The organism is Enterobacter cloacae complex sp. 2021EL-01169 (assembly GCF_020733125.1).
GTDB lineage: Bacteria > Pseudomonadota > Gammaproteobacteria > Enterobacterales > Enterobacteriaceae > Enterobacter > Enterobacter roggenkampii.
Genome location: NZ_JAJFTC010000012.1, coordinates 57,672 through 113,972, shown reverse-complemented (window position 1 = coordinate 113,972; position 56,301 = coordinate 57,672). Strand labels below are relative to the sequence as shown.

General features: G+C 55.7%; 62 protein-coding genes (2 of these 62 running past the window's edge). 22 read left to right on the top strand and 40 right to left on the bottom strand.

What is annotated here, in order from left to right; genetic code table 11:
• The 4 genes from katG to metB form a co-directional block, all read right to left on the bottom strand.
• On the bottom strand, nt 1-318 hold the 5' portion of the coding sequence (katG, locus tag LLF79_RS21615) for a catalase/peroxidase HPI (protein WP_227880411.1). It extends 1,863 nt beyond the left edge of the window; the window shows 318 of its 2,181 coding nt (coding positions 1-318); its start codon is at nt 316-318; its stop codon lies beyond the left edge, outside the window.
• 147 nt (nt 319-465) lie between these two features.
• Nucleotides 466-1,353, bottom strand: coding sequence for a methylenetetrahydrofolate reductase (gene metF / locus LLF79_RS21610; protein ID WP_227880410.1), 888 nt, complete (start codon nt 1,351-1,353; stop codon nt 466-468).
• A 226-nt stretch (nt 1,354-1,579) separates the two neighbouring features.
• Nucleotides 1,580-4,012, bottom strand: coding sequence for a bifunctional aspartate kinase/homoserine dehydrogenase II (locus LLF79_RS21605; protein ID WP_227880408.1), 2,433 nt, complete (start codon nt 4,010-4,012; stop codon nt 1,580-1,582).
• A gap of 2 nt (nt 4,013-4,014) precedes the next feature.
• Entirely contained in the window at nt 4,015-5,175 is a 1,161-nt protein-coding gene (metB, locus tag LLF79_RS21600) for a cystathionine gamma-synthase (protein ID WP_021242813.1), read from the bottom strand.
• A gap of 276 nt (nt 5,176-5,451) precedes the next feature.
• Here metB and metJ point away from each other — a divergent pair, with 276 nt between their 5' ends.
• Nucleotides 5,452-5,769, top strand: a complete 318-nt coding sequence (gene metJ, locus LLF79_RS21595; RefSeq protein WP_003862042.1) for a met regulon transcriptional regulator MetJ — start codon at nt 5,452-5,454, stop codon at nt 5,767-5,769.
• Between the two features lie 48 nt (nt 5,770-5,817).
• On the opposite strand, the gene rpmE is transcribed toward metJ, so the two are convergent.
• Nucleotides 5,818-6,030, bottom strand: a complete 213-nt coding sequence (rpmE, locus tag LLF79_RS21590) for a 50S ribosomal protein L31 (RefSeq protein ID WP_003862040.1) — start codon at nt 6,028-6,030, stop codon at nt 5,818-5,820.
• Nucleotides 6,031-6,230: 200 nt separating this feature from the next.
• On the opposite strand from rpmE, the gene priA reads away from it, so the two are divergent.
• The 7 genes from priA (at nt 6,231) to rraA (ending at nt 14,190) form a co-directional block, all read left to right on the top strand.
• Nucleotides 6,231-8,426 (top strand): primosomal protein N', encoded by a 2,196-nt coding sequence (priA, locus tag LLF79_RS21585; RefSeq protein ID WP_227880406.1) that lies wholly within the window; start codon nt 6,231-6,233, stop codon nt 8,424-8,426.
• A gap of 119 nt (nt 8,427-8,545) precedes the next feature.
• Nucleotides 8,546-9,571: a DNA-binding transcriptional regulator CytR gene (gene cytR / locus LLF79_RS21580; RefSeq protein WP_227880405.1), complete on the top strand. Its 1,026-nt coding sequence runs from the start codon at nt 8,546-8,548 to the stop codon at nt 9,569-9,571.
• Between the two features lie 93 nt (nt 9,572-9,664).
• Entirely contained in the window at nt 9,665-10,654 is a 990-nt protein-coding gene (gene ftsN, locus LLF79_RS21575) for a cell division protein FtsN (protein WP_032622950.1), read from the top strand.
• Between the two features lie 94 nt (nt 10,655-10,748).
• On the top strand, nt 10,749-11,279 hold the full coding sequence (gene hslV, locus LLF79_RS21570) for an ATP-dependent protease subunit HslV (protein WP_008501802.1): 531 nt from the start codon (nt 10,749-10,751) through the stop codon (nt 11,277-11,279).
• Between the two features lie 9 nt (nt 11,280-11,288).
• Nucleotides 11,289-12,623 (top strand): HslU--HslV peptidase ATPase subunit, encoded by a 1,335-nt coding sequence (gene hslU, locus LLF79_RS21565; protein WP_008501803.1) that lies wholly within the window; start codon nt 11,289-11,291, stop codon nt 12,621-12,623.
• Nucleotides 12,624-12,691: 68 nt separating this feature from the next.
• Nucleotides 12,692-13,612: a 1,4-dihydroxy-2-naphthoate polyprenyltransferase gene (gene menA / locus LLF79_RS21560; RefSeq protein ID WP_008501804.1), complete on the top strand. Its 921-nt coding sequence runs from the start codon at nt 12,692-12,694 to the stop codon at nt 13,610-13,612.
• Between the two features lie 92 nt (nt 13,613-13,704).
• Nucleotides 13,705-14,190 (top strand): ribonuclease E activity regulator RraA, encoded by a 486-nt coding sequence (gene rraA / locus LLF79_RS21555; RefSeq protein WP_008501805.1) that lies wholly within the window; start codon nt 13,705-13,707, stop codon nt 14,188-14,190.
• 584 nt (nt 14,191-14,774) lie between these two features.
• Here rraA and zapB read toward each other — a convergent pair.
• The gene (gene zapB / locus LLF79_RS21550; protein ID WP_008501806.1) at nt 14,775-15,014 is read right to left on the bottom strand and encodes a septal ring assembly protein ZapB; all 240 of its coding nucleotides are present in this window, start codon (nt 15,012-15,014) and stop codon (nt 14,775-14,777) included.
• Nucleotides 15,015-15,424: 410 nt separating this feature from the next.
• On the opposite strand from zapB, the gene LLF79_RS21545 reads away from it, so the two are divergent.
• The 4 genes from LLF79_RS21545 (at nt 15,425) to fpr (ending at nt 19,777) form a co-directional block, all read left to right on the top strand.
• Nucleotides 15,425-16,270, top strand: coding sequence for an MIP/aquaporin family protein (locus tag LLF79_RS21545; RefSeq protein WP_227880404.1), 846 nt, complete (start codon nt 15,425-15,427; stop codon nt 16,268-16,270).
• A gap of 21 nt (nt 16,271-16,291) precedes the next feature.
• The gene (gene glpK / locus LLF79_RS21540) at nt 16,292-17,800 is read left to right on the top strand and encodes a glycerol kinase GlpK (protein WP_008501808.1); all 1,509 of its coding nucleotides are present in this window, start codon (nt 16,292-16,294) and stop codon (nt 17,798-17,800) included.
• A 123-nt stretch (nt 17,801-17,923) separates the two neighbouring features.
• Nucleotides 17,924-18,934 (top strand): class II fructose-bisphosphatase, encoded by a 1,011-nt coding sequence (glpX, locus tag LLF79_RS21535; RefSeq protein ID WP_023293599.1) that lies wholly within the window; start codon nt 17,924-17,926, stop codon nt 18,932-18,934.
• Between the two features lie 96 nt (nt 18,935-19,030).
• The gene (fpr, locus tag LLF79_RS21530; protein ID WP_087855234.1) at nt 19,031-19,777 is read left to right on the top strand and encodes a ferredoxin--NADP(+) reductase; all 747 of its coding nucleotides are present in this window, start codon (nt 19,031-19,033) and stop codon (nt 19,775-19,777) included.
• On the opposite strand, the gene LLF79_RS21525 is transcribed toward fpr, so the two are convergent.
• Complete coding sequence (locus LLF79_RS21525) at nt 19,778-20,197, bottom strand: DUF805 domain-containing protein (RefSeq protein ID WP_023293600.1); 420 nt, start codon at nt 20,195-20,197, stop codon at nt 19,778-19,780.
• 112 nt (nt 20,198-20,309) lie between these two features.
• Between LLF79_RS21525 and LLF79_RS21520 the strand changes: the two genes are divergently transcribed.
• Both LLF79_RS21520 and tpiA read left to right on the top strand, forming a co-directional pair.
• Complete coding sequence (locus LLF79_RS21520; RefSeq protein ID WP_227880402.1) at nt 20,310-20,906, top strand: DUF1454 family protein; 597 nt, start codon at nt 20,310-20,312, stop codon at nt 20,904-20,906.
• A gap of 111 nt (nt 20,907-21,017) precedes the next feature.
• Complete coding sequence (gene tpiA, locus LLF79_RS21515) at nt 21,018-21,785, top strand: triose-phosphate isomerase (protein ID WP_003862019.1); 768 nt, start codon at nt 21,018-21,020, stop codon at nt 21,783-21,785.
• An 81-nt stretch (nt 21,786-21,866) separates the two neighbouring features.
• Here tpiA and LLF79_RS21510 read toward each other — a convergent pair whose 3' ends face one another.
• The 8 genes from LLF79_RS21510 to LLF79_RS21475 form a co-directional block, all read right to left on the bottom strand.
• Complete coding sequence (locus LLF79_RS21510) at nt 21,867-23,171, bottom strand: SLC13 family permease (protein WP_227880398.1); 1,305 nt, start codon at nt 23,169-23,171, stop codon at nt 21,867-21,869.
• Between the two features lie 73 nt (nt 23,172-23,244).
• Entirely contained in the window at nt 23,245-23,988 is a 744-nt protein-coding gene (locus LLF79_RS21505; protein WP_227880396.1) for a CDP-diacylglycerol diphosphatase, read from the bottom strand.
• 107 nt (nt 23,989-24,095) lie between these two features.
• Nucleotides 24,096-25,085, bottom strand: a complete 990-nt coding sequence (locus tag LLF79_RS21500) for a sulfate ABC transporter substrate-binding protein (protein WP_196094682.1) — start codon at nt 25,083-25,085, stop codon at nt 24,096-24,098.
• Between the two features lie 218 nt (nt 25,086-25,303).
• Nucleotides 25,304-26,266 (bottom strand): 6-phosphofructokinase, encoded by a 963-nt coding sequence (pfkA, locus tag LLF79_RS21495; protein ID WP_008501816.1) that lies wholly within the window; start codon nt 26,264-26,266, stop codon nt 25,304-25,306.
• A gap of 174 nt (nt 26,267-26,440) precedes the next feature.
• Nucleotides 26,441-27,334: a CDF family cation-efflux transporter FieF gene (gene fieF, locus LLF79_RS21490; protein WP_227880394.1), complete on the bottom strand. Its 894-nt coding sequence runs from the start codon at nt 27,332-27,334 to the stop codon at nt 26,441-26,443.
• Nucleotides 27,335-27,594: 260 nt separating this feature from the next.
• Nucleotides 27,595-27,978 carry a hypothetical protein gene (locus LLF79_RS21485; protein WP_048275569.1) on the bottom strand — a complete coding sequence of 128 codons (384 nt, stop codon included), beginning with the start codon at nt 27,976-27,978 and terminating at the stop codon, nt 27,595-27,597.
• An 89-nt stretch (nt 27,979-28,067) separates the two neighbouring features.
• Nucleotides 28,068-28,304: an ogr/Delta-like zinc finger family protein gene (locus LLF79_RS21480; RefSeq protein WP_223814694.1), complete on the bottom strand. Its 237-nt coding sequence runs from the start codon at nt 28,302-28,304 to the stop codon at nt 28,068-28,070.
• A gap of 54 nt (nt 28,305-28,358) precedes the next feature.
• Nucleotides 28,359-29,477: a phage late control D family protein gene (locus LLF79_RS21475; protein WP_180556487.1), complete on the bottom strand. Its 1,119-nt coding sequence runs from the start codon at nt 29,475-29,477 to the stop codon at nt 28,359-28,361.
• Between the two features lie 157 nt (nt 29,478-29,634).
• Between LLF79_RS21475 and LLF79_RS21470 the strand changes: the two genes are divergently transcribed.
• Genes LLF79_RS21470 through LLF79_RS21445 form a run of 6 tightly spaced genes read left to right on the top strand, consistent with a single transcriptional unit; the run spans nt 29,635 to nt 35,399 of the window.
• Nucleotides 29,635-30,828: a phage tail sheath subtilisin-like domain-containing protein gene (locus tag LLF79_RS21470; protein WP_181542034.1), complete on the top strand. Its 1,194-nt coding sequence runs from the start codon at nt 29,635-29,637 to the stop codon at nt 30,826-30,828.
• Between the two features lie 12 nt (nt 30,829-30,840).
• The gene (locus LLF79_RS21465; protein WP_001207579.1) at nt 30,841-31,356 is read left to right on the top strand and encodes a phage major tail tube protein; all 516 of its coding nucleotides are present in this window, start codon (nt 30,841-30,843) and stop codon (nt 31,354-31,356) included.
• 14 nt (nt 31,357-31,370) lie between these two features.
• On the top strand, nt 31,371-31,706 hold the full coding sequence (locus tag LLF79_RS21460; RefSeq protein WP_000047593.1) for a hypothetical protein: 336 nt from the start codon (nt 31,371-31,373) through the stop codon (nt 31,704-31,706).
• 8 nt (nt 31,707-31,714) lie between these two features.
• On the top strand, nt 31,715-31,831 hold the full coding sequence (locus LLF79_RS26985) for a GpE family phage tail protein (RefSeq protein ID WP_000763324.1): 117 nt from the start codon (nt 31,715-31,717) through the stop codon (nt 31,829-31,831).
• Nucleotides 31,832-34,939 carry a phage tail tape measure protein gene (locus tag LLF79_RS21450; RefSeq protein ID WP_227880392.1) on the top strand — a complete coding sequence of 1,036 codons (3,108 nt, stop codon included), beginning with the start codon at nt 31,832-31,834 and terminating at the stop codon, nt 34,937-34,939.
• Nucleotides 34,940-34,949: 10 nt separating this feature from the next.
• On the top strand, nt 34,950-35,399 hold the full coding sequence (locus LLF79_RS21445; RefSeq protein WP_000979934.1) for a phage tail protein: 450 nt from the start codon (nt 34,950-34,952) through the stop codon (nt 35,397-35,399).
• Between the two features lie 138 nt (nt 35,400-35,537).
• Here the strand turns inward: LLF79_RS21445 and LLF79_RS21440 are convergent, their stop codons facing one another.
• From LLF79_RS21440 to LLF79_RS21365, 16 genes are all read right to left on the bottom strand, one after another.
• Entirely contained in the window at nt 35,538-36,134 is a 597-nt protein-coding gene (locus LLF79_RS21440) for a tail fiber assembly protein (protein ID WP_227880412.1), read from the bottom strand.
• Nucleotides 36,134-37,525, bottom strand: coding sequence for a phage tail protein (locus LLF79_RS21435; RefSeq protein WP_227880388.1), 1,392 nt, complete (start codon nt 37,523-37,525; stop codon nt 36,134-36,136). Before LLF79_RS21435 ends, LLF79_RS21440 begins: the two co-directional genes overlap by 1 nt.
• Entirely contained in the window at nt 37,515-38,129 is a 615-nt protein-coding gene (locus tag LLF79_RS21430) for a phage tail protein I (protein ID WP_000063889.1), read from the bottom strand. Before LLF79_RS21430 ends, LLF79_RS21435 begins: the two co-directional genes overlap by 11 nt.
• Nucleotides 38,122-39,033, bottom strand: a complete 912-nt coding sequence (locus LLF79_RS21425; RefSeq protein ID WP_029404344.1) for a baseplate assembly protein — start codon at nt 39,031-39,033, stop codon at nt 38,122-38,124. Before LLF79_RS21425 ends, LLF79_RS21430 begins: the two co-directional genes overlap by 8 nt.
• The gene (locus tag LLF79_RS21420; RefSeq protein WP_000108898.1) at nt 39,030-39,392 is read right to left on the bottom strand and encodes a GPW/gp25 family protein; all 363 of its coding nucleotides are present in this window, start codon (nt 39,390-39,392) and stop codon (nt 39,030-39,032) included. The genes LLF79_RS21425 and LLF79_RS21420 overlap by 4 nt, the downstream gene beginning before the upstream one ends.
• Entirely contained in the window at nt 39,389-40,018 is a 630-nt protein-coding gene (locus LLF79_RS21415) for a phage baseplate assembly protein V (RefSeq protein ID WP_032654144.1), read from the bottom strand. Before LLF79_RS21415 ends, LLF79_RS21420 begins: the two co-directional genes overlap by 4 nt.
• 157 nt (nt 40,019-40,175) lie before the next feature.
• Entirely contained in the window at nt 40,176-40,820 is a 645-nt protein-coding gene (locus LLF79_RS21410) for a phage virion morphogenesis protein (RefSeq protein WP_227880387.1), read from the bottom strand.
• Entirely contained in the window at nt 40,781-41,275 is a 495-nt protein-coding gene (locus LLF79_RS21405) for a phage tail protein (protein WP_227880385.1), read from the bottom strand. Before LLF79_RS21405 ends, LLF79_RS21410 begins: the two co-directional genes overlap by 40 nt.
• Nucleotides 41,275-41,805 (bottom strand): DUF2514 family protein, encoded by a 531-nt coding sequence (locus LLF79_RS21400; protein WP_227880384.1) that lies wholly within the window; start codon nt 41,803-41,805, stop codon nt 41,275-41,277. The genes LLF79_RS21405 and LLF79_RS21400 overlap by 1 nt, the downstream gene beginning before the upstream one ends.
• A 100-nt stretch (nt 41,806-41,905) precedes the next feature.
• Nucleotides 41,906-42,346 (bottom strand): lysozyme, encoded by a 441-nt coding sequence (locus LLF79_RS21395; RefSeq protein WP_129345690.1) that lies wholly within the window; start codon nt 42,344-42,346, stop codon nt 41,906-41,908.
• Entirely contained in the window at nt 42,330-42,629 is a 300-nt protein-coding gene (locus LLF79_RS21390; RefSeq protein ID WP_111986373.1) for a phage holin, lambda family, read from the bottom strand. The genes LLF79_RS21395 and LLF79_RS21390 overlap by 17 nt, the downstream gene beginning before the upstream one ends.
• A gap of 45 nt (nt 42,630-42,674) precedes the next feature.
• Entirely contained in the window at nt 42,675-42,875 is a 201-nt protein-coding gene (locus LLF79_RS21385; RefSeq protein WP_148501964.1) for a tail protein X, read from the bottom strand.
• Nucleotides 42,875-43,363: a head completion/stabilization protein gene (locus LLF79_RS21380; RefSeq protein WP_087855252.1), complete on the bottom strand. Its 489-nt coding sequence runs from the start codon at nt 43,361-43,363 to the stop codon at nt 42,875-42,877. Before LLF79_RS21380 ends, LLF79_RS21385 begins: the two co-directional genes overlap by 1 nt.
• Nucleotides 43,364-43,465: 102 nt before the next feature.
• A complete protein-coding gene (gene gpM / locus LLF79_RS21375; RefSeq protein ID WP_148501965.1) occupies nt 43,466-44,314 on the bottom strand; it encodes a phage terminase small subunit in 849 nt (282 codons plus the stop codon).
• A gap of 42 nt (nt 44,315-44,356) precedes the next feature.
• Complete coding sequence (locus LLF79_RS21370; protein ID WP_227880383.1) at nt 44,357-45,403, bottom strand: phage major capsid protein, P2 family; 1,047 nt, start codon at nt 45,401-45,403, stop codon at nt 44,357-44,359.
• 40 nt (nt 45,404-45,443) lie between these two features.
• Complete coding sequence (locus LLF79_RS21365; protein WP_148501966.1) at nt 45,444-46,289, bottom strand: GPO family capsid scaffolding protein; 846 nt, start codon at nt 46,287-46,289, stop codon at nt 45,444-45,446.
• 153 nt (nt 46,290-46,442) lie between these two features.
• Here LLF79_RS21365 and LLF79_RS21360 point away from each other — a divergent pair, with 153 nt between their 5' ends.
• On the top strand, nt 46,443-48,155 hold the full coding sequence (locus tag LLF79_RS21360) for a terminase large subunit domain-containing protein (RefSeq protein WP_148501967.1): 1,713 nt from the start codon (nt 46,443-46,445) through the stop codon (nt 48,153-48,155).
• On the top strand, nt 48,156-49,205 hold the full coding sequence (locus LLF79_RS21355; protein WP_148501968.1) for a phage portal protein: 1,050 nt from the start codon (nt 48,156-48,158) through the stop codon (nt 49,203-49,205).
• A 378-nt stretch (nt 49,206-49,583) separates the two neighbouring features.
• On the opposite strand, the gene LLF79_RS21350 is transcribed toward LLF79_RS21355, so the two are convergent.
• The 9 genes from LLF79_RS21350 to LLF79_RS21310 form a co-directional block, all read right to left on the bottom strand.
• Complete coding sequence (locus tag LLF79_RS21350) at nt 49,584-50,312, bottom strand: DNA adenine methylase (RefSeq protein WP_227880382.1); 729 nt, start codon at nt 50,310-50,312, stop codon at nt 49,584-49,586.
• 370 nt (nt 50,313-50,682) lie between these two features.
• On the bottom strand, nt 50,683-53,073 hold the full coding sequence (locus LLF79_RS21345) for a replication endonuclease (protein ID WP_227880379.1): 2,391 nt from the start codon (nt 53,071-53,073) through the stop codon (nt 50,683-50,685).
• Nucleotides 53,070-53,984, bottom strand: a complete 915-nt coding sequence (locus tag LLF79_RS21340) for a DNA cytosine methyltransferase (protein WP_072011498.1) — start codon at nt 53,982-53,984, stop codon at nt 53,070-53,072. Before LLF79_RS21340 ends, LLF79_RS21345 begins: the two co-directional genes overlap by 4 nt.
• Nucleotides 53,981-54,175 (bottom strand): hypothetical protein, encoded by a 195-nt coding sequence (locus LLF79_RS21335; protein WP_029404356.1) that lies wholly within the window; start codon nt 54,173-54,175, stop codon nt 53,981-53,983. The genes LLF79_RS21340 and LLF79_RS21335 overlap by 4 nt, the downstream gene beginning before the upstream one ends.
• Nucleotides 54,165-55,118, bottom strand: coding sequence for a Dam family site-specific DNA-(adenine-N6)-methyltransferase (locus LLF79_RS21330; protein WP_227880377.1), 954 nt, complete (start codon nt 55,116-55,118; stop codon nt 54,165-54,167). Before LLF79_RS21330 ends, LLF79_RS21335 begins: the two co-directional genes overlap by 11 nt.
• A complete protein-coding gene (locus LLF79_RS21325) occupies nt 55,115-55,684 on the bottom strand; it encodes a 3'-5' exonuclease (RefSeq protein ID WP_227880376.1) in 570 nt (189 codons plus the stop codon). Before LLF79_RS21325 ends, LLF79_RS21330 begins: the two co-directional genes overlap by 4 nt.
• A gap of 16 nt (nt 55,685-55,700) precedes the next feature.
• Nucleotides 55,701-55,910 (bottom strand): hypothetical protein, encoded by a 210-nt coding sequence (locus LLF79_RS21320; protein WP_023309725.1) that lies wholly within the window; start codon nt 55,908-55,910, stop codon nt 55,701-55,703.
• Nucleotides 55,911-55,996: 86 nt separating this feature from the next.
• Nucleotides 55,997-56,227, bottom strand: coding sequence for a phage filamentation protein Fil family protein (locus LLF79_RS21315; RefSeq protein WP_016246743.1), 231 nt, complete (start codon nt 56,225-56,227; stop codon nt 55,997-55,999).
• Nucleotides 56,217-56,301: the end of a DUF4761 family protein gene (locus LLF79_RS21310; protein ID WP_080461359.1), read on the bottom strand. 122 nt of this gene lie beyond the right edge of the window; 85 of the gene's 207 nt are visible here — the last part of the coding sequence; the start codon falls outside the window, past its right edge; it ends in the stop codon at nt 56,217-56,219. Before LLF79_RS21310 ends, LLF79_RS21315 begins: the two co-directional genes overlap by 11 nt.

Here is a 56,301-nt window from a genome sequence, read left to right as displayed (position 1 = left end):
GTGCCACGCCATACGGATAAACAGGCCCGCATAGCTGCCCCAGTCGGCTGGCCACCACGGTTGAGAGTCGGTTAAAAGTGCTTTGAGGTCGCCTTTAAGGGCAGAGTAATCAAGCTTGCTGAATTCTTTGCGGTAGTCGAAGTCTTCACCCAGCGGGTTCGAACGATTGGAATGTTGGTTAAGAAGATCGATGCGGAGTTGTTTTGGCCACCAGTCGCGGCTGCCTGTACCTGCGCCCGCGCTGTGATCGACGCCGCCCTGATGGAACGGGCATTTGCCGACTGATGCCGCTTTATTGGTCTCGTCTGACGTGCTCATCGCTATGCTCCCTTTTACAGTGTTACCGTTACGATATACACCACTAGCAATAAGTTATAGTTGAATTAATCCACAGATTCGATAGCTGATACCTTTTAACTTTTTACCCTGTTAAAAAGCCCTCTATTTAAGAGGGCTTTTGGTGTTTTACGCGGGGCGAACGCCCAGAGTATGGCAGATGGCATAGCTCATCTCCGCGCGGTTTAGCGTGTAAAAGTGGAAGTCTTTCACCCCTTCACGGCTTAAGATTTTCACCATGTCCATGGCGATATTGGCCCCCACCAGCTTGCGGGTTTCCGGGTCATGATCCAGACCTTCGTACATTTTGGACATCCACAGCGGAATGCGCACGTTGGTCATATCGGCGAATTTCTTCGCCTGTTTGAAGTTAGAGACCGGCAGAATGCCCGGGATAATTTCAACCTCGATGCCCGCGGAGACGCAGCGGTCACGGAAGCGCAGGTAGCTTTCGACATCAAAGAAGAACTGGGTAATGGCGCGGTTGGCACCAGCCTCCACTTTACGCTTGAGGTTAAGCAGATCCGCCTGGGCGCTTTTCGCTTCCGGGTGAACCTCAGGGTAAGCAGCCACGGAGATATCGAAATCTGCCACCTCTTTCAGCAGCCCAACCAGGTCGGCCGCATACATCTCTGGCTTGCCGCTGCCGGGCGGGAGGTCGCCGCGCAGTGCGACAATATGACGGATGCCGTTATTCCAGTAGTCCTGGGCGATGGCACGCAGCTCGTCGCGGGTGGCGTCGATACAGGTGAGGTGCGGCGCCGCTTCCAGACCGGTACGATCTTTGATGCCTTTAATGATGCTGTGCGTACGGTCACGCTCGCCAGAGTTCGCACCGTAGGTCACGGAGACAAACTTTGGTTTCAGGCTGCTGAGACGATCGATAGAGCTCCACAGGGTTTGCTCCATTTCACTGGTGCGCGGCGGGAAAAATTCAAAAGAGACGTTAATCTGACCGTTTACTTCGGCCAGGCTCTGGTTCAGTGCTTCCCGCTGGTTGGCGTGAAAAAAGCTCATACCCTACCCCTATCAATCGCGTGTCATTGTCTGTTGTGTTGTGAACTTCTATACGTTTAGACGTCCAGATGTAAAAATGACGGAAAAGCGGAGGGACGTCAATAGAAATAATCAACAATAACGGTGAGGTTTGCTCAGGGAAGATGAGGGAAATTCATGATGGGGGTGAGCGCGGTCCGATGCCCTCACCCTAACCCTCTCCCACAGGGAGAGGGAAATTGAGTTTTTACAGCAGCTTAGCCAGACGGTTAATGTCGGACTGGATCGCCCCGGCGGTGACGTCGCGCCCGGCGCCCGGGCCGCGGATCACCAGCGGGTTATCGCGGTACCAGCGGCTTTCGATGGCGAAGACGTTATCGCACGGCAACAGCGCCGCCAGCGGATGTTCAGGACGCACCGCCTCGACACCGACGCGCGCTTTTCCGTTGGCCTCAAAACGTGCCACGTAACGCAGCACCAGACCCATCTCGTTCGCCGCTTCCAGACGCTGCACCATCTGCTCGTTAAGCTCTTCACCATTCTCAAAGAAATGATCCACCGAGCCTTCCTCACAGCCGGCAGGCACCAGCGACTCGACGCGGACGGAATCCGGCTCGATGTCATAACCTGCTTCACGCGCCAGGATCACCAGCTTGCGCATCACGTCTTTACCGGAGAGGTCAACGCGCGGATCGGGTTCCGTTAAGCCCTGCTGCCACGCCTGATCCACCAGGTCGGTGAACGGTACAGTGCCGTCGAACTGCAGGAACAGCCAGGAGAGCGTACCGGAGAAGATACCGCTCAGCGCCAGAATGCTGTCACCGCTTTCAATCAGGTCGCGCACGGTGTGGTTTACCGGCAGGCCCGCGCCCACGGTGGCGTTATACAGCCAGTGACGGCCGGTTTTTTCAAACGCGTCGTGGATCTGGCGGTATTTATCGGTGCTGCTTGCCCCCGCCAGCTTGTTGGCGCTGATGACGTGGAAACCGTGGCTGGCGAAATCAAGATACTGATCGGCAAGCTGTTCGCTGGCGGTCACGTCCAGCACCACCAGATCGTCGTACGGGTGCGCGCGCATCCACAGGAACAGCGACTCTTCATCCTGCTCAACGGCTTCATCATTAAAGAAGGCAAGCGCGCGGCTGGCATCCAGCCCTTCGTAGTTCAGCAGGCTGCGGCGGCTGTCCACCACGCCTGCGAGAATGAATTCGAACCCGGTACGCGCCGAGAGCGTGACCTGTTCGCGGGCGAACAGCTCCAGCCAGCGGGAACCGATGTTGCCTTTACCAAACAGCACCAGGCCGATGCGTTTTTCCGCGCGGAACAGAGAGGTATGCAGACCCTGAATCAGGCTTTCGGTTGGCCCTTTGCGCAGAACGGCAACCAGGCTGATGCCCTCTTCCGACTGCCAGGTGAACTCCACCGGCTGGCCTTTCAGCTGCTGCCAGAAGCGGTGGCAGTGCAGCGGGTTACGGGTGACGCCCGCGCCCACCATCGCCACCAGCGCCAGCCCCTGACGCAGGCGAAGCTCGCCCGGCAGGCCCGCTTCATCCAGAATTTTCAGCGCGCTGTCCGCCACTTCTGCGGTATAGCAGAACTGCAGCAGCTGGCGGTCATTATGCACACCCACGGCCAGCGGACGCACCTGGGCGCGTTTCAGGATCGTGTCGATCTCTTTATGTGCCAGCCTGAAGTCCTGGCCCGCAGGAACCTGGAACTCAATCAGGCAGATGTCGTCGTGGCTGGTAACAATACGCGCCCCGGTACCAGAGGCCAGCACGCGCTCAATGCGCGTGGAGCCTTGATCCGGGGTGTAGCTGCAGCGCAGCTGCAGGTCGATATCGCTACCGGAAACCGGCTGCAGCGTACGGGCGTGCAGCACCGGTGCCGCCAGACGCGCCAGCTCGCTGGCTTCATCCAGGCGCAGCAGCGGCAGCAGGCAGGCATCTTTTACTTTGCGCGGGTCCGCGCTATAAACACCGGCCACGTCGCTCCAGATGGTGACGCGGGACACGCCCGCCAGAGCACCGATTTGCGTCGCCGAGTAGTCGGAGCCGTTACGGCCCAGCAGCACGGTTTCACCCGCGTTGCTGCGGCTGATAAAGCCGGTAACCACAATGCGTTTGCCCGGGTGCTGCACCAGCAGCTGCTGCAGCAGCGGGTAGGATAACCTTTCATCCACCTGCGGCTGCGCGGCGCGTTCGGCACGCAGGAAATCACGCGCGTCGAGCCAGGCGGCGTCCACGCCCAGGTGTTGCAGAACCGCAGCCATCAGGCGCGCAGACCACACTTCACCGTGGCCAACCACTTCGGCATACACCGCATCGGTAATGCCGCTGTCCAGCAGAGCGGCCAGACGCTCAAGATCGTGCGTGAAGGCGCTGATCAGCCCGTCCGCCACGTCCGCAGGCAGCAGGCCGGCAATCAATTCGCTCTGATAGCGACGTAATGACTGTTGCACCTGATGCGCAGAAAGGCGATCGGTCTGGCTCAGTTTCAGCCAGCTAATCAACTGGTTGGTGGTGCTGCCCGCCGCCGAGACAACCATCATGTCACCCGGCTGTGAATATTCCGTCATGATCCCTGCGACGCGCAGGTAACATTTCACATCAGCAAGACTACTACCACCAAACTTGTGCAGCTGACGACCCTTCGCCCCTGCCTGCGCTATCACACTCATGATTACCCCTTGGCTGCGACCCGGAAGCCATTTTCCAGATCGGCAATTAAATCTTCAGAATCTTCGATACCGGTTGAGATCCGCAGCAGCGTCTCAGAAATCCCGGCGGCGGCACGTGCTTCGGGTGCCATACCTGCGTGCGTCATGGTCGCGGCGTGGGAGATCAAGCTTTCAACCCCACCTAAGGATTCCGCCAGCGTAAACAATGACAGCCCGCTCAGGAAGCGACGCAGCGTTTGCTCGTCACCGTCCAGTTCAAAACTTAACATCGCGCCAAACCCTTTCTGCTGGCGCGCGGCAATCTCGTGCCCCTGGTTTTCCGGCAGCGACGGGTGATACAGCTTCTTCACCAGCGGCTGGGTTTTCAGGAAGTCGACAATCGCCTGAGCATTGCGCTGCGCCACGTCCATGCGCGGCGACAGCGTACGGATGCCGCGCAACAGCAGGTAGCTGTCGAAGGCGCCTGCGGTGACGCCAATGTTATTGGCCCACCATGCCAGTTCGGTGACAACATCCGGATCTTTGGCAATCACCACGCCTGCCACCACGTCAGAATGGCCGTTCAGATATTTAGTGCATGAATGCAATACCAGATCGGCACCCAGTGCGAGTGGGTTCTGAAGGGCCGGACTGAGGAACGTATTATCCACTACACTTATCGCTCCCGCATCCCTTGCGAGCTGACAAATTTTCGCAATATCGACAACGCGCAACAATGGATTGCTTGGACTTTCCACCAGAACCAGCTTCGGTTTCTCTGCCAGCGCCTGTTTCAGCGCCTGTTCGTCGTTTTGATCGACAAACAGCACGCGATAGCAGCCGCGTTTCGCCAGGCTATCAAACAGGCGATAGCTGCCGCCGTAGCAATCGTGCGGCGCAACCAGCAGATCGCCGGGCTTGAGGAACACCGTGGTCACCAGGTGAATGGCGGACATCCCGGTATTGGTTAATACGGCGCCTGCGCCACCTTCCAGTTCGGCCAGCGCACGCTGGGTCACGTCACGCGTAGGGTTGCCACGACGCGAGTAGTCATGCGCACGGGGTTCATTAAATCCGGTGAAATTGTAGGTACTGGAAAGATGAATGGGCGGGACAACGCAGCCGTACTGCTCGTCATCATTTAATCCGCTACGCACTGCGATAGTGGCCTGTTTACGCGTCATGGTGAGGGCTTCCTGGCGAATGAGGTGAAAAGTCAGGCACCAGAGTAAACATTGAAAGTATGGACGTCAATACATCTGGACATCTAAACTTCTTTGCGTATAGATTGAGCAATGCGCAAATAGCCGTTAAAATTATATGCTTTAGTGCACGCTGCAGCGGCAATATCCGTGCCACGGTATCGTCTCTACGGTAAACTAGGCAAGATTGCGGTTCAAAACGGGTGGTTACCGGTTTTGCACCTTTAGATAAATGACTGAGAGGATTAAAGGTATCTCATGGCTGAATGGAGCGGCGAATATATCAGCCCATACGCTGAGCACGGTAAGAAGAGTGAGCAAGTAAAGAAAATTACGGTTTCCATTCCTCTGAAGGTGTTGAAGATCCTCACCGATGAACGTACGCGTCGTCAGGTGAACAACCTGCGCCACGCAACCAACAGCGAACTGCTGTGCGAAGCGTTTCTGCATGCGTTTACCGGTCAACCGTTGCCGAACGATGACGATCTGCGCAAAGAGCGTAGTGATGAAATCCCGGAAGAGGCGAAGGTGATCATGCGTGAACTGGGTATCGACCCGGAGACGTGGGAATACTGAGAAGCGGATACAAAAAAGGCACCTTGCGGTGCCTTTTTTTCGGGAAACTTATTTAGCGCCCGGGATGCTGAAACGCTTGTTGAAGCGGTCAACACGGCCACCGGTTGCAACATCACGCTGCTTACCAGTGTAGAACGGGTGGCATTTGCCGCACACGTCCAGGTTCAGATCGTGACCCACGGTAGAGCGGATCTGGATAGAGTTACCGCAAGAACAGTTTGCAGTAATCATTTCGTATTTCGGGTGAATATCTTTTTTCATGGGAGAACCTCAGTTAAGGCCGCGTCGCTCTTCCAGCCCTAACGCCAGACACCACGCGATGTTGATTGTAAGTTCTTTGGCGTAAAGTACACCAAAGGCGGCGAATCATACAGAATTTGACCAACGTATGCAAACTGATCCGCACGCCGCTTTTACTAATGTGTATACTAACGCGCCACTTTTCAAGTCAGGAAGATTCGATGCCCGTCGCTCACGTTGCCCTGCCCGTTCCGCTTCCCCGCACCTTTGACTATCTGCTGCCCGACAGCATGAGCGCCAAAGCGGGCTGTCGCGTGACCGTGCCGTTTGGCAAACAGCAGCGCGTGGGGATTGTGGTCTCCGTCAGCGATAAGAGCGAACTGCCGCTTAACGAACTGAAATCGGTCGTTGAGGTGCTGGACAGCGAGCCCGTCTACTCCACCAGCACCTGGCGACTGCTGCTGTGGGCGGCGGATTATTATCATCACCCCATCGGCGACGTCCTGTTCCACGCCCTGCCAATTATGCTGCGTCAGGGCAAGAGCGCCAGCCATGCGCCAATGTGGTACTGGTTTGCCACGGAGGAAGGCCAGGCCGTCGACATCAACAGCCTGAAGCGCTCGCAGAAACAGCAGCGGGCGCTGGCGGCGCTGCGTCAGGGGAAAATCTGGCGGCATCAAGTCGACGAGCTTGAGGTCAGCGAAACGGCGCTACAGGCATTAAGAAAAAAAGGGCTGAGCGACCTGGCAAGCGAGGCGCCTGCCCTTAACGACTGGCGGGAGAGTTTCTCCGTTTCAGGGGATCGCCTGCGTCTGAATACCGAGCAGGCCACCGCGGTAGGCGCAATTCATAGCGCTTCCGATCGTTTCTCTGCCTGGCTGCTGGCTGGGGTCACCGGTTCCGGCAAGACCGAAGTTTACCTGAGCGTGCTGGAAAACGTGCTCGCGCAGGGGAAACAGGCGCTGGTGATGGTGCCGGAAATTGGCCTGACGCCGCAAACCATCGCCCGATTCCGCGAACGCTTTAACGCGCCGGTTGAGGTTCTGCACTCCGGCCTGAATGACAGCGAGCGACTCAGCGCCTGGCTGAAAGCGAAAAACGGCGAAGCGGCGATTGTAATCGGCACACGCTCGTCGCTGTTCACGCCGTTTAAAAATCTTGGCGTTATCGTGATCGACGAAGAGCACGACAGCTCCTATAAACAGCAGGAAGGCTGGCGCTATCACGCCCGCGATCTGGCCGTCTACCGCGCGCACAGCGAGCAAATTCCTATTGTTCTGGGATCCGCCACGCCTGCGCTCGAAACGCTGCACAACGTGCGCCAGCGTAAATACCACATGCTGCGCCTGACGCGTCGCGCGGGGAATGCCCGTCCGGCCATTCAGCACGTGCTGGATTTGAAAGGTCAGCAGGTCCAGGCGGGGCTAGCGCCCGCGCTGATTACCCGCATGCGCCAGCATTTGCAGGCGGGGAATCAGGTCATTCTGTTCCTCAACCGTCGCGGATTTGCACCTGCCCTGCTGTGCCACGACTGCGGCTGGATTGCCGAATGCCCGCGCTGCGATCACTACTACACCTTCCATCAGGCCCAGCGTCATTTGCGCTGCCACCACTGCGACAGCCAGCGTCCTGTGCCGCGCCAGTGCCCGTCGTGTGGCTCAACGCATATTGTGCCGGTCGGTCTGGGGACGGAACAGCTGGAGCAGGCGCTTGGGCCCTTTTTCCCGGACGTGCCGATTTCGCGTATCGACCGGGACACCACCAGCCGCAAAGGCGCACTCGAACAGCAGCTGGCGGAAGTGCATCGCGGTGGCGCGCGCATCCTGATTGGCACCCAGATGCTGGCCAAAGGCCACCACTTCCCGGACGTGACGCTGGTCGCCCTGCTGGACGTGGACGGCGCGCTGTTCTCGGCAGATTTCCGCTCCGCCGAGCGCTTCGCCCAGCTTTACACCCAGGTTGCCGGACGTGCAGGACGCGCCGGTAAACAGGGCGAAGTGGTGCTGCAAACGCACCACCCGGAGCACCCGCTGCTGCAAACCCTGCTGCACAAAGGCTATGACGCCTTTGCCGAGCAGGCGCTGGCCGAACGCCAGACCATGCAGCTACCGCCGTGGACCAGCCACGTCATCATCCGCGCGGAAGATCATAACAATCAGCAGGCGCCACTTTTCCTGCAGCAGCTGAGAAACCTCCTGCAGGCCAGCCCGCTGGTGGATAGTCAGCTGTGGATTTTGGGCCCGGTGCCTGCCCTCGCGCCAAAACGCGGCGGCCGTTTCCGCTGGCAGATCTTGCTCCAGCACCCCTCGCGTATTCGTCTTCAGCATATTGTTAGCGGCGCGCTGGTGCTGATTAACACCCTGCCCGAAGCGCGAAAAGTGAAGTGGGTGCTGGACGTCGACCCCATCGAAGGCTGAAGCTGGATCGAAAAATTTAACGCTCCTCACACTTTTTATGAAAATTCTGTAACCGATTCCATTAACTATCTGTAAAAATGGTGATGTCAGAAGTTCGGTGTTCAGGCGAGGAGAAGACGTTGAAGTCCAGGAAAGAGGTTGCGACTGCGACCATGAAAGACGTTGCCCAGAAAGCACAGGTCTCTACGGCAACAGTATCCTGCGCATTAATGAACCCGGATAAAGTCTCCCAGGCGACCCGTAACCGGGTGGAGCAGGCTGCGCTTGAAGTGGGCTATTTTCCGCAGGCAATGGGACGTAACGTCAAACGCAACGAGTCGCGCACCATCCTGGTGATTGTGCCGGACATCTGTGACCCTTTCTTTAGCGCGATTATCCGCGGCATAGAAGTCACCGCGGCGGAACAGGGGTACCTGGTGCTGATTGGCGACTGCGCCCATCAGAACCAACAGGAAAAAACCTTCATCGACCTCATTATCACCAAGCAGATCGACGGCATGCTGCTGCTTGGCTCTCGCCTGCCGTTTGATGCCAGCATCGAAGAGCAGCGTAATTTACCGCCGATGGTGATGGCCAACGAGTTTGCGCCAGAGCTGGAGCTGCCGACGGTCCATATCGATAACCTTACCGCCGCGTTCAACGCCGTAAACTATCTCCAGGAGCTGGGGCATAAGCGTATTGGCTGCATCGCCGGGCCGGAAGAGATGCCGCTGTGTCACTACCGTTTGCAGGGCTACGTTCAGGCGCTGCGCCGGACCGGCGTCACCGTCGATCCGCACTACATTGCGCGCGGTGATTTTACCTTCGCAGCCGGTGGACAGGCACTGGAGAAACTTCTGGACCTGCCTGAGCCGCCAACCGCCGTATTTTGCCACAGCGACGTGATGGCGCTGGGCGCATTATCGTATGCCAAACGCCGCGGCCTTCGCATACCGAAAGATTTATCCATCATCGGTTTCGATAATATTTCGCTTTCGGAATTTTGCGATCCGCCGCTCTCAACGGTCGCTCAGCCGCGCTACCAAATCGGCCGCGAAGCGATGCTGCTTCTGCTGGATCAGCTTCACGGTCAAACAGTTAGCAGCGGCTCACGGTTGCTGGACTGCGAACTGATCGTCCGCGGCACGACCCAGGCATTGACTTAAAGTAAACGTCTTTCGGATACCCTTATCTGGTCAAAGCCCCGCCGCTTAAGTAACATGGCGGACTGACGAACGAATAAATACAGCGAAACGATAGTGGCACAACGAGATTATGTACGTCGCGGCCAGCCGGCACCTTCGCGACGCAAAAAGAGTAGCTCAAGAAAAAAGCAACGTAACCTGCCTGCTGTCTCGCCAGCAATGGTCGCAATTGCTGCGGCTGTAGTCGTCGCCTTTATTGGTGGCCTGTACTTTATCACGCACCATAAAAAAGAAGAGTCTGAGGCGCTTCAGGCCAGTAAAGTCGCCGGAAATGGCCTCCCTCCGAAGCCTGAAGAGCGCTGGCGCTATATCAAAGAGCTGGAAAGCCGTCAGCCTGGGGTACGTGCGCCAACGGAACCTTCTGCGGGTGGTGAAGTACAGAATGCGAATCAGCTGACGGATGAACAGCGTCAGCTGCTGGCACAAATGCAGGCCGATATGCGCCAGCAGCCTACGCAGCTGAACGAAGTGCCGTGGAATGAGCAGACGCCGGAACAGCGTCAGCAAACGCTGCAGCGTCGCCAGGCACAACAGCAGATTCAGCAGCAACAGCAGTGGGCGCAAACCCAGCCGGTACAGCAGCCTAAGGCACAGCCGCGGGTAACGGAACAGCCGTATCAGCAGCCGACGCGTACGGTGCAGTCTCAGCCTGTCCAGCAGCAGCCTAAAGCGCAGCAGCAGAAGCAGGCGGCTCAGCCGTATCAGGATCTGCTCCAGACGCCAGCGCATACCACTGCGCAGCAGCCGAAAACGCAGCAGGCCGCGCCGGTCACGAAAGAGACTGAAGCGCCGAAGCAGACGGCTGAGAAAAAAGACGAACGTCGCTGGATGGTACAGTGCGGTTCGTTCAAAGGTGCGGAGCAGGCGGAAACGGTGCGCGCGCAGCTGGCCTTTGAAGGGTTTGATTCGCGTATTACCACCAATAACGGCTGGAATCGCGTGGTGATTGGTCCGGTCAAAGGCAAAGAAAATGCCGATGGCACCCTTTCTCGTTTGAAAATCGCCGGTCACACAAACTGCATTCGACTCGCCTCCGGGGGTTGAAACCCCCAAAATCCCCCCCATCTATCATTTAATTCAGCCCTGGGCACAGGCTCAGGGCTTCTGTTTCCCGATTCTGTAACCAGGGGGTCTGCTCGTGACAACAATAGTAAGTGTACGCCGTAACGGCCATGTGGTAATCGCCGGTGATGGCCAGGCCACGCTGGGTAATACCGTCATGAAAGGCAACGTGAAGAAAGTGCGTCGTCTCTACAACGACAAAGTGATCGCCGGCTTTGCAGGCGGCACGGCAGATGCCTTCACGCTGTTTGAACTGTTTGAACGTAAACTGGAAATGCACCAGGGTCATCTGGTGAAAGCCGCCGTTGAGCTGGCGAAAGACTGGCGTACCGACCGCATGCTGCGCAAGCTCGAAGCGCTGCTGGCGGTCGCCGATGAAACCGCTTCGCTGATCATCACCGGTAACGGTGACGTGATTCAGCCGGAAAATGACCTGATTGCTATCGGCTCTGGCGGCCCTTATGCCCAGGCTGCTGCCCGCGCACTGTTGGAAAATACCGACATGAACGCGCGTGATATCGCGGTGAAGGCGTTGGATATTGCAGGTGATATCTGCATCTATACCAACCACAACCACACCATCGAAGAATTGACCTCCAAAGCGTAAGGATCTCCCATGTCTGAAATGACCCCACGCGAAATTGTCAGCGAACTGAACAAACACATTATCGGCCAGGATAACGCCAAACGTTCCGTGGCTATCGCCCTGCGTAACCGCTGGCGTCGTATGCAGCTTGACGAAGAGCTGCGCCACGAAGTGACGCCGAAAAACATTCTGATGATCGGCCCGACCGGCGTCGGTAAAACCGAAATCGCCCGTCGTCTTGCAAAGCTGGCTAACGCGCCGTTCATCAAAGTTGAAGCCACCAAGTTCACCGAAGTGGGCTATGTGGGTAAAGAAGTGGACTCCATCATCCGCGATCTGACCGACTCGGCGATCAAAATGGTGCGCGTCCAGGCCATTGAGAAAAACCGCTATCGCGCGGAAGAGATGGCCGAAGAGCGCATTCTCGACGTGCTGATCCCACCGGCAAAAAACAACTGGGGTCAGGCTGAACAGCAGGCGGAACCGTCCGCTGCGCGTCAGGCGTTCCGCAAAAAACTGCGTGAAGGCCAGCTGGATGATAAAGAGATTGAGATCGATCTCGCTGCCGCGCCAATGGGTGTGGAAATCATGGCACCTCCGGGCATGGAAGAGATGACCAGTCAGCTGCAGTCCATGTTCCAGAACCTGGGCGGTCAGAAGCAAAAAACACGTAAGCTGAAAATCAAAGACGCGATGAAGCTGCTGATTGAAGAAGAAGCGGCGAAGCTGGTCAATCCGGAAGAGCTGAAGCAGGACGCTATCGACGCGGTTGAGCAGCACGGTATCGTGTTTATCGACGAAATCGACAAAATTTGTAAGCGCGGCGGCAACAGCTCCGGCCCGGACGTGTCCCGCGAAGGCGTTCAGCGCGACCTGCTGCCGCTGGTAGAAGGCTGCACCGTCTCAACCAAGCACGGCATGGTGAAAACGGACCACATCCTGTTTATCGCATCAGGTGCCTTCCAGGTTGCCAGCCCGTCGGATCTGATCCCGGAACTGCAGGGCCGTCTGCCTATCCGCGTTGAGCTGCAGGCGCTGACGACCGAAGACTTCGAACGTATCCTGACCGAGCCAAACGCCTCTGCAACCGTTCAGTACAAAGCGCTGATGGCAACCGAAGGCGTGAACCTCGAGTTCACCGAAGACGGTATCAAACGTATTGCCCAGGCTGCATGGCAGGTGAACGAAACCACCGAAAACATCGGTGCGCGTCGTCTGCATACCGTGCTGGAACGCCTGGTGGAAGATATCTCTTACGACGCGAGCGATCTGAACGGTCAAACCGTTACCATTGACGCAGAATATGTGAGTAAACATCTGGATGCGTTAGTGGCAGATGAAGATCTGAGCCGTTTTATCCTATAATCGCGGTTACTGGATTCTCATCACGTTTAATGGGGGCTAATGCCCCCATTTTTATTGGCTAAATACTTATGACTGACATCAGCCGTACTCAGGCGTGGCTCGAAAGTCTGCGCCCTAAAACACTCCCTCTGGCCTTTGCCGCGATTATCGTCGGTACGGCGCTTGCCTGGTGGCAGGGTTATTTCGATCCGCTGGTTGCCGCGCTGGCATTGATTACCGCCGGCCTGCTGCAAATTCTCTCCAACCTCGCCAACGACTATGGCGACGCGGTGAAAGGCAGCGACAAACCTGACCGTATCGGGCCGCTGCGTGGGATGCAAAAAGGGGTGATTACCCAGGCGCAGATGAAGCGCGCGCTGATTATCACCGTGGTGCTGATCTGTTTATCGGGTCTGGCGCTGGTGACAGTGGCGTCTAAGACCCCCAGCGATTTTATTGGCTTCCTGGTGCTGGGTTTATTGGCCATTATCGCAGCCATCACCTACACCGTCGGCACGCGTCCTTACGGCTACATTGGGCTCGGGGATATCTCCGTACTGGTGTTCTTCGGCTGGCTGAGCGTGATGGGAAGCTGGTACTTACAGGCGCATACGGTGATCCCTGCGCTGTTCCTGCCTGCGACCGCCTGCGGTCTGCTGGCGACCGCGGTGCTCAACATCAACAACCTGCGCGACATCGACAGCGACCGGGAGAACGGCAAAAACACCCTGGCGGTCCGTCTGGGGCCGGTGAATGCGCGTCGCTACCATGCCTGCCTGCTGATGGGTGCCCTGGTCTGCCTGGCGCTGTTTAACCTGATTTCCCTGCACAGTCTGTGGGGCTGGCTGTTTGTACTTGCCGCGCCGCTGCTGATTAAGCAGGCCCGTTTTGTGATGCGTGAACGCAGCCCTGCCGCCATGCCGCCAATGCTGGAACGCACGGTAAAAGGCGCGCTGCTGACTAACCTGTTGTTCGTCATCGGGATTGTCTTAAGCCAGACGCTCAGTTAGCTGACAAATATCAATTAACAATTGATGATTTTGCCAACAACGCATTTCGCACGATATACTGAACACATTCGCAGCAACTGAGCGTTAAACCTATGAAATACGATACCTCCGAGCTTTGTGACATCTACCAGGAAGATGTCAACGTCGTTGAACCGCTGTTCTCCAACTTTGGTGGGCGGTCGTCGTTTGGCGGACAGATCGTCACGGTGAAATGTTTCGAGGATAACGGGTTGTTGTACGATCTGCTCGAACAGAACGGCCGTGGCCGCGTACTGGTGGTCGATGGCGGTGGTTCCGTACGCCGCGCATTGATTGATGCTGAACTGGCCGGTATTGCCGCACAAAACGAGTGGGAAGGCATAGTGGTGTACGGTTCCGTGCGCCAGGTGGACGATCTGGAAGACCTGGATATCGGGATTCAGGCCATCGCGGCCATACCGGTAGGGGCGGCAGGTGACGGCATCGGCGAAAGCGACGTACGCGTTAACTTCGGCGGCGTGACCTTCTTCTCCGGCGACCATCTCTACGCCGATAATACCGGCATTATCCTTTCCGAAGATCCCCTGGATATCGAGTAATAAAACCGTAAGCGTGGACCATAAAAAAACCGCCAACAGCAATGTGGCGGTTTTTTTGTCCCTCGGGATTCGCGGTCCGTTGGGAAGGCTTGCAACCTTTGACCAGGGTTTTTATCTTACCCTGATTCAAATCTCAGGTAATCCCCTCGACCCTTTATAAATTCCTAATTATCTATACAGACCTTAACTACGCTACTGTTGCTGACTATGATGCTGCGTCCCTTTCCGCCATCTCGCACATGGGCATCGGTCCAGGGAAAGGTGTCTTCACAACCGTAAAGCAACCCTTGATCAGGCTTGTGTCCACCGACTTATCACCGGTGGTGAACGGTGGAGCGGTTAGCTGCAGGGACCGCATAATGAAACGCTATTTATGTATCGCGTTCATTGTCGCCAGCGTACTCGTTGTAAAGAGTGATGAACCGAATGTGTTCGTTGCTTTTACTATGATAGCGCAGGACAAGTAGCGTTAAGGCCGCCTCTGGCGGCCTTTTTTATGGTGATCGCCGACTGACATCAAACCATAAAAAAAGCCGGGTGGCGGCTTCGCCTTACCCGGCCTACTCATTAATCCCAATGGGGAATTAAACCTCTTCCATACGTCCCAGCAGCGCCTGCAGGCGATCCTGCCAGCCGTTCTGCTGTTCGCGCAGTTGGTTGTTTTCGCGCTCCAGTTCTTCGCGGCTGTGCTGCGCGTTCTGTACTTCCTGCGCCAGGCTGTTGTTCTTCTCTTTCAGCTCTTCAATTTCCATCTGCAGCAGGGTGATGGTGTCAATCGCCTGCTGTACTTTCGATTCCAGTTTCTCAAACACTTCTAAAGACATGATGCTACCTCTCCTGAATTGCAAGGCGACGCTTTAACATAAACGCGCACGACATATACCGTCGATTGTATGGAGCGCGGCGCTCTGTGTCCAGCGACACACCGCGCAGATCGCGGTTTGCAACACTTTTAGGTCTGGTCCTGGTGCGTTCGCGTCATATACCCCTAAATTGTTAACTGATTCGTTAATGAAATGATTCAGCTCACATTCCTGTACTGATCCTGTACTGCTGCAAAAATGTGCTTTATGGCGCGAAAACGCTCATTTTATTGACGCAGACCACACATTTCGATTTCGATATTTCTCGTTTTTGCTCGTTAACGATAAATTAACACTATGTCTACAGGGCATCGTGGCTGTCACGGGCGGCCATGCTAACAATAAACATCAATTTCTTCAGGATTCCGATTATGAGTCAGACATCAACCTTAAAAGGCCAGTGCATTGCCGAGTTCCTTGGTACCGGGTTGTTGATATTCTTCGGAGTGGGCTGTGTCGCTGCACTGAAAGTGGCGGGTGCCAGTTTTGGTCAGTGGGAAATCAGTATCATCTGGGGTCTGGGCGTGGCGATGGCCATCTACCTGACTGCAGGGGTGTCTGGTGCACATCTTAACCCGGCGGTGACTATCGCACTGTGGCTGTTCGCGTGCTTCGACGGACGCAAAGTAGTTCCTTTCATTGTTTCTCAGTTTGCCGGCGCGTTTTGCGCAGCGGCGTTAGTTTACGGGCTTTATTACAATCTTTTCATCGACTTCGAACAGACGCATCATATGGTGCGCGGCAGCGTCGAAAGTCTGGATCTGGCAGGCATCTTCTCAACCTATCCAAACCCGCATATCAATTTTGTGCAGGCGTTCGCAGTTGAAATGGTGATTACCGCTATTCTGATGGGCGTTATCCTGGCGCTGACCGACGACGGAAACGGCATTCCGCGCGGCCCGCTGGCCCCACTGCTGATTGGCCTGCTGATTGCGGTGATTGGTGCCTCCATGGGCCCGCTGACCGGCTTCGCGATGAACCCGGCGCGTGATATCGGACCTAAAGCGTTCGCCTTTATCGCAGGCTGGGGCGACGTCGCCTTCACCGGTGGCAGAGACATTCCTTACTTCCTGGTACCGCTGTTTGCGCCAGTTGTCGGGGCTGCGCTGGGTGCGTTCAGCTACCGCAAATTAATTGGTCGCCATTTACCGTGCGATACCTGTGTGGAAGAGGAGAAGGAAACGACTTCTACCGCACAACAAAAAGCTTCGCTGTAATCTGACTACGGGACACATACCATGACCGAAAAAAAATATATCGTTGCGCTCGACCAGGGCACTACCAGCTCCCGCGCTGTCGTAATGGATCATGACGCGAACATCGTCAGCGTGTCACAGCGCGAATTTGAGCAAATTTATCCTCGTCCAGGCTGGGTCGAACACGACCCAATGGAGATCTGGGCGTCACAAAGCTCCACGCTGGTCGAAGTGCTGGCAAAAGCCGATATCAGTTCCGACGAGATTGCCGCGATTGGTATCACTAACCAGCGTGAAACGACGATTGTCTGGGAACGTGAAACCGGTAAGCCTATTTACAACGCCATCGTCTGGCAGTGCCGCCGTACCTCTGAGATCTGCGAGCAGCTGAAGCGCGACGGCATGGAAGAGTACGTGCGCAGCGCCACCGGTCTGGTGGTTGACCCGTATTTCTCCGGCACAAAAGTGAAGTGGATCCTCGACCACGTGGAAGGTTCACGCGAGCGTGCAAAACGCGGCGAGCTGCTGTTCGGCACCGTCGACACCTGGCTTATCTGGAAGATGACCCAGGGACGCGTCCACGTCACCGACTACACCAACGCCTCGCGTACCATGCTGTTCAACATCAACACCCTGGAGTGGGATGACAAGATGCTGGACGCGCTGGATATCCCACGCGCGATGCTGCCTGACGTGCGCAAGTCTTCTGAGGTTTACGGCCAGACCAACATCGGCGGTAAAGGCGGCACCCGTATTCCTATCGCCGGTATTGCCGGTGACCAGCAGGCGGCGCTGTTCGGCCAGCTGTGCGTCAAAGAAGGGATGGCGAAGAACACCTACGGCACCGGCTGCTTTATGCTGATGAACACCGGCGAGAAAGCGGTGAAATCAGAAAACGGCCTGCTGACCACCATCGCCTGTGGACCACGCGGCGAAGTGAACTATGCCCTGGAAGGTGCGGTGTTCATGGCCGGTGCGTCTATCCAGTGGCTGCGCGACGAGATGAAGCTGATCAGCGATGCGTTCGACTCCGAGTACTTCGCGACCAAAGTGAAAGACACCAACGGCGTGTACGTGGTGCCTGCATTCACCGGTCTGGGCGCGCCGTACTGGGATCCGTATGCACGCGGCGCAATTTTTGGCCTGACGCGTGGCGTTAACTCTAACCACATTATTCGCGCCACCCTGGAATCCATCGCCTACCAGACGCGCGACGTGCTGGAAGCGATGCAGGCGGACTCCGGCATTCGTCTGCACGCCCTGCGCGTGGACGGCGGTGCGGTAGCGAATAACTTCCTGATGCAGTTCCAGTCCGACATTCTGGGCACCCGCGTTGAGCGTCCTGAAGTGCGTGAAGTCACGGCGCTGGGCGCGGCGTACCTTGCCGGTCTGGCGGTAGGCTTCTGGCAGAACCTGGACGAGCTGCAGGAAAAAGCGGTGATCGAACGCGAATTCCGCCCTGGCATCGAAACCACCGAGCGTAACTTCCGCTACAGCGGCTGGAAGAAAGCGGTGAAACGCGCCCTGGCGTGGGAAGAGCACGAAGAGTAATCATATATTCCCTCTCCCCTGGGGAGAGGGTCAGGGTGAGGGGCCCGGACCGCACCGGTCCCCTCGCCCCTCCCCACTCTGTGATAAACTTCGTGCAATTCCTTTCGATTGTACGAGTACCTCATGAAACGTGAACTTGCTATCGAGTTTTCCCGCGTCACCGAAGCGGCTGCCCTTGCAGGCTATAAGTGGCTGGGTCGTGGTGACAAAAATACCGCCGACGGCGCAGCCGTCCATGCCATGCGCATTGTGCTTAACCAGGTCAACATCGACGGCACCATCGTGATCGGCGAAGGTGAGATCGACGAAGCGCCAATGCTCTACATCGGTGAAAAAGTCGGTACCGGCAAAGGCGATGCCGTGGATATCGCCGTCGACCCGATCGAAGGCACGCGCATGACCGCAATGGGTCAGGCCAACGCCCTGGCGGTGCTGGCCGTAGGCGATAAAGGCTGCTTCCTCAACGCGCCGGATATGTACATGGAAAAGCTAATTGTCGGTCCTGGCGCAAAAGGCGCAATCGACCTTAGCCTGCCGCTGGAAGAGAACCTGCGTAACGTCGCCAGCGCGCTGAACAAACCGCTGAGCGAACTCACCGTCACTATTCTGGCCAAACCGCGCCACGACGCCACCATCGCGCAGATGCAAAAGCTCGGCGTGCGCGTGTTTGCCATTCCGGATGGTGACGTTGCCGCCTCGATCCTGACCTGCATGCCGGACAGCGAAGTAGACGTGCTGTACGGCATCGGCGGCGCGCCGGAAGGCGTAGTCTCTGCGGCAGTGATCCGCGCGCTGGACGGCGATATGCAGGCTCGTCTGCTGCCCCGCCACGAGGTGAAAGGCGACAGCGAAGAGAACCGCCGTATCGGAGAAAACGAGCTGGCACGCTGCGAAGCGATGGGCATCGAGGCCAACAAAGTGCTGGCGCTGCATGATATGGCCCGTAGCGATAACGTGGTCTTCTCGGCGACAGGTATCACCAAAGGCGATCTGCTGGACGGCATCAGCCGCAAGGGCAATATGGCCACCACTGAAACGCTGCTGATCCGCGGAAAATCACGCACCATTCGCCGCATCCAGTCTATCCACTATCTCGACCGCAAAGACCCGGACGTACAGACGCACATTCTGTAAAACCGTTTGATCGATAGAGCTTTCCGGCCCAAATGGGCTGGAAATCTCCCCGTTAAGTACGGAAGATAGAACAGAGAAACAGCACAGGAGAAGATCATGGCGGACTGGGTAACAGGTAAAGTCACAAAGATACAGTTCTGGACCGATGCGCTATTTAGTCTCACCCTGCATGCTCCCGTCCACCCGTTTAAAGCCGGGCAATTTGCGAAGCTGGGGCTGGATGTCGACGGCGAGCGCGTGCAGCGCGCCTACTCTTACGTTAACGCGCCTGATAACCCGGATCTCGAGTTCTATCTGGTCACCGTACCTGACGGTAAACTCAGCCCGCGCCTTGCCGCCCTCAAGCCCGGCGACGAGGTGCAAATCGTGAGTGAAGCAGCAGGCTTCTTTGTGCTCGAAGAGATCCCGGATTGTGACACGCTCTGGATGCTGGCAACCGGTACGGCCATCGGCCCTTATCTCTCTATTTTGCAGTACGGCAAAGACCTGGAGCGTTTTAAAAACATCGTGCTGGTTCACGCTGCGCGCTACGCCGCAGACCTGAGCTACCTGCCGCAGATGCAGACGCTGGAACAGCAGTACGGCGGAAAGTTAAAGATTCAGACGGTGGTCAGCCGCGAAACCGTAGCAGGAACGCTGACCGGTCGCGTGCCGGCGTTAATTGAGAATGGTGCCCTGGAAGAGGCGGTGGGTTTACCGATGACGGCTGAAACCAGCCACGTCATGCTGTGTGGCAACCCGCAGATGGTACGCGACACGCAGCAGCTTCTGAAGGATACCCGGCAGATGACGAAACATCTTCGCCGCCGACCGGGCCATATGACCGCCGAACACTACTGGTGATCAGCGGTATTTCACCTCAACGGTGTCTTTACCGTATTTGTTTTCGCTCTGGGTGCCAATAAACGCGCCCAGATCGACAATCATCATCACGAAGATGACCGACGGCAGCAGCCTGCCCACCACCCACGGCAGGATGGACGGAAGCATCGCCCAGTTTCCCGCCACCAACATCCACGCCAGAATAATCAGAAATGCCCACGCGCCGGAACGACCGCGATCGTGCAGGCGTTTCACCACGACAGCCGCCGTTGGCCAGAGCAGGCAGACCAGCGCGAAGGCCGCCGTTTGCGTGCTCAGCCATGCGTTATAGGCAACGAAAAACAGAAGCAGCATGGCGACAACCCACGTCACCATCCAGATCCAGAAATCACGGCGTCCAATACGCCCTTTGAATGAAAACAGCCACTGCTGTATGGTCATGTAAGGTTCCTTATTATCGTTTAGCCCGCATTTTACCCTGGAGTTGTGACCTTTTGACAAGCCGACCAGATATCGTTTTAATCATGAGCACTTACGGCCAGGGGCAATGTTGATGAAAAGTTCGGCACATTCTCTTTTCCTGTGTTTAGCGCTGCTCAGCGCGGGTTTTACCCTGCACGCCTCCGAAACCACAGCCCCGACCACAGCACCGTACCTGCTGGCGGGCGCACCGTCGTTCGATCAGTCCATCAGCCAGTTTCGTGAAGCCTTCAATCAGGCCAATCCCACGCTGCAACTGGATGAGTTTCGTGCCATTGATGGCCCCCGCGACACGCCTACCCTGACCCGTGCAGCAAGCAAGATTAACGAGAATTTGTATGCCTCCACGGCGCTGGAGCGCGGGACGTTAAAAATCAAAAGCATGCAAATCACCTGGCTGCCGATACAAGGGCCAGAGCAGAAAGCCGCGAAGGCGAAAGCGCTGGAGTACATGAGCGCGGTCCTGCAGGCGTTTACCCCTGCGCTGACGAAAAAGCAAAGCCAGCAAAAGCTGCAAAAACTCCTCACCGCCGGTAAAAACAAGCGTTACTACGCCGATACTGAAGGCGCGATCCGCTATGTGGTGGCGGACAACGGCGAAAAAGGACTGACCTTCGCTGTTGAACCGATTAAGCTGGCACTATCTGACACCCTCGGCGGGGCGAATTAATGACAAAAAGCAAAGCCTTTCGAGGGAAAATCTCTATACTGATTCACAGACCATGCTGCCCGACAGGGTGGCCATATTCCTTAATTCGCTTATTGAGCGTGGAGAATTGAAATGCGACATCCTTTAGTGATGGGTAACTGGAAACTGAACGGCAGCCGCCACATGGTAAACGAACTGGTTGCGAACCTGCGTAAAGAGCTGGCTGGCGTGACCGGCTGCGCGGTTGCTATCGCTCCGCCGGATATGTACCTGGATCTGGCTAAACGTGCCGCTGACGGCAGCCACATCATTCTGGGCGCGCAGAACGTTGACGTTAACCTGTCTGGCGCGTTCACCGGTGAAACGTCCGCTGAAATGCTGAAAGATATCGGCGCGAAATACATCATCATCGGCCACTCCGAGCGTCGCACCTATCACAAAGAATCCGACGAGTTCATCGCGAAGAAATTCGCCGTGCTGAAAGAGCAGGGTCTGATCCCGGTTCTGTGCATCGGTGAAACCGAAGCAGAAAACGAAGCGGGCAAAACTGAAGAAGTGTGCGCACGTCAGATCGACGCAGTGCTGAAAACGCAGGGCGCAGCAGCGTTCGAAGGCGCGGTTATCGCTTACGAGCCAGTCTGGGCGATCGGTACCGGCAAATCAGCCACCCCTGCGCAGGCTCAGGCGGTGCACAAATTCATCCGTGACCACATTGCGAAAGCTGACGCCAAAGTGGCTGAGCAAGTGATTATCCAGTACGGCGGTTCCGTTAACGCGTCTAACGCTGCTGAGCTGTTCACCCAGCCAGACATCGACGGCGCGCTGGTTGGCGGTGCATCCCTGAAAGCGGACGCTTTCGCGGTGATCGTTAAAGCGGCAGAAGCGGCTAAACAGGCGTAATTGCCTTTGTGGCGGGTGGCGCTTTGCTAACCCGCCCTACGGTTCTGTAGGCCCGGTAAGCGTCAGCCCCACCGGGCTTTTTTACAGCCGTCCCAGCAGGCTAAACCACAGATAATCCAGCGGCAGCAGCACCAGATACGTTGCCACCGCCAGCGCCAGACAGAGCACCATCCCCGCCCTGGCTGGCACTTTTCCTAACCCCATCGCGACCACGATCGGCGACGCCTGATACGGCAGCAGCGGCGTAGAATAGCCCAGCACCTGAATCATGATCACCGACAGCAGCGGGAAGCCGGTCGCATCCGAGAAGCTCTGCGCCAGGGTGGTATACAGCGCCGGAACGCCGTTGGCGGTCATGATGAAGTTGAGTGCGGTGGTAATACCGGTCAGCGCAAGGAAGCTGGTGAACGGTCGGTCTGCATCGAGCGGCATAATACGGAGCAACGCCTCGCCCACCGCCGTGCCGATACCGGTTTGCGTCACGACGATCGCCAGCCCCAGAATACCGGCAACGTAGATACAGGTGCGCATATTCACACCGGCAGAAAACTCCTCCCCGGTGATAAAACCGATGCGCGGCAGCATAACGATGACCGACGCCGCCAGCCCGGTCCAGGCGGGCCCCACGCCGTGCCAGCTCTCCGTCACCCACATCCCCAGCACTATCGCCAGCAGCCAGGCAAGACGCTTTTCATCCCGGCCCATGGGTTCAGACGGCACCTGTTTCTGAGGGGGTTTGGGATGACCCGGAAAAAGCCAGCAGATCAGGCCAATCAGGATCAGGCCTTTGAGAATGCCCAGCACCGGCGTGTGCAGCAGCAGATACGGGACATAGTTCAGATGGATGCCGTACGAGCCTTCCGCCGCACCGCTCATCACCAGGTTAGGCACGTTAGCGGGCAGAATCGTCGCCGAAAGCTGGAACGTCCCGAACCCTACCGCCAGCGCCAGACCAAACCAGGCGCGGGAGCCGTCAGCGATACCGGCGCGTTTCGCCATTGCGGCGACAATCGGCATCAGCAGCGCAATACGTCCCATATTCGATGGCATCACAAACGCCAGCGCATAGCTCATCAGCACCACGCTAGCAACCATTAATACCCAGGAGTCGGTGAGCTTTGCCGACAGCGCCCGGGCGGCCCGGTCCGCCAGCCCGGTTTTACGTATCGCTACGCCGAGCACGAATCCGCTGAAGACCAGCCAGAAAGCCGACGAGACAAAACCGCCGAAAATCGCCTCCGGCGGGGCGATCTTCGCAGTCATTGCCGCCGTGAAGAACAGCAGCGCGGTAATGAACTCCGGCAATAGCGACGTCGCCCATAGTACGATGGTGACGCCCACAATCAGTGAAGGCAGCAACAGAGGATACGTTGACCAGAGCGACATACCTGTCTCCTGTAGAATTTTTCAGCAAGTCTACGGCGACAGGCAGGGCGAGTAAACGCTATTTATGGTGGGGTCAATTAAGGATAGCGCATTGATGATCCTGCAGTTCCTCAGCCGACGCGCGGTTAAGCATCAGCAGGTTGCGCTCGGTGGCCAGCAACACAAACGAACCATCTGACTGCTGCGCCATTGCCAGCGCGAAGCGCCCCATATGGTCGCGCGCTTCCGGCAGCTCTTCAGCCAGCATCATGAACGGGCTGCGCTGCACCAGTTCATTCTCCGTCACCCGACGAGCAAGATACTCATGCCCTTCCAGGCCGCCAGGAAGGGGCAGCCACTGGGTGCTGATGTCTCCCTGTGCCGCGTTCAGCTTCTCGCGCACGTCCGGGCGCAGGCAGGAGATATGAATGTGAAAATGGTTCTGCGTGCGCCCTGTCGGCGAGTTAATCGTCAGTGAAATGGCGCTGTCGGGCACCTCGCTTCCACGCTTCAGGGTCATAAAGCTACGCGACTGCCAGGCCAGCCAGAAAAAGTTCGGCGTATGCGCTTCGGTCAACAGCGGGCTTTCGGTGCCGTTGATGCGATATGTCGGCATCAGCAGGTATTGCAGCGGCCCGTTGCGGTCTTTAAAGACTACATAGCCTGCGTCAGGCTTCACCTGCGCACACGGTGCCGGGTTACGTTGTTGCAGTTGATTCGGCAGGCATTGGTCGAGAACGATATGTCGCAACGCATTCGGATTACCCGCTTTCATCCAGTACCAGCCGCCAGCGGCAAGGGCGATGACAATGAGGATCAATAAGATAATTTTTTTCACAACGCGTTCCCTGTTTTCAATAGAGGCAAAAGAGTAACGCAAAATGATGACCAAATAAAAAACCCGGCGGATTTCTCACGCCGGGTCACCGTGTCGTTTATTTATGTTCAGCGCTGGCTGATCTGGTCAAAGGTGCCGCCGTTAGAGAAGTGCTCTTTCTGCGCTTTCGTCCAGCCACCGAAAACATCATCAATGGTGAAGAGCTTCAGTTTCGGAAATTCGCTGTCGTATTTCTTCGCGACAGCCGCATCGCGTGGACGATAGAAGTTCTTCGCTGCAATCTCCTGACCTTCCGGCGAGTAGAGGTACTTCAGGTAGGCTTCCGCCACCGCTTTGGTGTCTTTCTTCTCAACCACTTTATCGACAACAGAGACGGTCGGCTCAGCCAGAATAGATTCGCTTGGGGTCACGATCTCAAACTTATCTTTACCCAGTTCGTTGGTCGCCAGCAGGGCTTCGTTTTCCCATGCGATCAGCACGTCGCCAATCCCGCGCTCGACGAAGGTGTTGGTTGCACCGCGCGCGCCGGAGTCCAGCACTTCGACGTTTTTGTACAGCGCTTTCACGAATTCCTGGGCTTTAGCCTGGTCACCGTTGTTGTGGTGCAGTGCATAGCCCCAGGCGGCCAGATAGTTCCAGCGTGCGCCGCCGGAGCTTTTCGGGTTAGGGGTAATAACTGACACGCCCGGCTTAATCAGGTCATTCCAGTCATGGATCTGTTTCGGGTTGCCTTTACGTACCAGGAAAACGATGGTCGAGGTGTAGGGCGCGGAGTTATCCGGCAGGCGTTTGATCCAGTTTTTGTCGATACGGCCACGCTCGGCGATCGCGTCAACATCGTAGGCCAGCGCCAGGGTCACCACGTCGGCTTCAATACCGTTGATGACGGAGGTCGCCTGCTTGCCAGAACCACCGTGAGACTGGCGAACCACGACATTGTCGCCGGTTTCCTGCTTCCAGTGTGCCGCAAACGCTTTGTTGTATTGTTCATACAGTTCACGCGTCGGGTCGTATGACACGTTCAGTAACTGGATATCCTTAGCCAGAACGCTGGTCGATGCCAGCAATAATGTTAAACCCACGCCCCATTTATTCATCGCCCAGCTCTCTTGTGTAGTGTTTTGATGAATGCAGCGTGCCAGAAAGCGAATCGAGGATTAAAGAATAAAAAAAGATTGGCTATAACGTAGTGGAATAAAAAGGCAAATGGTGCGGACAAAAAAAGCCCGGTGGCGCTTCGCTTACCGGGCCTACGAACCGTGCTTTTGTAGGCCGGGTAAGGCGAAGCCGACACCTGGCACAAACCAAACGCCGATCAGTACAGTTTTTTCGCGCAGTCCAGCCAGTCACCTTTGAACGGACGCTTCATGTTTTCAATCGCGTCGATGATGTCATGGTGAACCAGTTTCTCGTTCTGAATACCGACGCAGCGGCCGCCGTGGCCCTGCAGCAGCAGTTCGATTGCGTACGCGCCCATACGGGACGCCAGAATACGGTCGTACGGGCCAGGGGAACCGCCACGCTGGATGTGCCCCAGTACGGTTGCACGGGTTTCACGCTTGGTTTCGGTTTCGATGTACTTCGCCAGCTCGTCTACGTCACAGATGTGCTCGGTGATAGCCACGATCGCATGTTTTTTGCCTTTCGCGATGCCGGCTTTGATTTCAGCTACCAGATCTTCACGGCTGAACTCCACTTCCGGAACCACGACAAACTCACAGCCCCCCGCAATTGCCGCAGCCAGGGTCAGGTCACCGCAGTAACGCCCCATCACTTCAACGATAGAGATACGCTGGTGGGAAGAAGAGGTGTCACGCAGGCGGTCAATCGCTTCCACAACGGTGCCCAGCGCGGTGAAGTAACCGATGGTGTAGTCGGTGCCTTTGATGTCGTTGTCGATAGTGCCCGGCAGGCCGATGCACGGGAAGCCCATTTCAGTCAGACGTTTTGCACCCATGTACGAGCCGTCACCGCCGATAACCACCAGGGCGTCCAGTCCACGTTTTTTCATGTTCTCGATAGCCACTTCACGAACGTGTTCATCACGGAATTCCGGGAAGCGCGCAGACCCAAGGAAGGTACCGCCACGGTTGATCATGTCAGACACGCTGTAACGGTCGAGCTGAACCATACGGTCTTCATACAGACCCAGGTAACCATCATAGATACCAAAAACTTCCAGACCTTCCGTCAGCGCCGCGCGGACAACCCCACGAATTGCCGCGTTCATGCCCGGCGCATCACCGCCGCTTGTCAACACACCGATTTTCTTAATCATGACTACCTCTGAACTTAGGAATGCAAAATTGAAATCTGTTGCCGGAAGAAACTTATCGACCAACGAATACTGCAAATAGTATATCAATCCCTTCCAGCTGAATTGATTCAGGTCAGACCAAATGGCGGTAATTTATACACAAAATGCTGGCCTGGCTCACTTTTTTACAACGAATTACGAAAGCCCAACATGTCCGGGTACAACCGAGCAGGGATCCTGGTGAATGATGACGTCTGAACCAGGAAAACGCTGCAAAATCGCCTGCTCGACCTGCTCAGCAATCACGTGAGCCTGAACCAGTGGCAGGTTGTCTTCCATTTCAATATGAATCTGAATAAAGCGGGTCGGCCCTGACTGCCGCGTTCGAAGATCGTGTGCACCGCTGACGCCGGGCCAGGCGGTCACGATAGAAAAAATTTCATTACGTTCTGAGTCCGGGAGGGCGCGGTCAAGCAGCGATTGCACTGCTTCATACCCCATCCGCAGGGCGCTATATAAAATATAGATACCAATCCCTAACGCAAACAACGCATCGGCCCGATGCCAGCCATACCAGGCCAGACCGAGCGCAATAAGAATAGCCCCATTCATCATAACATCAGATTGATAATGAAGCATATCCGCCCGTACGGCCTGACTTTGCGTTTTGCATACCACCCAGCGCTGGAACGTTACCAGAACAAGTGTGCAAATAAGTGCAACGACCGTCACAACGACGCCGACGCCGGGATCGTTCATCGGCGTCGGCGAGACGAGATGCTGAATGCCGGTGAGAAACAGGAACAGCGCAGAACCGGATATGAACATGCTTTGCGCCAGCGCGGCCAGCGACTCCGCTTTACCGTGCCCAAAGGTGTGCTCTTCATCCGCTGGCTGCAGCGAGTAACGCACGACCAGCAGGTTGGTCAATGAGGCGGCAATGTCCATCAGCGAATCCACCAGCGCCGCCAGAATACTGACCGAGCCGGTATACCACCAGGCAAAGATTTTAATCAGTAACAGGCTGGATGCCATGACGGTCGCCGCGATGGCGGCCCGGCTGACCAGTCTTCCATAGGATTGATTCATAAACGCTCCTGTCATGTCATGCCGGTAGTATAACGGAAGCATGTGGAGTCGAAGGATGAATAAACGGTTAACAAACAGAATGTGGGGCAAAAAAAACCCCCACATCATGTGGGGGAAGACAGGGATGGTGAAGAAATCCCGCCAGTAACACAATGGAATAAAAGGATTTATTCTAATCTTCGTCTACATTTTGACTACACTTCGACATAAAAAAGCCGGGCTTCTGCCCGGCCTCTTCAAACACTTGTCTAAATCGTAACCTATTGATCAGGGCCGCACTTCTTCGCATATTCGGCCATGTTTACCTGTCCCGGTTCTGAATACAGTTGCTTGTTAAATACAGAGTAAGTTACTCCTTTTGAGAAGAAGCCCTTCGATTTCATCGACACTTCCATTTCAAAAGGTGCAAAACCGGCATACGCACCAAACGCATTTTTGGCATTGACCTGCCCACAGACATAACCGACAACAGCACCATCGGCAGCTTCATCTTTCTGAACGAAACGCACATACCTGAATTTCGCACTATCAGGATCGCGCATACTTGAAGCAACTTCCTTCTGCCCCAGCTCAACAGCTTTATCAGCACCGGGCTTACATCCAACAAGGCTAAATAGCGCAAGTACCATGATTAACTTTTTCATATCCCTACCTTTTAAGCACCATCGTGAAAACTGAAAAAATAATATCAGGGGCAGCAGACATAAGAAACCCGCCACGAAGGCGGGTTATTTTACAGTGCCAGCGATAACTGATCTTCGCCGTGGTGACTTCGTGGAAAAGCTTCTTGTGGCACCATCGCGCCTGGCGCTGGCTGGGTCTGATTTAGTGAACCGTCTATTTCCGTCATGCTGGTGAAACAGTACCCGCACAACATATTTTGACACTGGTGATAGCTGCGCCGTACAAGCAAACTCAGCTCAACGCTGGTTCTGGTTTTTGCTATTGCACGGCAGCGAGGACAGCGCATTGCCATACGCGGGCCTCCTTTCAGGACTGGTTAATATCAACGCAAGTATAACGCTTAAGACGTTGAATCGTCACTCTCCGCTGTCCAGTCGTCGATTTTTACTTCCAGTTCCAGCGACGTGGTAAACCCTCCCCCGCCAATATCGTGAACGCACCGCGTTATCGTCCAGTTCCCACTGTCGATCGTGGACTTAAAACCGTAGACGCTGGCAGGCTGTTCCGGGTACAAATCCGCGCGGCCACGCGCCAGGGTGATGCTGAACGTCGCCGCCCCGCGTTGTAACTCCCGCCACTTAGCCGCAGCGGCACGCTTTGCCGCCTTTTCCGTCTTGAAGGTTTTACGGATAACAAAAACGTTACCTTCGGCCCCGGCCAGATAATCACCCTCTTTTTTGCTGGATGCAGGCTCTTTCTTTTTGGCCTGGCTGGTTCGTCGCCTGCGGGTTGTTTTCTTCACGGTAGTGGATGGTTTTTTACCAAAGTTGAGATCAAGCCAGTATGCAGTTACGCCCGTGTACGCGTCGCGGTCAGCTACGTTAAAGCGATGTTTATCACCGCTTGACCGGACTATCTCGATCACCGGCAGCGGCTTGCCGCTCTGCGTCACTCCCTTACCTGGCGTGATAAACAGAAGCATACCGTTTTTAATGGTTGCCACCGCGCCCAGCATTTCGGCCATGCGCGTTAAGAAACTGATATCTGATTCACTCGTCTGATCGGCGTGGTCTATCTCAATCTTCGCCAGTTCTTCGCTGACGCCCGCACGCAGATCGTAGCGGCTGGCAATGCTGGCGACCACATCCCCCACGGTAATATCGTGCCAGCTATATTCCCTCTTCACGTTGAAGGTATCGCGGAAATCTGCGCTTCTGGCACTGATCGTTAGCTGGTCAGGCGGGCCAGCGTGTCCAATCTCGTCAACCGTATAGACGCCCTTAAAAACCAATGGATCATTATCCCAGCCCAGCGCCACCGATATCTTTGCGCCGCGTGGTGGTAATGCTACCTGCCCGTCTGCATCATCCAGAGTCAGATCCAGCGTGTCCGCTTCAAAGCCCCGGTTATCTGTCAGGGAAAGAGAGATCAGCCGGTTATCCAGCGCCGTAAGCTGATTACCTTCAATTTCAATACTGAACGCCGGGCGCGGCGAATATCGGTTTTCTGTCGTGTCCATATCAACCCCTTCATCATGATGGGGTACATCGTCGCCACGCGCGCGCGCATGAACAACGCCCCGTCATTGTTGCAGGTTGCTGACAACCCTTATTCATCGCATCGGCCTGCCATTGCCGCAATGATATTCGCAGTCATTAAACTGGCGAGGCAAATACATGGCCACTAACTACCATCGCGGTGTAACCGTCACGGAAACCACCGACCTTAGCACGATGATCACCGACATTGATTCGGCGGTGATCGGCGTTGTCTGCACCGCTGATGATGCGGACGAAACAGCGTTCCCGCTGGATACCCCTGTACTGATCACCCGCGTGGCTAACATGCTGGGCAAGGCAGGTAAAACCGGCACCCTGTTTACCACCCTGAAAGCGATTTCAGACCAGACCAGCCCGCAAACTATTGTGATCCGCGTTGCTGATGCTGCAAATATCGAACCGCCAGAAGGCGGAACCGCACAGACACAGGATCAACTGGTTATTGGCGGCACGGATGCAAACGGACGCTTTACCGGCATGTATGCGCTGCTGTCTGCCGAAATGCGCGTAGGCGTGCGCCCGCGTGTGCTGGCTGTTCCCGGTCTTGATACGGAAGCGGTGGCCGCACAACTCGGCGTCATTGCCGAAAAGCTGCGCGCGTTTGCTTACGTGGCAGCGAACGGCTGCAACACCATCGCCGAAGTGAAGGAATACCGCGAACAGTTCTCCCAGCGTGAAATGATGGTTATCTGGCCTAATTTCATCTGCTACGACACCAACGCCGGGGCGAATGCTACCGTGCCCGTGGGTGCCCATGCTGTTGGGATGCGCGCCAAAATCGACGCAACGCAGGGCTGGCATAAAACCATTTCCAACGTGCCCGTTAATAACGTGCTGGGGATGGATCGGGATATCTATTTCACGTTGCAGGGCACCGATACCGACGCCGACGAACTGAACGCAGCAGGCGTTACCACGCTGATCAAGCAGGACGGCTACCGCATCTGGGGATCGCGCACCTGCGACGCGGAAACGTATATCTTCGAAAGCTATACCCGAACCGCGCAGATCGTTGCGGATACCGTCGCCGAAGCCCATTTCGCCTATGTTGATAAACCGCTTACCCCGTCGCTGGTAAAGGACATTGTGGACGGCATCAATAAGAAGCTGACCTCATACGTGACGGCTGGCAAGCTGCTGGGCGCCCGCTGCTGGTATGACCCGGAACCGAATACCTCGGAAACCCTGCGCAATGGTCAACTGACCATTAAGTACAACTACACTCCTGTTCCACCGCTGGAAAATCTCAGCCTGGTACAGGAGTTCACCGACGAATATTTCGCTACGTTTTCCAGCGCAGTGAATAACTAACCGGGGGCGCTTATGGCACTGCCTAAGAAACTCAAATATTTCAATATGTTCTTTGACGGGGATAACTACTTCGGCATGGTGCCGGAAATCACCCCCGCCAAACTCACCAAAAAAACCGAAGACTACCAGGCGGGCGGTATGCCGGGTTCGGTTGCGGTGGATCTGGGCTTCGACGCTGGCGCCCTGGATATGGATATTACGCTGGGCGGCATGGATGCTGGGCTAATGAAAAAATGGGGCGTTACCACTGCGGACGGAATGCAGGTGCGCTTTGCTGGCTCTTACCAGGACGATGCGACCGGCGACGCCGTACCGTGCGAAATCCAGACGCGTGGCCGCTTCACTGAACTGGATCCCGGTTCGGCAAAGGTAGGGGATGATACTTCGCATAAGTACACCCTGAAAAACACCTATTACAAGCTGACCATCAATAGCGAAGAAATTATCGAAATTGATGTGCTCAACATGATCTACAAAGTTGCCGGTGTGGATGTGCTGGAAAAACACCGCGCTAACATCGGCTTATAAGGAAACCCGGCACCATGAGCAAGACCAAAGAAAACACCGTTATTCTTACCGCCCCTATTACGCGCGGTAAGACCAAAATCACCGAAGTGGCGATCACTTCCGTGCTTAAACAGGCTGGATCACTGCGCGGCTTAAAAGCCTATGACGTGCTGACGTCCAACTATGACGCGCTGGTTATTCTGCTGCCCCGCGTTACCGCTCCGGCACTAACCGCCGATGAGATTGCCCGTATGGATACCTGGGATTTTTGCCAGCTAGCCAACGCGGTGGTTGATTTTTTGCAACCCTCTTCGGATCTGACCGCGACGGATACGGGCAACGAATCATCCGATGCCCCTGCGAACGCATAGAAGACCTGATGGCAGATATCGCCGTCATATTCCACTGGCGGCCGGTAGAGATGGACGCCATGACGGTACAGGAAATACTGTTATGGCGTGATCAGGCGGCTGCGCGCAGTGGTGGAGATCACTAAATGGCAGACCGCAATTTAAATATCAGGGTGGCATTCAGCGCCCTGAATAATATGTCCCGCCCTGTCAACGCGGCGCGCCAGAGTGCCGCCGCGTTGGCGTCTCAAATCAACCAGACCAAAACCAGCATTAAAGGGCTTGAGCGTCAGGCAACCAGCTTTGACCGCCTCACCGCAGCCAATAAAAAAACCACCGAACAACTGGCCCAGGCGAAAGAACAGGCCCGGCAAATGGCGGCGGCTTATGGCCCGTTACGCCAGCGCAGCGCCGAACAGGTTGCCGCCCTCAATCAGCAACGTGCAGCCATTCGCCAGTTAACCCAGCAGCAGAAAGGCGAGCAGACGCAGCTTAACCAGTTGCGCGCCAGCTTCTACAGCGAAGGCATTGCGATCAGCAGCGCCAGCCGGGCGACGGAACAGATCAACCAGCGCACCGCGCAATACAACCGCCAGCTTGCCGAACAGCAGCGACGGCTTGACGCTGTTAACCAGGCGCAGGCCCGTTACAGCCGTGCCAAAGAAACCGGCGAAAAGATGATGAGCGGGGGGATGAAAACCGCCGCCGTGGGTGCGGCAACCCTCGCACCTGTCGCCGCTGCGGTGAAATCCTACAGCAGTCTTGAAGACGCGATGAAGGGCGTAGCCAAACAGGTAAACGGCTTGCGTGACGACAGCGGCAACCGCACCCCGCAATATGAAGAAATGCAGCGGGCGATCATGGATGCCAGCGAAAAGCTGCCAATGGCTAACGGTGCTGTTGACTATGCCGCCCTGGTCGAAGGCGGCGCGCGTATGGGCGTCGCAAACAGCGATGATCCGTGGCAAAAGCAAAAAGCCGATCTACTGGCTTTTGCCAGCATGGCGGCAAAGGCGTCGGTAGCCTTTGAACTGCCCGCCGATCAGCTTTCTGAAAGCCTGGGTAAAATTGCCGGGCTGTATAAAATCCCTACCCAAAATATTGAACAGTTGGGCGACGCCATAAACTACCTGGACGATAACGCGAAGTCGAAAGGCTCCGATATTATCGACGTGCTCCAGCGCGTTGGCGGGCTTGCCAGCCAACTGGATTACAAGCAAGCCGCCGCGCTGGGTTCCACCTTTCTGACGCTCGGCACCCCTGCGGAAGTTGCCGCCAGCGCCACCAATGCAATGGTGCGCGAACTTTCAATCGCTACGGTTCAGGGCAAAAACTTTATGCAGGGTCTGGACGCCCTCGGCCTCAGCGCCGAAAAAGTCCAGAAGAGCATGTCAGTGGACGCGATGGGCACAATCATTTCAGTGCTGGAAGCCTCCCAAAAGCTGGGCGATAACCAAGTCGCCACTCTTACCCAAATCTTCGGCAAAGAGTTCGGAGATGATGCGCGGAAACTTGCCAATAACCTGCCCGAACTGCGCCGCCAGATAGAGCTAACACAGGGTGCTGCCGCTAAAGGTTCCATGCAGCGGGAATCGGACATAAATCTGAACTCAATTTCTGCGCGTTGGGCGATGGCAAAAACCAGCGCAATAAATACGCTGGCAACACTAGGGGAATCCTTACGTGAGCCACTTATTCCACTTCTGGAAGGCGTTACAAAAGTAATGCAGAGTATTCGCATCTGGATAAAAGAAAACCCCCAATTAACCGCAACGATAATGAAAGTTGTTGCCGCAGTAGGGGCAGCGCTGACCGTTATCGGGCCATTAATGATGGCTGTCGGCGCCATTCTTGGGCCAATAGCATTATTGCGCCTACAGTTCAAACTGTTTAAAAACGAGACAGAAGAAGATCCAGAATCTGATGCATTAGGCGGGCTGCTGGGGAAAATACCCGTTGTAGGGGGCGCACTGAAATGGCTGGTTGATTCACCACTTAAGGAGCTATTGGGAGAGGATGGGCTAAGCGGCCTGCTGGAAAAAATACCCGGCGTAGGTTCAGCAATGCAGTGGTTAGTAAATTCGCCACTCGGATCCCTGTTAGGCGAAGATGGTATTGCCGGACTGGCGGCAAAACTACCTATGTTGGGTGGGTTGCTCACCTGGCTTTCTACCGCATTCACTACCTGCTTTGGTCCGATAGCCGGAATTATTGGCGGAATATCCCTGCCAATCATTGGGCTGGTAGCCCTGATCGCTGGCGCAGCGATAGCTATCATAAAATTCTGGGAACCGATACAGGCATTTTTCAGCGGGTTCTTTACCGGCCTGATGGCTGGACTTCAACCAATCACGCAGGCATTTAACGCCGTATTTGCACCGCTGGCCCCGATTTTTGACAGTATCGGCAACGCGATTAGTCGCGTCTGGGAATGGTTTACCAAACTGCTGGAACCGATCCAGTTTTCCAGCGAAGCGCTGGCATCCTGCACCAGCGCGGGGGAAACATTCGGCAAGGTGGTAGGGGCTGCAATCAGCGCACTGACGCTCCCCATTCAGGGCGTAGCCAAAGGGCTGGGCTGGATTCTGGAAAAGCTGGGTGCCATTCCCGACGCAGCGAAAGCAGCGCAGCAGGTTGCGCAGCAAATGACGCCGGAAGCGGTCAACAATCTGGCAGACCGATTCACTACCTTTGCTGGTGACGTGCAGGCAATAACTAAGGAAAGTAAAAAAGCCGAAGAGAAAAAGAAAACCGACGAGCAGAAGAAACAGGACAACCTGATTAACTCGCTCAAAGGCCCGGCCAATATCGTGCCGAAGATGAGCAACAGCCTGGACAAGATCGCCACCAATACCACGGAGAAGAAAGACGGGCCCGGCGAAATCGTATTCAAGAATAAGCAGCCCTATATCCCGATCCGGGGCGGATATTCGGAACCGCTTAAGCAGGCGCAGCGCCAGCTACCATCCCTTACCGATTGGGTGACGCAGCAGGCCGGATCGCTGATCGCCTCCGTTACGCCGTGGCAGGTTGAGAAGCCCGCCGCACGGGTGCCCGTTTCGGCGTCGCCGTCTGCGGCTTCCGTAGCTGCGCTCATGCCTGCGCCTGGCGGCGATGTATATAACCTTAACTTCGACTTTAGCGGCCAGAAACTGGATGAAGAAACCATTATCAGGCGCGTGCGCGAAGAACTTGCGTTAGCGAAGCAGCAAGCCGACCGGCGCAAGCGTTCCCAACTGACTGATCACGTCTAAGGGCAATATCATGATGATGATTCTGGGGATGTTCCCCTTTTCACTGCAAACCACGCCTTACCAGAGTGCGAATAAAACCAACTCCTGGCGGCACGTCAAAAACGATCGCGTGGGGAAATCCCCGCGCTATCAGTTCATCGGCGCAGATGAAGAACCTTTCGTACTCAGCGGCACGCTGTACCCCGAAATAAGCGGCGGTGATGTGTCGCTTGTCATGCTGGAAACTATGGCTTTTTCCGGGCGCCCGTGGCCCCTGATAGAAGGCACAGGCAGGATCTACGGCATGTATGTAATTGAGCAGATCACGCAAAACCGGACGGAGTTTTTTAAGGACGGGAAGGCAAAGAAAATTGATTTCACGCTCAACCTGAAACGGGTAAGCGAGGACATACGGGAAAAGCTGGCTGAAACCACCACCGATGATCTCTTCTCTCTGGTGAAAACCAACCTTTCGATATAAGAAAAGCGGGCCTTTGCCCGCTTCGTCTTCCGGAACACACCGCCATAACTGACCGTGCTACAGCACCGTTAAAAATGACTGTACTCGATACGCACGGCCAGCACGGTTAGAACCGGCCATGCGTGCCGGAATGAAAACTTATTCCGGCTTATCCGGCCATGTGATATCCGGCGCTTTAGATGTGTCCACCGCCTGCACTGCCTTGATGTAGTTCATCCAGGCGATCAGGCTGGCTTTATCTTCATCGCTGATAATGCCTAACTGTAGCTCCGTCTGCCAAAGACTGATCGTTGCCTGCGCCTCAAGGAGTAACGCAGCTTTCTGTTGCTCCGCCGCTTCCACATCCGCAGCGTGCTGCGCTTCCGTATCCGTTACCCACTCGCTACCGTTCCACCTATCGTAGGGCGTCGCAGGTGCCAGCGTGGTGGTGCCCTCGGGGTAATCACCAAGCAAAGAAACCATCATCGCATCGCCTGTTTCAGTGCTGTATACCGTCTCACCACGATGATCGGCGACGTATTCCCAAGCGGTAAAATCTTCCGTCCGGCAAACTGCGAAACCACTCCCGATATCACCTGGTGCGTCAGTGCATGAGTGGGCGGGAATACCAACACCAACGGCCAGATATTCAACAGATGAAGAAAGATATTCGCGCGTGTCACCATCGTAGTTAAACACCGTAATATCACCGGCTTTTGTGGCAATGCCGTTTTTGTTCAGTGTCGCCTTCGCCATCATGCCGCCCTCACAATGTAGTTAAATGCGATGTTACGTGGGCGTGTTTCGGTTCCGCCTGAATTTGCAATCGCCTGAATTTGCCCGCCGCCTGGTTGCTCAATGTTGTAAGTGAGCGTTCCATTTAAATCACTATCAATACCAATAACACGGCCGCTCCCTGCGCTACCTGCGCTCATGAGCAATTGGTGCGAGTGGCTTTGATAGGCATGACCCTGAGCGCTTAACAGGGCGCGGCCTGCATCAACTCCGCGCCCATCATCCCATCCGCGCACAAACTCACCGCGCATATCCGGCAGCACCCCTGATGGATAAGTAACCCCCAGCTTGCTGTATTTATTTTTATCAAATGGCGCACCATTAACTTTCAGGAATACCATGTTTTTCATGTCATCAAACACGTCGCTCGGCATCTGCGCCAGAGGCCATGCGAAAGGAGAGCCAATCATCGGCGCACCGCTTCCCATCCCCAGATAAGCCGCAATACTGGCTGGATCCTCTTTCCCCAGCATCACGCGCATAAACTCACTGATAGCAGTCACTGCCGCCTGTTTATCACTAGTGAAGTAAGGCAGGGTGTTCTGTTGCATCACCAGCCCGGCAAAGGCTGTCAGCACATTGTTCAGCGGCTGCTTACCTTCAAGCAGAACATCAATACCAAGATTTTTTTGGGCATCCTCTGCGGTTGTTGCTCCGGTTCCACCTGCGCTCACAGGCAGCGCTATCACCTGACCGTTATTGACTACCCTTGCCCCCCACGTCCCGTCCTCACGGATGACCAGGCATTTTTTCATGTCCGGTGTATAAAGTACGGTCTGGTTTGGGCTTGTTGGATTAACAATATTGAAAAGTCCGATATTCTGTAAAAACTTCTGCTTATCAGGAATGTCTGCACCATTCTCGGACTTTTTAAGCATCCCTGAGACAATCTGATCGACATACTGGCGTGTTGCCAGTACAACCGCCGGATCAATCTTCAATGTAACGGCTTCGGTGCTGCTGACAATCAGGATCACGCGAATAACCTGAACTCGCCCGCTCCCCTCCTGCAACTGAGGCTTGTAGGTTTCTGCGCAATTGGCAATCGCCACCATATCGCCATCTTTATCGAAAAGGCCGATCTCACGAATCCACCACCCGCCGACGTCTTCCGGTATGACCTGTTCCGCAATGATCTGGCTGGCGTTCGCCTGGTCAACCGTCAGCATATTCAGAGGGGCGCGGCGTAACTCATGTACGAGGGCAGTCTGTGCCGGATTCGGTGTAGGCAGTACACCATTGCCATCACCAACGGCCAGCTGGGTGATCTCAACCTGCGCACCCAATGCCGTGGCATTTGCCAGTTTCGCCGCGCCCACATTGGTTAGCACGGCATAATATTTAGTCGCCACTTGCGATCTCCACGGTGTCAATTAAATGGATTGCCGCCCCGGTGTAATCATCACCGCCCACGGCTATGGTTTCAGGGAAATACGGGTACACGGTCAACGTATCGCCGGAATAACTGCCCGCGCCGATATACAGATCGCCGGTTGTTTGCAGGTGAAGAGACATTCCCAGCATATGACGGCTGCACGGCTTCACATCGGCGATCAGGCGTTCAAGCTCTTGATAGGTTTCTTCACTAATGCCCTGGTCTTCCACGCCAATATCCAGCGTGAAGGTGCCCGGTGCGGTATCAATGTTCCACCACTCGTTAACCCGGATGAAGAAGCCGAACGGCTCCACAACCCGGCGCATGGCACCCGTTGTACCTTTGTACTTATGCAGATAGAACGCATCGGCCACAGCCTTTCGTTTCGTGCTGATCGGCCAGGCCTCATCCCAGCGATCAACGGAGAAGGCCCACGCCAGATAGGGCAGCAGATCGGCCCGACATGTCCACGGGTTCCACAACTGGCGCAATGGCACGGGCACTTCACCCAACGACGCGCAGACGCGCGCGGCGACTCGCTCCATTCGGCTGGCGCTGGGTGGTAACAGGTCATTACTCATCGTAACCACCCACCGTTATGGTGTATTCGGTGCAGTGCGATGCCTGGTAGTCACTCAGCACGATATCCGCAACAGGCTGCGCCAGTTCAACGCGCTGGACGCCTTCAACGTGCAAGGCGGCGTAGATAGCAGAAAGACGGATATCGCGCCCTAAGCGATTCTGCGCGGCAATATACGCCTGTAACTGCTGTTCCGATGCCTGCCGGACGGGTTCGGCTTCCGGCCCAGGGTAGATGTAAAGCGTCGCATCAATCTGATACGGCACGATCTCCGCAGACTGTACCGTTACCCTGTCAGCCACCGGGCGCACCTCTTCATCGTTCAGGGCGGCAGCGACCACGGAAAGCAGATCATCGCTGGCCGTTCCGTCACCCTCGCGCGACAGTACCGAAATGGTGACGCAGGCAGGCGTAGGACTGACCGCCGAAATATCGGCTACGCGCCCGTCAGCCGAACGGCCCCAAAACTCATATGCAGCCGTTGGCCCGGCCACGCTCAGACCTTCAAAAGCCTGCTGGGTACGCGTGCGTAAATCCGCGTCTGACTCCATCACAGCTTCAATTGGCGGGGTAACGCTGTCGTCTTCTTCCTGAATGGTCAGACGTTCAACGTTGAAATTGACCGCCAGATTATCCAAATCGCTATCCGTGGAATAAGCCAGCATCACCGCGCGGGCTGCTTCATTCACCCGCTGGCGCAACAGCAATTCGCGATAGCAATTCTCTTCCAACAGCATGGTGATCGGCTCCGATTCAAGCTCAAGCGTGCGGGCGATCTCTTCCTGTTCGTCTTCCGGGTACATCGCAATAAACGCGGCCTTGCGCTGCGCGAAAAGCGTTTCGAAGTCCAGCGGTTCAACCACCACGGGCGGCGGTAGCTGCGATAAATCGATCGTGCCGCTCATGCCTGGCCCCTCAATGTAATATCGGCGTTAAATGGCGTCTGATTGTCGGTGCGGTTGGCCTGGATAGTGGCAACCAGCCGACCGGCACCCGGCGCGCTCAGGGTGATACTGGTCAGAGAGATCCGCGGTTCCCATAAATACAGGGCGCTGTAGATGGCAGACATAACGCGCAGCTTCGTTATGGCGTTATCGACCGGCTGATCAATCAGGTTGAAAAGCTGCGAACCGTAAGCGCGGCGCATTACGCGGGAACCGATCGGCGTTAATAGAATGTCGCCGATAGACTGCGCTATATGCTCGTTGTCGGTGATGGCATGGCCTGAACCGGCATTCATGCCGCTGTAACGGACTGTACTCATACCGGGCCACCTGTATTACTACCACCGGACTGGACGCCGCTATGTTTGTGCGAGTGGACAACGACACCATTAGACGAAAGCGATCCACCTGAATGGGTAATATTGCCCTTCATTTCCCCGCCTTTTTGCACTTCCAGCGTGGCGGTGATCAGCTTGTTGGTGCAGACCACTTCCGGCGTGTCCAGGGTAACGCGCGTGTCTGCCTTGACCGTTACCACCGGCACGGTGGCGGTAATGGATTCTGACGCGGTGACGCTTGCCGTTTTCACCCCGCTGACAACCAGCGCGCTGGCCTCCGGGTCATAGGAAATTCTGGCGCCGTCCGGGTGCAGGATCACGCAGGTGGTAGCGCCAGCATCTGGCGGCGGTGCGTCTTCGCTGTAAAGGCTTCCGGCAATGAATGCCGTTTCCATCTCACCGCAGGGGCACAAAATATAAACCTGTTCCCCCACTGTCGGCGCCCACCACGTCACGGCTTCACCGGCGCGCGGCACTGCCCAGCGGATCCAGTCGGTTTTGTTCTCGCCGGTTTCGACGCGTGCAAGATACTTTTCCGTATCCACTTCCAGCACGGTGCCAATGCGGGCGAGATTGCAGATAAGGCGATAGAGTTCGTTTAAATTCATAGTGCAGACTGTTTCCCGTGGTGCCGGTTACGCTGTCCGGCGTCGCTTCCACCCGGTAGCAGGCTTTACGACCGTTTCGGCTTTTGGGTTATGCAGTCAGTATCATGAGTCGCGCGCGCGCAAACAACGCGGCGCCATTGTGGCGGGTTGGTGACAATCAAATCTCTTGCATGAAGGCAACAACAGTATCGGCCAGCCAGTCTAAATCCCCCTCGGTCATGCCCAAGAGTTCACGCACCGGGTAACGTGCACGGGCACCCGGCACCACGTTATCGACTTCACCGTACTGGTGAACGCTGGCGATTTCGGCGGTATGTCCCTGAAAGCCAACCACTGCCATGCCGCCCGTACCGTAAGCCTTAAGAAAGCGTGCGGTGCGCAGCTTGCGGAACATCGGATCCTTTCTGGTGCGGTTTTGCTTTGACTGGTTGAGATTGATTTCAATATAGCGCTGGATATCGCGCTTATAGAACGTGCGCAGGGCACCGCGATCCACGTCATAGCCGGTGATTGCGCGATGCTCACCCCTACACGTGGTTCGCCAGTTGCGTAACTCCCTGGCCTCATCATTCCATATGAACTTTATCCCGCCTTGGGTGCGCAGGATTTTGCGGCGGCGGGCCGGATAGCTTTCACCGCTGGGGTTCTTCTGGCTGGCAATGCGCTTTTGCTGGCGCTTACGCAGCCCGATCGCAACGTCACGCGTCAGCTTGCGACGGTGCCCCGGCGAAAGCTGCGCGGCCACACTGGCTAGCCAGTCGTCTAACTGCTGGAAGAGGGGATCGGTTTGTTGTCCTGCCATGTTTCGCCGTTGACCTCATCAACAAATACCAGTGACCACGCGCCAATTTCTGGCCCCGGTGCAGGGTCAGCACGGTGACGGGTGACGATCTCGCCATCTTCACGGGTGACTATCACCGCTTCATCAGTCTGAATCTGGATCAGCACGTCCATCGTGCTGTTACTCAGGATATCGGCTTCGAATGTTATGCCGTTCTGCTGCCTGTCCGGGTTAAACAACAGATCAGGCTGATATAAGCGCGCCCATGCCAGCACCGGCACGCTGATAGTATCCAGAGATTCAGGGTAATCCATCACCAGCACTTCCAGCGTATAGCGATACTCAAACGCAGCAGCACGCTGGCCGGTGCTGACCATACGGCCTTTACGCAGGTAAACCGCCAGATTATCGGGATTCTCACGCAGCCAGGGCACATGCTGGCTTATCATCTGGCGCAGCAAATCGGGTTTAAGCATTACTTATCCCTCCCGGACTTAACCGCATCATACGCAGCCTCACAGGCTAATCCTCTGGCTCTTGCTTCATCAGCATCTTTTGCCAGTTGCCCCGCTCGATCGTCAGAGCGGCGGAACAAGTCGGCGAGCAGTACGGCGCCGCTGGTTTCTGCCTCGCTTCTGCCGGGAGTTCCGGCACCGCAGGCGCGTTCACGGTCTGCCAGTTGCCTGGCGAGTTTGTCGGCCCTGTCGTGCAGCCCACGAGAAGCAGCACGGGCACGATCGGCATCAGCCTGCACGCCAGCAAGCTGCTGGCTGGCTTGTTTTCTGATCGCATCAATTTCACCTTGTCGGCGTTGTTCTTCTACCCTTGCCTCAGCCTGCCTTTTCGCCAGCGCGGTGGCATCGCGTGTATCACGTTGCGCCCACTCTTCACGCCAGTGCTGATCGGCATCACCGTAACCGGCGCTGTAACGCCAGTGGCTAAAACCCCAAACAGCAGCAGTGGCCAGCACAAGACAAACGATCACTTTCCAGCGTGACAACCCCATCTCTAAACCTCTCGCCAGCTCGCACTGTCATTACCGGACGTGCTGGAGCACTGTCAAAAATGACCGCGCTCGATACGCACGGCCAGCACAGTTAAAAATGTCAGGCCAGAAATAACGTGCGCTCGGCTTCCCGGCGCTTAACCAGCCCCGGCAACACCTTGCCGCCTGCTTTATTCCATTTCGGAAACTCAGCCGCAGCCCCGGCAAAATCGCCAGCATTCAGTTTTTTCAGCAGTGTGGAACCTTCCAGCGCCTTTACGCCCAAGTTGTAGGCAAAATCAACCAGCGCATCGAACTGATTTTGATTGATAGTGACTTTAACCAGCCCCGTAACGCCTTTTTCATACTGCACCAGACCGCTACGCAACAGGCTATCGGCAGTTTCCTGCGTAATGGTCATGCCCTTGCCAACCGGCACGCCGTTGACGGGTTGAGTCCATCCATAACCGATCGTCCAGACGCCTACAGAATCCTGATAAGCGGCCAGCCTGCACCCTTCAAAGCCTTTCAGCATGTTGATGCCGTTATTGCTCATCTCCACCTTTCATCCCTCCGATTCGGTTTTCGATAAACCCGGTAACTTTGTTGCGGACTTTATCCGCACCCATAAATCCGATTGAGGCGCCCACGAATGTTACTGCGTTGGACGGAAGCCCCAGATATTCCAGCGAACCGGCCACAGCAAGCGTGACAATCCCACATACCAGCGATCCGGTGGCGGTTTTAAGCAAAGACTGCCCATCGTAAAGGCTCATTAGCGCCGAAATACTCAGCGCCGCACCAGCCGCAAACAGTGTCGGCAGATAAGTAGCGATCCATTTCATTGTTTGTTCGAGTAATCCGGTGGTGTGTCGTGCATACCCTCCCCCTTAATCCCATAGCTGCACGGTTTCCCGCTGGGCTGGCGGCTGGATCTCAGGCAGGTAGACAATCTGCCCGGCCTGCAACTCAGTGGCGGCGGAAATGCCCTTATTGGCATCGAGCACCGCCTCGGTAACGCCTGCTGTTCTGCCGTAATAGCGCCAGCAAAGCAGGTCAATCGTGTCGTTTTGCTGCGCCTGAACGTTCATTACACCAACTCCGCCAGGCCCCGGCTTTCGTCCTGGATATCACGGATTGACCAGCGCACATCCCGCCATAGCGTATCGATCTGCGTGCTCAATGCCGCCGCGTGGTCTTCGCCTTTACTGGTGGTGTCAATATCGCGGTAGCCTTCAATCAACAGCGCCTTAGTGAGTGAATACACGGCGTTTTTATAGCGCCATACCTTCACGGAAGCGCCATTCACCGGACTGGCCGGAATTTCTGCCAGTGACTCATAGCCCGCATCAATCTGCACCTGGCGCCACAGGAAAAGCTGATCATTAACATGGGCCACCGCTTCCACAGTTCGCGACATCAGGCGATCGGTTGTCACCTGCCCATCAAGACGCATCGCGCGGCGTAGTTCAGCCAGCGAAATGACCGGCCAGAATGGCAGGCTTTCAACTTTCGCGCCGCCATCATCAGGCACTGGATCGGATGGTGGCCGTACTGGCTCAGTGGCTACCAGACTCATGATCTCTACTCCGTATAAGTCAGGCGGTGGACGGCAGGACGAAGACACGGCGTTGCCTGTTTTCGCCTGCCGTGCCGCCTGGGTGCGCGGGGGCACGTTCGGTTATGACACCGCTTTCTGGCGGGCTGTCGTGGTTCTTTTCTTCGCTGCCGGCTTGCTTTTAGCGGCGGGCTTTTTGGTTTCCCGCTTCGCTTTTGGCTGGGCTGGCGGCGTTGCCGTCTGGGTTTCGGTGCTGTTTGCTTCTGGCTTGCCGTCTGCGCCGTCACCGTCAGCAGGTTGCCCGGACTTCTTAAGCGCACGTTGCAGAAGCTCAATATCACGGGTTACGCCTGCTTTTTTCGGATTCAACACTGCCGCCTGGCGCAGGTATTCAACCGCAGCGGTAAGCGATTCAACGTTGTCAGTCAGGCGCAGCGTATACCCCAGCGCCTTAAGCAGCTTTGAGCGCACCTCATCCGGCATATCTTCGTTCAGGGTTAAGCCCCTTAATGCTTCCAGCAGGTCAGCGGCGACCGGCGCAACAGCCGGGTTAGCTTTGAATGCAGCCAGGACGGGATCGCAAATTTCTTCCACCAGTACGGTGGCAGTGGTGCGGCGATACTGATCCGGCATCGGCAACTTATGGCGCAAGACATACTGACCAATGCGCAGGGCTTCGGCGATGTTTCCGCAGTCACAGCACCAGATCATGACGGTGGTTAACACGTCGTCAGACTGGCCGGAATCTGCCGTAAGTACGCCTTCGATCCACGGCTGGTAGTCCGGCAGCAGTTCGCGTTTTAAATCCGCTTTAGCCTTCTGGGACTGGACACGGCTTAAACGGGCTTTATCCAGTCGCAGGCGGTGAAGCATGGTTTCGTAGGCCGTCATTTCAAGCTGCGACGGCTCACGGCTGGCGTGGCGGCGTTCAGCCATCACGCGGTTAAAATGTTGTTGAGCAGGTGTCAACATGATGCCCCCAAAGCGGCCAGCAGTTAGCTGGCCTGCGCTGATTTATGGTGCCGGTGCTGGCTCGGCGGCGGTAATGCCTTCGATCAGACAGCCGAAGCCGTAATCTTCAACAACATAGGCATCATTTGACGAACTGTAGGTAGAGACGCGGTTATATTCCGGCTCTTCCACAATGCGGCGACGGTGCGCACCTTCCTGCCAGTAAATCGACAGGTTCTCCCACGAAGTGATAAACATGCTGCCATCGGGGAAGAAAGGCGCGATGAACGAAGGCAGGTTGCCGATCGTCTTACGCGAGGCAATCAACTGACCGGCCAGCGCTTCGGAGTTCGGGTTATTGGTGCTGACGGCGTTGATGATCGGGAACGAACGGCTAACCGTCAGGTTACGACCGGTGATCACCACCAGATTGGGCGAATCTTTGTACCACTCGTCCATCAGTGAGTTAACCGCGTCATAAACCAGCGAGTCGTAGTTACCGTAATCACCTTTAGCGATCACCTGGTTGGAATCGTCGCGGCTGGTCACGGTGATATCTTTCATGACACGTTGTGGCGCGTTCGCGCGGTACTGTTGCAGCCAGCCGATACCACAATCCTGTAAAAGCGGGTTGGCGTTGCGGTCTGACTTATCCGCGTAGCTGGTTCCGTTAAAGCCGATCATGATGCGGTCAAGCGCGATACGCTGAATGATCTGATTGCTCAGACGCTGCTGGAAATCCGGGAATTTAGCCCACGCATCAAGCTGCGTATAAGAGGCGAAAGTATCCGCGTTCACCTTATTACAGGTGTACTTGTTCGAATCCAGCGCCGTGACGGAAACAGGTTGACGGCGATCGGTGGTGGAATTGTTGGTGCTGGAAATCGGGCCGCTCACACCCAGACCGATTTTTTCGCCGGTCTGATCGTTAACGCCGTAGATGTTAATCAGCTTCAACATTTCGGAAGACTGCTGCACCTTGTCTTCAAGCGTCTGCTCAACGCTTGGATCAATGCTGAACGACTTTGTTACGTGGGACTTGTTGATGTGATTCAGTTCAGCCTGTCGCTCAAGATACGCATCAAACAATTCACGGGTAGAATTACGCATAGTTATATTTCCTGTACTGTTCCTTCGTTACTGACGGCGATCAGCAGTCAGCAAGCTGGGCGTTAGATTTTTCAGTTGCGCCGGTCGCTTCCGGACGGCGGTATTTGCTGGCGTCCTGGGTAGAAAGCTGCGCTTTCATCTCGTCGAACTCAGAGCGCAACTTCTCCACCGCTTCGGCGGTCTGCTTATTCTTAAGCTGCCCTGCGCTCAGTTTTTCCACCTTGTCCAGCAATTCACCCTGGCTTTCTGCTACCAGTTCAACCGCCTGGCGAATATCGCCATTTTCACGATCGAAGTGCTGGCGGGTTCCGGTCAGCATTTCCTTGATACGGGAAAAGAAATTCTTCCCGGTATCGGACGCTGGAGGCTCTTCCTGCGCAAATTCGAGGGATGATTCCAGGGTTTCAGTGAAGAAGCATTCAGGTGCGTAGTGACGCGCGGCCAGTGGGTTGGCGCTGGCGTTCTGGGTGCAAAACTTCATCATTTCGGTGCCCAGGCTCGCCGGGTTATCGGTACAGGCCAGCCCCATAAGGTAGGCTTTGCCGGTGTCTGCAAAGGACGGATGCACCTCAACGCTATGGTAGATTTTCTGGCGTTTCTTCTTCAGTTCGACCAGTTCATCCGTGGCGTCCACCTTCACCAGAAGCGCCAGCTTGCCCTTTAACGGGCCTTCGGCAATCTCTTCGGTTTTAGTCTCGACCACATCACCATACGCGCGGAAATCGCTTGTCGGCGACCAGCCTAAAATGTGCTCCAGATTGACGCGGGCGCCATAGACCTGGGGATCGTACTGTTCGGCCATTTCGGTGATGTGCTGACGTTCCAGCACGCGGCCGTCACAGGTTGCGCCCTCTACTGCGGCGCGGAAAAAATTTGTCATTGGCATGGTGACAAAGCTCCGGGTTGGTAAGCGATTGATATTAACCAGTGCCCCAATCATTCCCTTTGCAGCCGGAAGGCGCAAAGCCTTCACTTTGTCGGACTCAGGCGACAACCAGCGGCGATATTGTTGCGCGCGCGAGCGCGATAGCCTGTTGCCATGAATACAGCCGAAGACCTCAGCACAAAAGCCAAAAGCCTCTACTGGCAGGCGTTTAGCATCACTCAGATTTCTAAGGAAATCGGGGTGAGCATTAACACGATCTACAGTTGGCGCCGCCGCTATGAATGGGATAAAGCCACCCCCATGCAGCGGGTGCAGGATCGCACGCACGTTCGTTACCTGCGCCTGGTGGAAAAGGACGACAAAACCCCGAAGGACTTCAAAGAAATTGACCTGCTGGCGCGCCAGCTTGACCGCTTCGAACGGCATGAGCGCCGCGACCAGGAGAAAGAGAAGAAGGCGAAGACCCCGAAAAACCATTTCACCGAAGAACAGATAACCCAGCTTCGCGCCCTGGTCTTTGATTCGCTATACGAGCATCAAAAGCGCTGGTTCAAACAGTGGAACCGGCGTAACCGCTTTATCCTAAAATCGCGCCAGATTGGTGCCACCTGGTACTTTGCCCGCGAAGCGCTGTTGCGTGCGCTGGAAACCGGAAATAACCAGATATTCCTGTCAGCCAGCCGCGCCCAGGCGTTCCAGTTCAAGCGGTTCATTCAGAAGCTGGCAAGGGAAATAGGAGTAGAACTTAAGGGCGGTGATGCCATTGAGTTAAGCAACGGTGCGATCCTGTATTTTCTCGGCACCTCCGCTGCGACGGCCCAGAGCTACACCGGCGATCTGTACCTTGATGAAGTCTTCTGGATCAGTAATTTCATCAAACTGCGCTCGGTGGCCGCAGGCATGGCGACACAAAAAGGGCTACGCCGCACCTACTTTTCGACGCCTTCCAGTGAAGAACATGAAGCCTATCCCTTCTGGACTGGCGATCAGTTCAATGAAAGCCGCCGCCGATCCGATCGGGTGGATATCGACACCAGTTATAAGGCACTGAAAAACGGCAAGCTATGCGGGGATAACATCTGGCGCCAGATAGTCACACTGGAAGACGCCATGAAGCTTGGTTTCGATCTGGTTGATATTGATGAAATCCGTAGCGAAAACTCCCTTGACGAATACGCCAACCTGTACGGATGTACCTTCGTTAAAGCAGGGGAACGTGCCTTCGACTACAACGCAATTCTGGGCTGCGGCGTTGATGGCTACATGCCGGACGCGTGGCCGGACTGGAACCCGTTTGCACCCCGTCCGCTGGGTAATCGCCCTGTCTGGGTTAGCTATGACCCCAACGGCAGCAGCGGCAAAGGCGACAGCGCCGGGCTGATTGTACTGGCCCCGCCAGCCGTGCCGGGTGGTAAGTTCCGCGCGGTAGAACGCCACCAGTTACGCGGCATGGAGTACGAAGAACAGGCCAAATTTATTAAAGAGATCACCACCCGCTACAACGTGCAGCACATTGCTATCGACGGCACAGGGATCGGCGATGCGGTTTATCAACTGGTGATCAAGTTCTTCCCGCAGGCGGTTAAATACAACTATTCACCGGTTCTTAAGCGGTCGATGGTGCTCAAAATGTTGATGGTCATTCGTGCCGGGCGCTTTGAGTTCGACGCCGGAATGATGGATCTCGCACAGTCGTTTATGACCGTGCGTAAAGTCACCGCAGGCGGCGTTATTACCTACCAGTCCGATCGGGCCCGTGGTAGCAATCACGGCGATCTGGCATGGGCAACTATGCAGGGCATTTACAACGAACCGATCGGCGCGGAAGTGACCGGCGATAACGGCAGTTTTGTGGAGGAGTTTTAATTGAGCGGCAAAAAGAAATTCAGGGCGCCAACTGCTGCGCCAGCCAGCACGACCAGCAACGCAGCCACCCCGCTGGAAAGCGTGGAATCTTTCAGCTTTGGCGACCCGATCGCAGTCAACGATCGCGCGTCTCTTATGGAGTGCCTGGAATGCCATAACAATGGCCGCTGGTATGAACCACCGATCAGCCCCTACGGGCTGGCGCGCATGTTCGACGTTGCCGCCTATCACCAGTCACCACTGATATTTAAACGCAATGTTATCGCCAGTTGCTACATACCGCACCCACTGTTGACCCGGCAGGAGTTCACCGCCTGGGTGCAGGATTATTTAATTTTCGGTAACTGTTACATGGAATGCCGCCGTAACCGACTCGGCCAGCCGATCGAGCTGCGGCACAGCCAGGCAAAATATACGCGGCGCGGCATAGACCCGGCGCAATTCTGGTTTGTTCCGCGCTACGTTGACGATCACGCGTTCGAACCTGGCAGCGTCTGCCAGATCAAGAACCCCAGCCCGCACCAGGAGATATACGGCGCGCCGGAATACCTGGCCGCGCTACAAAGCGCCATGCTGAACGGTGAAGCAACGGTATTTCGCCGCAACTACTACATTAACGGCAGTCATGCGGGTGTGATCGTCTACCTCACTGACCCGGTGGCGAATAATAACGATGTGGAAAAGCTTAAGAAATCGCTGAAAGATGCACGCGGCAACGGTGCTTTTAAAAACCTGTTTGTCTACGCGGCGGGCGGGAAAAAAGACGGCCTGCAAATTATGCCGTTCAGCCAGGTGGCGGCGAAGGATGAGTTTACCGGCATCAAAGACGCCACCCGCGACGACCTGTTAGCAGCGCACCGCGTGCCGCCCGTTCTGATGGGGGTAATGCCGAATAACTCCGGTGGCTTCGGCGACGTAGAGAAAGCGGCGAAGGTGTTTTCCATCAACGAACTGGCCCCGATACAAGAAAGCCTGAAAGAGTTAAACGACTGGCTGGGGATCGACGTGGTACGCTTCAACCCTTACGCACTGTTGCAGGCAGTAATCTGACGCCAGCCCGGACACACCCACCACCTCCGTGGAACGGCCAGCACGGCCGCAACTGACCACACCGCACGTAAGCCCCTCAGCAGCCCGCTGGCAGGGGCTTTTCTTTTGCCTCAAACCACCACGGCGAACCGAAAACGACACAGCAGCGAGGCGCAGCGGTGCGAAAATCGGCGCAGATAATACCGACCCTATCCCACCCCTCAGCGCGCGCTCATTCCCCCGCCTCGCCCGCACGCAGAAACCCCGCTTTTTTGTGCAAATGTGCAGACCACCGGAAGGCCCGCCCCGTCTGGTCTGCTCCTGAAAAATCACCATCATAAAATTTGTGCAGTTTTGCGCGGAATTTTGCACTGATTTTCGGCCCCCTCGCAAAGCCATTCACTGGCCTGCGTCAACTTCGTTAAGCGCCACCATGATCGCCAGCCTTTCAGCAGGAGGAAGGGCCGCATATTTTGCGCGCCAGCGCTCAACTTTGCGCTTAATACGGTGCCGATCGTTGTAGTCTTTCCCGGCAAACGTGTGGGTATACGCGCGCCCTTCCGGGTAATTCATCCAGATTTTTTCTGTTCGCACGCCGCCGCGCGTCATGGCCTGAAATTCTTTACTGCGCCAGCCTGTTAACCGGTCGTCATAAAGCTGCGAGGGATAGCCAGACAGGATCACGCTGACGTTTTCCGGCAGGTTTATGAGGCAGGCTAACAGGCGCTCATGATCGGCAACCGTATATTCATGACGGTAGCGGGCGCGACTGGTGCGCGTTTCGAGCATGTAAGGCGGATCACAATAGACCAACACCCGCCCTAGCTTGGCAAACGCTGGCACACCAGTGATCGCACCGTTCCGCTTCAGGCTTTCCAGAAAATAGACTGCATCACCGTGGAAAAAATCTAGGCGCGGCGGATTGATGCCTCTGTCTTTCCAGCGCTGCAACGTCTTTATGCGCGCGGTATCATCCAGATCCGCACCATAGTTCCGCAAAGCGGGCGGCTTATGGAACAGCACCGCCCCACTGCCCAGGTGCGTTTCAATGTAGGTATCATGCGGTGGCATTTCAGCTATAATCTTCTGATAAACCCCGCTCGCCGCTTTACTTCCCAGATAGCTCATTCTCTTTCGTCCTCAGCTGGCACTGTCATTTCGAACAACCTGCAGCACTGTTAAAAATGACTGTTCTCGATGTATGGCCAACACTGCCGCAAATGGCGGTATTTGCCGGAATCCGGTACCACACCGTCAAAGCTGACCGTTCCGGCCATCGCGATATTTCGGTACCACACTGTCAAAACCGACCATGCCGATCGGCCCTCTACTGCTCATCCCTCTACTTCATCCATTTACTGCAGTAATCCCGCCGCTGTAGACCTGGGCCCGTACTGCAGTAATCCCGCCGCTGCAGACCTGAGCCCTGAGCCCGTACTGCAGTAATCCCGCCGCTGCAGACCTGGGCCCGTACTGCAGTAATCCCGCCGCTGCAGTATTATTTCCGCCCCGAAAACGCAGCCTTCATCCGGTTCACGAGGTCGCTTGTCTTTTTCTTCGCTGCCATCACCTGCGACGGCAGCATATCCAGCCCCGACGCGGCGCGGTTGCGCGATACCAACCGCCCGTCCTGCACGGTCATAACAAGATCGCCGCACGCCACTGACGCACCGGCCATAATCGATCTGACCATTTCGGCGCTGGCATCAATTCCACGCAGCGCCAGCAGTTCACTGATCTGCTGCTCTTTCACGGATAGCCCGGCCCCGTCTTCCCGTTCCGGTGGCCGTTTTTTCCGCTTACTTCGCACATCGTCACTAAGCCGCTGCGCCAGTTCTCGCTTTTCCTGCCGTGAAAGCGCATCAAAATTCACCGTCACGCCCTCAGCTGGCACAGTCATTTCTGACTGTCCTTTAGCTTCGCTGGCGGCATGTTCAACACCGTCAGCACCTGCCGCGGGATCCCGCGTACAGTTATTGACAGAACTCCGAGGGGCGGCGTTGCCGCCTGAAAAACCAACGTCAACGGCCACACCGTCAGCGCTCTGGCGCTTCGGCACGATTTTGTATTGAGTGGTGCGGGTGAAGATCAAAGAGTCATTGCCCGTAATCGGGCAGTAAATACCAGTGATTCGCTGGACGTTATCGCCGTAGGCGTTGCCGTTTTCAGTGGTTTCATAATTCAGACGGATGCGCAGCTTATCGCGCTCAACCAACGGGCCACCCTGGGCTAATACGTAGTTATCCCATTCGCCACCGTTAGCGGCCTGCCGGGCGGTTTCCAGTTCAGGGTGTAGCACCAGTTCGCGATCGCCCAGGCGGCGAAGTTCGCGATATACCGTGACCGGCGCACCGCCGATCTGCTGAAACTGACGAATAGCCCAGCGCGATGCCCACGCGCTAACGCGGAGTGACATTTCTTTCAGGTCTTCCCCGGTTTCGTCGTCCTTCTCACCATCCAGCGCGAAGCCGTCGATATTCTTCGAAATGTATTTCGCTATGTAGCCGGTTGCGCTGCCGTGGGCATCGTCGATCGGCACAACCTGAAAGCGGTTTTCCTGCGCTCCCGGTTCGTTGCCGTCTTCTTTCAGGGCATATTTACGGAAGATTTCGCGCGCCTGCTCGACGCATTCCGGGCGCATAAAAAGAAGTAAATGCCAGTGTGGCGTTGCATCGTGGTGCGGTTCGACCACGCGGAAACCAAAGACGCGGATCCCTTTTCTCTTCCACGCTGCGCGGGTTCTCGCCCAGACTTTGCAAAGATATTGCTGCGTCTCGCGCGGCGACGCGCCACAGTATTTATTATTGCGGCGCCCGTTATGCTGCATGGAGTGGTAACGGGAAGGTGCGGTTAGCGTGTAGAAGTCACCGGCCAGCCCTTCCAGCTTCGCCAAATCTTCAAATCCGCGCATTCTCGTCATGAGTTCGCGGCGACGGTTGGCCGGATTGGCAACACTACCGGCGACTTTATCGATCAGTGAAATGCGTTCGCCCGTGTCCTGGTCTTCCAGTTCCATAGCCTTAAGGTATTCACGGTTAGCCTTTTTCTGGGCCAGCCATTCCGTAAGGCACGGGGCGCTACTGTATGGGGAAGATTTTTTCTGGACATATCCCGCTGCGATCATCAAATGCTCACGCCACCTGGCATGGATACGGCGCAGGCGGTTTAACCACCACTGCGGTGACTCAAGGCGAAGAACCGCGCGTAACGCGTCCTCCGCTCCCAGTTCTTCATTGCAATACGCCGTCCAGCCGGGGATCGGCGTTTTCAGATGCACCGCCAGCGACGCAATACGGCCATAGCCCGAAAGCGCCGCGAACTCAGGATCTCCGGTGCGTGCCAACTGGTGATCGGACTCGCGTATAAACTCGCTCGTAAAGATATCGGCAAGCGTATAAGCCAGTCTTTTTAACTCTTTCTTCCCTGCCCAGAGCATACGGAAAAGCTGATCGCGGATTGGCAGCAGAATGCCGGGCATCACAGTGTCAGGCTGGTAAACACTGTTCACGCTATCAATACGCGTTAATACGTGGCGCTCAAAGGTATTAACCAGCCAGTGATCTGCCGCTTTGCGGTCTTTCGCGTCCAGTGCATCCAGCTTCGCGGCAAAGTGGCGGCGGATATACTGCGGAAGGGAAGCCAGACGGCGACGCAGCAGCTTGCTGCGCTCCGGCTTTTCGTCCTCCGCTACCAGTTCACTGAACGCAATATGCTTGCGGGTGCCGTCCGGCGTGAGATAGTCGAAACCATCCAGCCCCGGCGCTACATCAACGCCAATCGGCTGGTATGGTTTGTTCCCGCCATAAGCGTAAGGGATAGCATTATCAGTGCTACCCGGATACGGTGGAGGTGGAGAAGGGGCGCGACGGCCACGGGTTGCCGTGGTCATTGCGCGATCTCCATGTAGGCTTTTAAGAAAGTAGCGGCTGCATAGATATTTACGGCGTTTCCGCTGGCGCGTAGTTTTCCCACTCTGGAGGGAACCCCATCAACCAGAGGCTTAAGGCCGGGTTTAACTGGCCTCCACTTTCCATCCCGGCAGAAAAGCCAGTCAGCAGATCCCCAGAATCCGTTAACCGGGCCGGGCCTGCTATCTGCGCTGTCACATCCAGCGTATCCGTTGACAGCTTCCCGTGCCGCATCCTTCCCCCCTGATACCCGCCCTTTCCATCCCTCGCCGCAGGGGTGGGCCAGCCCGCAAGACAAGCAAAGTCCTGTAAGTTCGACTGCCGACCAGCCAGCTTCCTGGCGATCACCTTCTCGGCATCCTGATAAGCGTTCTTCGTATTGCTCGCGGTTGGAGTCGGCCAGCCAGTAAGTACGCTCCCGGATGTGCGGCGCACCGACGCCCGCAGACGGAAACGCCGACGCCCCGAAGGCATAGCCCAAACTTTCCATGTCAGTTTGTACAAGGTCGATCCAGACTTCTGCATCTTTGCTTGAAGACTGTTCGCCAAATATAACGACAGGGCGTTGCTGGCCTGCAAGCCAATGAACGGCGGGCCATAGGTGCCGCTCATCATCAAATTGTTTTCCTTCGCCTGCCTGGCTGAAAGGTTGGCATGGGCAACTTGCTGTCCATACTGGGCGGTCGTCCGGCCATCCTGCAACGCGCAAAGCACGGGGCCAGCCTCCAAAACCTGCAAACAGGTGGACTTGAGAGAATCCTTTAATGTCATTTGGGGTTACATCCTCAACGGAACGGGTATCAACAACGCCGGAAGCGATAAGCCCGGCATCAATGAGGTTGCGCAGGTATTGCGCGGCAAAGGGATCGATTTCGTTGTAGTAGGCGGTCACTGCTGCCCCTCCGCTTTGCGGTATTTCGTGATAAGCGGATCTACAATCCCGTCGAGAGTGGCCTTTATCGCCCGCGCCTCTTCCTGCCCATTCATCACGCCCACGTGCGTGGCTAACGCCAGCGCTATCAACTTGATTTCGTTCAGTGCGTGCAGCGCGCCTTGATTAAATTCATGTGAGTTAGAAGGCATCGGCGTGATCTCCAAAGTCGGCGGAATAGCCAGCGCATGGGCCGCAGTCTGGGCAATAGCCACCACCATGACGCCCGCAGCAGTCGCAGACAGGCAGCACGCCGATCACTTCTTTGGCCTTCTGGCGGTTTTCTTTGTCGGTGCTGACGGAACGTTGCACGCTGATTTCGTGCATCTTGAAGGGCTGATAAATCGCGCGTGTGGCTTCGGTGTCGCTGTTGGAAATGACGACCTTCACGCCATGCTTACGGTTAACTTCCAGCAGTGCCTGGACTAACTGGCGGTGGTTGTCTTCCGTGAATGGTTCGGTGTGGTATTGGGTAAAATCGGCTGTTTTGCTTTCAGGCAGGTAAGGCGGATCGCAGTAAACGAGAACATCGCCACCCGTGACTACCTGAAGAGAACGCTGGAACGGCGCGCAAAGAAATATTGCCTTTGTATCGTTGGCCTTTTCGGCAAACAGGCGGATTTCATTTTCAGGAAAGTAGACGCTCTTATACTTGCCAAACGGCACGTTAAAGCCGGTCTTCCGGCTGTATCGGCATAAGCCGTTATAACCGTGACGATTCAGATACAGGAATTGAGCAGCGCGCATAATGCACGCCATTTCAGCGCCATAACGCAACCCACCGCTTTTTACCGTACCCACCTGCTTATTGAACGCGGCGCGGACTTCGTTGTATCCCTGCGGGCTGTTCTTACTGTTGAACAGTTCGCGGGCCGCATCGATCACTAAGTCCGGGTAACGGGTGACTTCCCGATACAGGTTAATAAGATCCGGGTTGATATCAGCCAGCACATAGCGGCGGTATTCAGTCGCCAGAAATACCGATGCGCCGCCTACGAATGGTTCGATCAGGCAGTCAGCTTTAGGAAGGTGTGGCAGCAGGTCAGGAAGGACACGGGTTTTACCCCCTGCCCATTTGATGAACGGGCGGATCATAATGCCGCCTCCGCCGATTTATCATTCCCAGCGGCTGCAATAGCTTTCAGATTGTCAGAAAGCTGCGCAATCTGGTTCCAGACGTCAGCGGCAGCATTGTGCTTATTCTCATCAACTAAACGGCGGGAGGTGTACCCGCAAACCATTAAAGATATTTCTTCAACCGTGCGAACATCCCGAACGTTCCAGAAATTCCATACTGGCCGGATACCAAGAGACTGCATCGCGTGGCTGATGATCGGCATATCGTAGTCAGTGCCACGCGCCCAAACCTTTACCGAATCAGCATCGCAATACGCAAGAACAAACAAGTTCAGGTCAGCGAGAGCAACGCCCAACTGCACAGCCTGATCGCTTAATACAGCGGCCTGAACCTCTCGGGACTTCTTAAACCACCATTTCACAGTATCTGCGCCGATGGTTCCGCCTGCTGCCTCGCTGCTTTCAATGTTGACAGTGCGATACATTGACGCATCAACACGGCCAGTCATGGGATCAAATACAGCCGCAGCAAGAGAGACGATCGCCGCAGTTGGCTTTTTATCCAAAGCTTCAATATCAATCATTACATGTTTCATCGCGTCAAACTCCGTATGGGGAAGCGGGAATAGAAGGGCGCTGCAATTCTTCAATGCAGTGCTGGCGCAGGTTGCTGATAAAATTAGTGGTTACTGATCCAGTGGCAGAAAGGGTTAACTCACCATCACGGCGGGTTTTAATGGTTAAGCCTTCATTTTCGATAGCAGGTAAAAGAACATGCAAAATGAAGCTATATTGATCACGTCTGGTCATAATCTCTTCCTCAAAAAAAGAATGAGTTGAACCGCCGCCACTTAATAAAGAGGCGGAGAAAACAGAGTTGATTTTTTAAAACCGAATTACTTAATTAGCTTTTTAAATAATTCAGCCAGTGTAAGCAGGAAGCCTTTATTTATTCTTTGGGTATAAATAAACGGTTTATTTTTACCTTTGATAAATTGAACCTTCGCCGGTTCGGGCTTAAAAAATCTTCCGTCCGGCGTTTCCAGCCAGCCGCGTGAGTTCTTGAAGTGTGTGACCTGGCACCCGTGCTTAAGCAGGCTTGCCAGTGATGGGCCCTCATCGTGCATTACTGCCCCCTTGCTTATACATCTGATCAACCGTGCGCATGGCTTCCGCTAAAGCAAAGTCACGCCCGTAATAA

Coding starts and splice junctions, on each gene's coding strand:
- LLF79_RS21485 (WP_048275569.1), bottom strand. CDS start 27,978: ATGAAAAAGTTAATCATGGTACTTGCGCTATTTAGCCTTGTTGGATGT.
- LLF79_RS26985 (WP_000763324.1), top strand. CDS start 31,715: ATGGCAGATATCGCCGTCATATTCCACTGGCGGCCGGTAGAGATGGAC.
- metF (WP_227880410.1), bottom strand. CDS start 1,353: ATGAGCTTTTTTCACGCCAACCAGCGGGAAGCACTGAACCAGAGCCTG.
- LLF79_RS21460 (WP_000047593.1), top strand. CDS start 31,371: ATGAGCAAGACCAAAGAAAACACCGTTATTCTTACCGCCCCTATTACG.
- LLF79_RS21330 (WP_227880377.1), bottom strand. CDS start 55,118: ATGATCCGCCCGTTCATCAAATGGGCAGGGGGTAAAACCCGTGTCCTT.
- LLF79_RS21475 (WP_180556487.1), bottom strand. CDS start 29,477: ATGGACACGACAGAAAACCGATATTCGCCGCGCCCGGCGTTCAGTATT.
- LLF79_RS21450 (WP_227880392.1), top strand. CDS start 31,832: ATGGCAGACCGCAATTTAAATATCAGGGTGGCATTCAGCGCCCTGAAT.
- LLF79_RS21325 (WP_227880376.1), bottom strand. CDS start 55,684: ATGATTGATATTGAAGCTTTGGATAAAAAGCCAACTGCGGCGATCGTC.
- LLF79_RS21345 (WP_227880379.1), bottom strand. CDS start 53,073: ATGACCACGGCAACCCGTGGCCGTCGCGCCCCTTCTCCACCTCCACCG.
- metB (WP_021242813.1), bottom strand. CDS start 5,175: ATGACGCGTAAACAGGCCACTATCGCAGTGCGTAGCGGATTAAATGAT.
- LLF79_RS21520 (WP_227880402.1), top strand. CDS start 20,310: ATGAAAAGTTCGGCACATTCTCTTTTCCTGTGTTTAGCGCTGCTCAGC.
- LLF79_RS21465 (WP_001207579.1), top strand. CDS start 30,841: ATGGCACTGCCTAAGAAACTCAAATATTTCAATATGTTCTTTGACGGG.
- hslU (WP_008501803.1), top strand. CDS start 11,289: ATGTCTGAAATGACCCCACGCGAAATTGTCAGCGAACTGAACAAACAC.
- LLF79_RS21605 (WP_227880408.1), bottom strand. CDS start 4,012: ATGAGTGTGATAGCGCAGGCAGGGGCGAAGGGTCGTCAGCTGCACAAG.
- LLF79_RS21365 (WP_148501966.1), bottom strand. CDS start 46,289: ATGCCAATGACAAATTTTTTCCGCGCCGCAGTAGAGGGCGCAACCTGT.
- rraA (WP_008501805.1), top strand. CDS start 13,705: ATGAAATACGATACCTCCGAGCTTTGTGACATCTACCAGGAAGATGTC.
- LLF79_RS21320 (WP_023309725.1), bottom strand. CDS start 55,910: ATGACCAGACGTGATCAATATAGCTTCATTTTGCATGTTCTTTTACCT.
- LLF79_RS21335 (WP_029404356.1), bottom strand. CDS start 54,175: ATGCCTTCTAACTCACATGAATTTAATCAAGGCGCGCTGCACGCACTG.
- LLF79_RS21400 (WP_227880384.1), bottom strand. CDS start 41,805: ATGGGGTTGTCACGCTGGAAAGTGATCGTTTGTCTTGTGCTGGCCACT.
- priA (WP_227880406.1), top strand. CDS start 6,231: ATGCCCGTCGCTCACGTTGCCCTGCCCGTTCCGCTTCCCCGCACCTTT.
- LLF79_RS21545 (WP_227880404.1), top strand. CDS start 15,425: ATGAGTCAGACATCAACCTTAAAAGGCCAGTGCATTGCCGAGTTCCTT.
- LLF79_RS21525 (WP_023293600.1), bottom strand. CDS start 20,197: ATGACCATACAGCAGTGGCTGTTTTCATTCAAAGGGCGTATTGGACGC.
- LLF79_RS21420 (WP_000108898.1), bottom strand. CDS start 39,392: ATGAGTACAGTCCGTTACAGCGGCATGAATGCCGGTTCAGGCCATGCC.
- fpr (WP_087855234.1), top strand. CDS start 19,031: ATGGCGGACTGGGTAACAGGTAAAGTCACAAAGATACAGTTCTGGACC.
- LLF79_RS21430 (WP_000063889.1), bottom strand. CDS start 38,129: ATGAGTAATGACCTGTTACCACCCAGCGCCAGCCGAATGGAGCGAGTC.
- rpmE (WP_003862040.1), bottom strand. CDS start 6,030: ATGAAAAAAGATATTCACCCGAAATACGAAATGATTACTGCAAACTGT.
- LLF79_RS21440 (WP_227880412.1), bottom strand. CDS start 36,134: ATGGCGAAGGCGACACTGAACAAAAACGGCATTGCCACAAAAGCCGGT.
- LLF79_RS21410 (WP_227880387.1), bottom strand. CDS start 40,820: ATGGCAGGACAACAAACCGATCCCCTCTTCCAGCAGTTAGACGACTGG.
- LLF79_RS21480 (WP_223814694.1), bottom strand. CDS start 28,304: ATGCGCTGTCCTCGCTGCCGTGCAATAGCAAAAACCAGAACCAGCGTT.
- LLF79_RS21385 (WP_148501964.1), bottom strand. CDS start 42,875: ATGAACGTTCAGGCGCAGCAAAACGACACGATTGACCTGCTTTGCTGG.
- LLF79_RS21390 (WP_111986373.1), bottom strand. CDS start 42,629: ATGAAATGGATCGCTACTTATCTGCCGACACTGTTTGCGGCTGGTGCG.
- glpK (WP_008501808.1), top strand. CDS start 16,292: ATGACCGAAAAAAAATATATCGTTGCGCTCGACCAGGGCACTACCAGC.
- menA (WP_008501804.1), top strand. CDS start 12,692: ATGACTGACATCAGCCGTACTCAGGCGTGGCTCGAAAGTCTGCGCCCT.
- fieF (WP_227880394.1), bottom strand. CDS start 27,334: ATGAATCAATCCTATGGAAGACTGGTCAGCCGGGCCGCCATCGCGGCG.
- pfkA (WP_008501816.1), bottom strand. CDS start 26,266: ATGATTAAGAAAATCGGTGTGTTGACAAGCGGCGGTGATGCGCCGGGC.
- gpM (WP_148501965.1), bottom strand. CDS start 44,314: ATGTTGACACCTGCTCAACAACATTTTAACCGCGTGATGGCTGAACGC.
- LLF79_RS21350 (WP_227880382.1), bottom strand. CDS start 50,312: ATGAGCTATCTGGGAAGTAAAGCGGCGAGCGGGGTTTATCAGAAGATT.
- LLF79_RS21510 (WP_227880398.1), bottom strand. CDS start 23,171: ATGTCGCTCTGGTCAACGTATCCTCTGTTGCTGCCTTCACTGATTGTG.
- LLF79_RS21445 (WP_000979934.1), top strand. CDS start 34,950: ATGATGATGATTCTGGGGATGTTCCCCTTTTCACTGCAAACCACGCCT.
- glpX (WP_023293599.1), top strand. CDS start 17,924: ATGAAACGTGAACTTGCTATCGAGTTTTCCCGCGTCACCGAAGCGGCT.
- LLF79_RS21500 (WP_196094682.1), bottom strand. CDS start 25,085: ATGAATAAATGGGGCGTGGGTTTAACATTATTGCTGGCATCGACCAGC.
- metJ (WP_003862042.1), top strand. CDS start 5,452: ATGGCTGAATGGAGCGGCGAATATATCAGCCCATACGCTGAGCACGGT.
- LLF79_RS21315 (WP_016246743.1), bottom strand. CDS start 56,227: ATGCACGATGAGGGCCCATCACTGGCAAGCCTGCTTAAGCACGGGTGC.
- LLF79_RS21415 (WP_032654144.1), bottom strand. CDS start 40,018: ATGAATTTAAACGAACTCTATCGCCTTATCTGCAATCTCGCCCGCATT.
- LLF79_RS21360 (WP_148501967.1), top strand. CDS start 46,443: ATGAATACAGCCGAAGACCTCAGCACAAAAGCCAAAAGCCTCTACTGG.
- LLF79_RS21425 (WP_029404344.1), bottom strand. CDS start 39,033: ATGAGCGGCACGATCGATTTATCGCAGCTACCGCCGCCCGTGGTGGTT.
- LLF79_RS21380 (WP_087855252.1), bottom strand. CDS start 43,363: ATGAGTCTGGTAGCCACTGAGCCAGTACGGCCACCATCCGATCCAGTG.
- LLF79_RS21405 (WP_227880385.1), bottom strand. CDS start 41,275: ATGCTTAAACCCGATTTGCTGCGCCAGATGATAAGCCAGCATGTGCCC.
- LLF79_RS21470 (WP_181542034.1), top strand. CDS start 29,635: ATGGCCACTAACTACCATCGCGGTGTAACCGTCACGGAAACCACCGAC.
- LLF79_RS21370 (WP_227880383.1), bottom strand. CDS start 45,403: ATGCGTAATTCTACCCGTGAATTGTTTGATGCGTATCTTGAGCGACAG.
- tpiA (WP_003862019.1), top strand. CDS start 21,018: ATGCGACATCCTTTAGTGATGGGTAACTGGAAACTGAACGGCAGCCGC.
- zapB (WP_008501806.1), bottom strand. CDS start 15,014: ATGTCTTTAGAAGTGTTTGAGAAACTGGAATCGAAAGTACAGCAGGCG.